We start from the raw sequence: 57,671 nt of genomic DNA on the forward strand, positions 1-57,671 counted from the left end.
GGCATTCTGGACCTTCCTAGTTAATTGTTGAGACCGTGAGGTTGTGTACTGTTGCCGAGCCTCCCGAGACCGAGAGCCAGTTCTCGCGGCTTTCAGGGCTTGGGAAGATCAGATCGGTCAGGACCGCCTTGCCGCCTTGGGCAAACACTTCCACCGAGCAGTGATCCACCACGATGAGCAGCTTCAGCACTCCATTTTCCAGCTCAACCGGTGCGGACTCTACCGAAGCGAATTTCCCGTGGAAGCGAGTGTTTCCTGATTCGCTGCGGTCCAGGATGAGTTGGGCGGTGGCTGTGCTGTAGCCAAGAACCGTACCCTCGGCCCCGTCACTGCTTCCGAAGAGCCGGAAATCAACACGTTCAGCGGTTCCGGGCAGGATCTCCGCCTCGATGATCTGAGCGGTACCAGGTACCCCGTCCGGCAACCGCAGAGACGAGTTTCGCAGCTCGAAGTTGCCTGCATTCATCTGGTCCGTGGCTGCAGGCAGGCCTTCTCCTGCGCCGGGATCTGCGAGGACCGGTTTCTGGATCAGACGGGCGGCGCCGTCGACTGCTGTGAGGCGCACTTCGCGGGCGAGGGTCATCGAGGACCGCCAGGGGTCGGTGGGCAGCTCGTTGGCGTAGTCCCAGTTGTTCATCCAGCCGATGATGATGCGCCGGCTATCCGGGGTGTTGCTGAAGGATACGGAGGCGTAGCAGTCGCGTCCCCAGTCCAGCCACAGGCATTGCTGCAGGGCTGCAGGGGCCGCCTCGGGGTCGAGGGAAGCCAGTCCTTCGGGCGCCGCGAGCGAGCCATCATCCGGGGTGAACCGGACGCCGTCGAAGTTCCCCACGAAGTATTGGCCGCCGGAGCCCCCTGCCACGGCGCCTGGATTGACGTTGACGATCAGTACCCATTTGATGTTGGCCGGGTCCCCGTCCACCGCCAGGGGAAAGAGATCGGGGCATTCCCATTCGCCGGCGTCGGCATTGGCCGGGCCGAAGTCGCTCAGAAAGTCCCAGGACTTGAGGTCGTCCGAACGGTAAATGACCACCTTTTGGTGTTGGGCTTCGACGGCGACCATGACCCAGCAGGAACCGTGGTCCCCTTGATAGCGGAAGACTTTGGGATCGCGGAAGTGCGCGGAGTTCCGGGTGAGGACAGGGTTTCCCTCGTATTTTCGCCACGTCATGCCTGCGTCTGTGCTGAAGGCCAGAGACTGGGCCTGGGTGCCGCTGTGTTCGGACGCGGCTTTGTAGGCACTGGTGTAGATGGCCACCAGGGCAGGCGCCCCCGCCGTGCCGAAACCGGACGTGTTGCCGTGGTCCACCACGACGCTCCCCGAGAAGATGTCCTCTGTCTCATCGCAGGCAATGGCAACAGGGTGTTCCGTCCAGTACAGCAAATCGGGGGAGGTGGCGTGGCCCCAGGACATGTTGCCCCAGACGTTGCCGTACGGGTTGTTCTGGAAAAAGAGGTGGTACAGACCGTCGTGGAAAACGAGGCCATTGGGATCGTTGAGCCAGGTATCCCTTGCCGTGAAATGGATGGCGGGCCGGAACCTGGAGGTCCCTGCCAGGGCTGTTTCCGGGCGTGCGGCATCAAGGCGACTGGACATGTCTGGCGTTCCTTTTGGGAAGTGGAAGGGGCTGGCTGCCTAGTGCCGGGGAGCCGTGACGGAGTCGCGGCGCACCAGGGGGCAGTTCAGAATGGTCGGGTGAATCGCCATGAGGGTAAGGTCGGTCTTCCCCTCAACGGCGTCAATCAGGTGCTCGGTGGCCCAGGCACCCATCTCGTAGTGCGGCAGGGCGACGGTGGTGAGGCCCGGGTGGAGGTTGGCGGCGATCAGTTCCTGGTCATCGAAGCCGACGACGGAAAGGTCGGCGGGGATGGCAAGTCCCAACTCCGCAGCGGCGCGGTAGGCTCCCATCGCCATGCGGTCGTTGTAGCAGAACAAACCGGTGGGCCGGTCCTCTCGTGCCAGGATCCGCCTCGCCGCTTCATAGCCGCCCTGCACCTCGGAGACGTCGGACTCGACAGGTGCCGCGTCGCCGTCGAGCCCTGCTTCAGTCAGCGTGTCCCGGAAGGCCTGGAGCCGCTGACGCGTTGCGGGAACATCATCGGTGTTGTTGATGAAGCCCACCCGGGTGTGGCCCGCTTCGAGGAGCGCGCCCACGGCGGCGCGCGCACCGCCTTCCTCGTCCGGGATCACGGCTGTGATGTTTCCGCCCGTGGCCACCGAGTCGACCAAAACGGAGGGCACGCTGCCGAGGTTGGCCGGCAGCTCCACGTTGCGGTGGTACATGGTGGCGTAGAGGATCCCGTCCACCCGGTGTTCCAGGAGGGCCTCCACGTCGGCTTGCCGCGATTCGAGGCTGGCCGAGCCCGGGGTGTTGATGATCATGAGGTTGTACCCTCGGGCTTTGGCGGCCTCGTCAGCGCCGAGGATGATCCGGCCGGCGTGGGGCGTGGTCGCGATGTCCTCGCTGATGAACCCGATCATGCCCGAACGTTGGGTGCGAAGGGCCTGCGCCAGCCGGTTCGGCCCGTAGCCGAGCCGCTGGGCCGCTTCCTGGACCCGTTCCCTCGTCTCTGCTCCGACCCGGGCGTAGACGACGTCATTGAGGACGTGGGAGACCGTCGTCACAGAGACGCCGGCCGCGGCGGCCACGTCCTTGATACCGATGTTCTTGTTGCTCATCTCTCCCACGTCCTTATGGTTGGTGATGCTCTTGAGGGTCCGCGTCTACTCGTAGGCTACCGAGGAATCGTCCACTCCCCTGTGCCACGCCGTGAGGCGGGCCGTTTGGCTGCCGGAATTCCATGTTCTACCCCTTGACGGCGCCGAGTGTCATGCCTGCGACGATCTTGCGCTGCAAGATCAGCGTGAGGAGGATGACCGGGATCGAGTACACGGCCGCGAGCGCCGTCATGGATCCCCAGTCCAGCCCGAACTGGGTCTGGAAGTTCGCAATCACCACGGGTGTGGTCTGCGAGCGGATGGCCGTCATGAGGAGGGCGAAAAGGAACTCGTTCCAGGAGGCCAGGAAGGCGAAGATCGCGGTGACTGCGATGCCGCCGGACACCACCGGGATCACCACCCGCCACAGGGCGCCGAGCCGGCTGCATCCGTCCACCGTGGCTGCCTCTTCCAGGTCGTTGGGAACGGCCTCGAAGAAGCTGGACATCAGCCAGATCGAGAGCGGCAACGAAATCGTGGTGTGGGCGATGGACAGGGCGATGGGCGTGTCAGCGAGTCCCGCCGTCGCCATCATGGAGGCGAGGGGGATGCCGATGGCGACCGGCGGCACCATCCGGGTCACAAGAGCCGCCATAATGAACACCCGGCCGCTTGGCGTTTTGTAACGGGTGATGCCGTAAGCGGCCGGCACGGCCAGTCCGAGAGACAGGATCGTGCTGATGACCGCCGTCTGGACGCTGTTGATGAAGGAGGCCAGAACTCCGTTGCGGCCCAGGGCGTTGGTGTAGTTCTCCAGCGTCCATTCCTTGGGAAGGATCGTGGGCGGCACGGCGATGGTGTCGATCGGCGTCTTGAAGGAGGTGAACAGCAGGTACAGGAACGGAAAACCGTAGAGGACCATGGCGGCTGCAAGAAGGATCCACAGCAACGCGCGGGTGCTGCGTTTGCCCGCTTCCAGGCCTTCGCGGTTCACACCCCGGCGCTTGCGGGCGCCGGCAGGCGTGGTGGTCGGCACAGAGCTAACGGCAGGCACTGCAGGTGCCTTCCCGCCGTCGGCCCTGGTTTGTTCGGCGACGCGCATCAGTTGTCCTTTCCTGGCCGCCAAATGGTGGCCACCGCGAAGAACGCGACAGCGAGCATCGCGACAAGGTAGATGGTGCCCATGGCGCTGGCCAGTCCAGGATCGCCGAAGCGGATCATGGTCCGGTAGATCAGCAGGCTCATGGTTTCGGAAGCCGACTGGGGGCCGCCGTTGGTCTGGATCAGGATGGTGTCGAAGGCGCGGGCTGCGTCGATGCCGCGCACCACCAATGCCACGGCGATAACGGGGCGCAGGAGCGGCAGGATGATGCTGAAGAGCAGCGTCGGGGCCTTGGCGCCGTCGAGCCGGGCCGCCTCGATGAGGTCACCGGGAATGTTCTGGAGTCCGGCAAACAGCACCAGGCACATGAAGGAAGTGGTGAGCCAGATGTCCGGGACGGCCACGGAGAAGAGGACGATGCCCGGGTCGGACAGCCAGCCGATCTGGTTGGGGTTTTGCAGGATGCCGGCCTGGTGCAGGAGGGTGCCGATGAGGCCGAAGTTGTCGATCATGAGGAACTTCCACAGCAGGCCCGCGACGATGGGCGCGATCATCAGCGGGTACAGGAACACTGTCCGCCAGATCTCGGACTTGCGCCCCAGGGTGGTGAATAGCAAGGCCATGCCCAGGCCCAGGGCAAACTCGAGCGTAACCACCACCAAGGTGTAGGCGAGAGTGCGCCAGCCCGCACCTATGAAAGCCTCCGAGGTGAAGGCCCGAACGTAATTATCCAGGCCCACGAAGGCGCGGGGACCGCCGGCGATCGGCGAGATCTTGAAGAAGCTGTCTGCCACGAGGCGGAACAGCGGGTAGGCCACGAATACTGCCAGGAACAAGGCCGCCGGGGCCATGAGGTACAGGGCGAAGCGGCGATCGGAGATACGCACGGTTTTCTCTTCCGCTGGTTGGGGCCGCGGCCGGCACCGCCGTTGCTGACGGTGCCGCGCTGGCAGGGTGCCGGCCGCGGAGTCTTTACTTGAGGAGGTCCTGGATCTGCTTCTTCGCGTCGGCCAGGAGAGCGGTGGAGTCGCCGCCCGCTACGGCCTTTTGCAGCAGGGGAACCAGGACGGTGTCCACGATCTGCTGCCATTTGGCAGTGGCAGGCCGCGTGGCGGTTGCCTGGCCCTTGAGGGTTTCGATGAGCGGCTTGAAGCTCTCGTAGCCCGGCTTGTCCTGGTACTTCTCGAAGGCCGAGATGCGGGCGGCCAGGCCTAGGCTGGATTCGATGCCGAGGTCATTGTGGTCATAGGCGCACTTGACGAACTTCTTGGCAGCATCGCTGTTCTTGGTTGCCTTGGGCACGGAGAGGTACCAGGGGCCGGGAACACCGGCCACCCCGGCAGTGCCGCCGATCATCGGAGCGGCGCCGACCTTGCCGGCAACCGGGGAATCTTTGGGGATCTGCCGGTAGGCGTGGGCCCAGAACCGGGTCATCGCAGTCTTGCCCTGGTTGAACAGGTTCTGCGCTGCTGCCCAGTCCACCTGAGCGGCGCCGGGAGGGGCCGACTTGGCCAGGCTGGTGTAGAAGTCGAGGGCTTCCTTGTGCGCGGCGTTGTCAATCACGACGTTGTTGTTCGCATCGAGGACCATCGGGGAACCGGCCTGGAGGACATGGGCCAGCCATTCGGTTTCGACGCCACCCTTCACGTCAGTGCCGTACATGCCGTCCTTCGTGAAGAACTCGGAGATGTCCTGGTATTGCTTCCAGGTGGTCGGCGCGGCGAGGTCGTAACCGTACTTGGTCTTGAAGTCGGCCTTGTTCTTGGCGTCCTCGAACAGGTCCTTGCGGTACAGGATGATTTCGGAGTTGGTCCAGGCCGGCATGCCGATGAAGTGCCCGTCCACGTTCGCTTCCTTCACGAGCGCGGGGAAGATGTCCTTCTTCGCGTCGTCGGTGAAGAGTTCGTCAATGGGCTGGACCGCGTCCTTGAAGCTGGGAAGCCAGACGGAGTCCAGCGCGGCGACGTCGAAGGAAACGTTGCCGGAGGAGAACTCGCTGGAGAGCCTGTTGAACATGCCGTCGTAGGGCAGTTCGACGAAGTTGACGTCAACGCCCGTGTCCTTCTTGCACTGTTCGGCAATGCCTGTCAGTTCGGCATGGCCACCCGCCTCGACGAGGACGTTGACGGTGCTCGCGGCGCTACCCGGCGTTGCAGCCGGGCCCCCCGCGCCGCAGGCGGTTGCTGCCAGAAGCACCGCGGTGGACAGCCCGCCGAGGGCGGCGATCCGGGAAATCGTGGTTCGAGAAGACATCGCTGTCGACTCCCTTTCTTTGGACGGAATCTACGGTTGGGTGGGGCTTGGGACACTTCAAGTCTGAGTGAAAAACCGTTTTGCCAAATCGACTTGGCATCACAGTAGAGCCGCCGTCGGACACGTGTCAAGCGTCACGTCGAACATTGCGCGAGCCCTGGACCGCACGATTGCGGCCGCCCTGGTCTGAACCGTTGTCTGGCGAAGAATCCTTTTGGCGTGTTACGGCAACGCACCGCACAGATCTCTCGCCCACCCCCTTGCCCTCCGACACTCTCCGATATATCGTTAACTATCGCCGAAGGATCGGTGGTACCAGCAGAACTTTATTCAACGGAAGGAAGATGCCGCTATGAAAGGCATTTACGACGACAAATTTTCCGGCGGCGGACCCGCCGACGGACGTTTCGGGCGTGGGCGGAGCCGGCGCGGACCCCACGGGCATGGCGGCTTCGGCCCGGGCCGCGGCTTCGGCCCAGGATTCGGGCCGGGCTTCGGCCCCGGATTCGGCCCCGGTGGTCCCCGCCGCGCCAGCAAGGGGGACGTCCGTGCGGCGATTCTCTCCCTCCTGGCCGAAGCACCCTCCAACGGCTACGGCCTGATCAAGACCATCGCGGAGAAGACCTCGGGCGCCTGGCGGCCCAGCCCGGGCTCCGTGTACCCGACGCTGCAGCAACTCGTCGACGAGGACCTGATCGCCCCCGAAGGCGACGGACGGCGCACCGAGTTCACGCTCACCGACGCCGGCCGGGAGTACGTCGCTGCCCACGCCGAGGAACTGGATAACGCCTGGAATACCGAGGGCCAAGGATCCGGTGCCGCGTTCCACCAGAGCGTGGCCAAGCTCATGGGCGTCATTCACCAGTTCCGCTTCTCCGCGACTGAGGATCAGCGCGCCGCCGCGATCGAAAAGATGGACGAGACCCGCCGCGCTCTCTACCTCATCCTCGCTGACTAGCAGCACGGTGCGGACCTGGGATACCTCACGTCACACAACGTGACGGCAGCCTGATCCGAGCAGGCCACGTCCTACCCTTGACAGGTGACTTTGACCAAAATCCGCACCGCCGCCGCGAGCTCCCTCGCCGCCGCAGGTCTCCTGTTTACCCTCGCCGCCTGTTCCACGCCGGCCGCCACCCAGCCCACCACCTCCGCACCGGCTTCCACGGCGGCAGCTTCAGCCAGCGCTGCCGCCGAGCCCTGCGCCGGCGTGAAGGTCATCACCGATTCGGCCTCCCTGAAGCAGGCCGCCGCTGATACGTCCGTATGCGTGCCCGTGGACGGGCCGACTCTCGCGTCCAAGGTCCTCGCGGACGCCAAGATCAAGACCGAGGGCACCGCCGCCTACCCCACGGAACTGGTGTGCCGCGTGAACGGCGTACCCGCCGCAGACCTTGACATCGCCCACAAGGGCGGCACGTACCGGGAAGACTGCAGCAAGATGCCCGCCGCGTTCGCCTACTGGTCCCTGTGGGTCAAGCCGGCCGCCGGCGCCTGGGCCTACGCGCAGGAAGGCCTCGGCACCCTGAAGGTCAGCCCGGGCGAGAGCCTGGAACTGCTCTTCACGGTCGACGACGCCCCGTCCGCACCCGCAGCATGACCTTTCGACCCGCGCCGTTACGTGCAGGGGCGGCTCTCGCCGCCGTCTTCATCGCGGCGCGGGTCGTCTACCGAATCCTCTTCAACGGGGCGGGCACCGGGGAACCGGTTCTGCTGAACCTGCCGCCGGTGCCGCTGCCTCCCCCGTTCGCCCATGTGGTCCTCCTCGGTCCGGTCACGGCGCCCGGCCTCTGGGCTGCCGTCCTGTCCGCCGTGCCGATCGCCGCGATGATCCTCGGCTTCGGCCTGCTCAACGCCTGCGTCGACGTGGCCCGCGGCTTCCGGCACCTGGCCCGCGGCGGCCCCCTGCAGGGCACCGCCCGGACGCTCGTGGTGGCGTGGGCGGCGCTTCCGGCGCTCTCCGACGCCGTCTCCTCCGTACGCCTGGCGTTCCGGCTGCGGGGCGAACGCTTCGGAGCCCGAGCGCTGGTCCCCGTGCTCGAGCGCACCCTCGAACATGCCGGCCGCGTGGCCGCGGCCCTGGAATTGCGCGGCTTCGGCAGCCGCGCAGCCCACCAGCCCGCGGCCGACGCCGATGCACCGGTTCTCGTCCGGGACGCCCAGTTCCGCATTGGTGACGCACGGGTGCGCGTCACCGGATTCACGCCCCCGGGCGGCTCAATCACGGTCATCACGGGGCCGACCGGCTCCGGCAAGTCCACGATCCTGCGCGGCATCGCGGGGCTGCTCTCCCATGTGGACGGCGGGGACATCTCCGGCACGGTGCGCGTCGCCGGGACGGACCGTGCCGCCACGCCGCCGCGCGATACCGCGCGCCGGATCGGCGTCGTCCTGCAGAACCCCCGCACCGCCTTCGCCGCCACCCGGGTCCGGGACGAAATCGCTCTCGCACTCGAGCTGCGCGGCGTGGCGGCCGGCCCCGCCAAGATCCGGGCGCTGGACGCCGCGGAAAGAATCGGCGTGACAGCCCTGCTGGACCGGAACCTCAGCACCCTCTCGGCCGGTGAGGCAACGCTCGTGGCCATCGCCGCCGCCGTCGTGGACCACCCGGCCCTGCTCCTGGTTGACGAACCCCTCGCCGACCTCGACACCGCGGCCCGCGGACGCGTCATCGCAGTGCTCCACGCCCTCGCCCGCGACGAGGGTGTCTGCGTCATCGTGGCGGAGCACCGGGCGGAAGCGCTCGTCCCCGTCGCCGACGCCTGGTGGACCCTCGACGGCGGCGCCCTGGTGCCGGGCATCGCGCCGACCCCACCGGCCGCTTCAGCCCCGGCTGCTGCCCACCCGATGCCCGTTCCGGACACGGAGCACGCGCCCGTGCTGACCGCGACAAGCCTCGCGGTACACCGTGCGGGCAAGCCGCTGGTGCGTGAGGCTTCGCTGACCCTGCACCGCGGTGAAGTGGTCGCCCTGGTGGGGCCGAACGGGGCCGGGAAGTCGTCCCTCCTGGTGGCGCTTGCCTTGGGACAGGGCACACCAGGTGACAGCGCGGCCGAGACAAAGACGCTCGACGGCGGCCGCGTCGCCCTCGTCCCGGATGCCTCCGACGACCTTTTCACGAGGGACACGGTCGCGGCAGAGCTTCGAGCGGCCGAACGACGCCGGGACCGCACATCCCATCGTTCAAGCTGGCGTCGTTCAAACCGGCACCGCCCGGGGACTGAGCATGTCCCGCCCATGTCCGCGGAAGCGCGCCTTGGACGCCTTCGGGGCGACGTCCGGATGCCGATCGGCCACGAGCACCCGCGGGACCTCTCCGCCGGGGAGCGCAGAATCCTGGCGATTGCGCTGCAGACCATGGACGATCCCCAGGTTCTCCTGATCGACGAGCCGACCCGCGGGCTCGATGCCGAGGCACGCACGGCGGTCGCGGCGGCGCTGCGGGCCGCGGCGGAAGACGGCGCGGCGGTCCTGATCGCCACCCACGACCTCGATTTTGCCCGCGGCCTCGGCGCCCGGATCCTCCCGATGTGCGACGGCGTCGCCCCCTCGTCTGTGGCCGAAACTGTCACAGCCGGGGCCAGCACAGCGCGAAGCACCACAACGCAACCTGTCGCCGCACGCAGCGTCACGACACTGCCCGTTGCGGGGCCGCGGCTCCCCGGCCGGCAGCCGGAGAATCCCGGCGCGGCAGTGAAAGCCCCCCGCATCCGGCTGCCCCGGGGCGTGGAGTTCGCAGTGCTCGCTGCCGCGAACCTGGTGGCCCTGGCCGCGTTCTGCTGGCCGCTGCTCGCAGCAGCCCTCCCGGGGGACGCCGCCGCGGCCCTCCCCTACGCGGCCATGGCCATCGCGCCGGTTGCCGCGGTCGCCGTCGTGGTTTCCCTGGACGGCTCGGTCCGCTCCGCGCACACGGTGGCGCTGCTCGGCGTGCTGGCCGCCATCGGCTCGGCCGTGCGGGTGGCCAGCACCGGCGTCGGCGGTGTGGAGGCGGTCTTTATCCTGCTGATCCTGGCCGGCCGCGCCTTCGGTGCCCGTTTCGGCCTGCTCCTCGGCGCGGCCACCATCGCCGTGTCGAGCGTCGTGTGGGGCGGCATTGGGCCCTGGACGCCGTTCCAGATCTTCGCCTGCGCGTGGGTGGGCGCCGGGGCGGGCCTGCTCCCCCGCCGGGTGCGCGGCAAAGCCGAGCTATGGATGCTGTGCGGCTACGGGGCGCTGGCGTCCTACGCGTTCGGCCTGCTGACCAACCTGTGGTTCTGGCCGTTCGCGGTCGGCGCCGGCACCGGCATCTCCTACGTGCCCGGCGCGCCCCTGTCCACCAACCTCAGCAGCTTCCTGCTCTACTCGCTCCTGACCTCGACCGCCGGATGGGACACGCTCCGTGCCATCACGACGATCGTCGGCATCACCCTGGTGGGGCGGGCCATTCTCGCCGCCCTCCGGCGGGTGAAGCCGGTCACCAGCCAGGGAGGGCAGGTCGCCCAGGCCCAACCCAGCCAGGACAGGGACCGGCTTCAACTCACACCTTGAAGTACTTCGCCTCCGGGTGGTGGAACACGAACGCGTCGGTGGACTGCTCGGGGTGCAGCATCAGCTCATCACTCAGGACCACGCCCATCCGCTCCGGACGCAGCAGTTCCGTCACCTTGCGGCGGTCCTCCATGTCCGGGCACGCCGGGTAGCCGAGCGAGAACCGTGCGCCGCGGTAGTCCAACTTGAACAAGCCGGCCTTGTCCTTCGGCTCCTCGGCCGCGAACCCCAGCTCGGAACGGATGCGTGCGTGCCAGAACTCCGCCAGCGCCTCGGTCAGCTGCATGACCAAGCCGTTGAGCTCGTAGTAGTCCCGGTAGTGGTTCCCCTTGAACAGCTCGGCCGTCACCTCATCGATCTTGTTGCCGGCGGTGACCAGCTGCACCGGCAGGACGTCGATCTGCCCCGATTCGCGCGAGCGCACAAAGTCCGCGAGGCACAGGTGCCGGTCCCGGCGCTGGCGCGGGAAGTCGAAACGCAGCCGCTCGGTGCCGATCGGACCGTCTGATCCGCCGTCGGGGGCGAGCAGGCCCGGGGTGCCGAGGACGCCGTCGCGGTCCTCGCCGTGGTGCAGCACCACCACCTGTTCCCCTTCGGAGACCACCGGGAAGTAGCCGTACGCGACCGACGCGTCGAGCATGCCCTCGCCGAGGATGCGGTCCAGCCAGTACCGCAGGCGCGGCCGGCCCTCGCGTTCCACGAGCTCCTCGTAAGAGGCGCCGTCCTCGCCGCGGCCGGGCTTGAGCCCCCACTGCCCCATGAAGGTGGCGCGTTCGTCGAGGAACGTAGCGTAGTCGTGGAGCGCGACGCCGCGCACAATGCGCGTGCCCCAGTACGGCGGCGACGGCACGCGGTTGTCGGTGGCGACGTCGGAACGGCCGGGCATCGCCTCCGGCTCGGTGACCGTGAACTTCGGCCCTCCCTTATGGATCCGCTTCTTCAGCGGCGGAAGGCCGACGGCGTCGGGATCGGCGCCGCGGGCCACCTGCACCAGGGGTTCCATGAGTGTCAGGCCCTCAAAGGCGTCCTTGGCGTACCTGACGGTGCCTTCAAACTGCTCCGCAAGGTCCTGCTCCACGTAGGCGCGGGTCAGGGCTGCGCCGCCGAGGATGATTGGCCACTTCTTCGCGAGCCCCCGGGACTGCAGTTCGGCGAGGTTCTCCTTCATCACCACCGTGGACTTCACGAGCAGGCCCGACATGCCGATCACGTCCGCGTCGTGCTCTTCGGCCGCGGCAATGATCTCGGCGATCCCCTGCTTGATGCCGATGTTGACCACTTTGTAGCCGTTGTTGGTGAGGATGATGTCCACCAGGTTCTTGCCGATATCGTGCACATCGCCGCGCACGGTGGCGATCACCATGGTGCCCTTGCCCGACGCATCCGACTTCTCCATGTGCGGCTCGAGCAAAGCCACCGCGTTCTTCATCACCTCGGCGGACTGCAGCACGAAGGGCAGCTGCATTTCGCCCGCGCCGAAGCGCTCACCCACAACTTTCATGCCTTCGAGCAGCTGGTCGTTGATGATGCCGAGCGGGGTCATGCCCTCGGCCCGCGCCAGGTCGAGGTCCTCTTCAAGGCCCTTGCCCTCGCCGTCGATGATGCGCCGCTGCAGGCGTTCGCCGGTGGGCAGCGCCGCGAGTTCCGCGGCGCGCTGGTCCTTCAGCGCTGCGGTGTCGACGCCGGCGAACAGGTCCAGCATGCTGGCCAGGGGATCGTACGTGACGTTGCCGTCGGCGTCGTATTCGCGGCGGTCCCAGACGAGGTCCAGGGCCACCTTGCGCTGCTCCTCCGGCAGTGAGGCGAGCGGCACGATCTTGGCGGCGTCGATGATGCCGCTGGTCAGGCCCGCCTGCACGGCCTCGTGCAGGAACACCGAGTTCAGGACCATGCGCGCCGCCGGGTTCAGGCCGAAGGACACGTTGGAGACGCCGAGGGTGGTCTGGATGCCGGGGTACTTCGTGGTGATCTGGCGGATGGCCTCGATCGTTTCGATGCCGTCCCGGCGGGTTTCTTCCTGGCCGGTGGCGATGGGGAACGTGAGGGCGTCAACGATGATGTCCTCGACGCACATCCCCCATTCGCCCACCAGGGCGTCGACGAGGCGCGAGGCGATGGCCACCTTACCGTCGGTGGTGCGGGCCTGGCCGTGCTCGTCGATGGTCAGGGCGATCACGGCCGTGCCGTGTTCCTTCACGAGCGGCATGATGCGCGCGAAGCGGCTGTCCGGGCCGTCGCCGTCCTCGTAGTTGACGGAGTTGACCACCGGGCGTCCGCCGATGAGTTCGAGCCCGGCCCGCAGGACGGGCGGTTCGGTGGAGTCGATGACGAGCGGGAGCGTGGAGGCCGACGCGAAACGTGAGACGACCTCCTTGATGTCGGCCGCGCCGTCGCGCCCCACGTAGTCGATGCAGACGTCGAGCAGGTGTGCGCCGACGCGGACCTGCTCACGGGCGATATCGACGCAGTCGTCCCAGCGCTCTTCCAGCATCGCCTGGCGGAACGCCTTCGAACCGTTCGCGTTGGTGCGCTCGCCAATGGCGAGGTACGCGGACTCCTGGTCGAAATTCACGTGGTGGTAGAGGGACGCGATGCCTGCTTCACGCTCGGTGGGGAGGCGTTCGCCGTCGGCGCCCCTCCCGCCGCTGGTGACGGCCACGCTGTCGCGCAAGGGCGCAAGACGTTCGACGACGGCGGCCATGTGCTCCGGCGTCGTACCGCAACACCCGCCGACGAGCCCCAGGCCGAATTCCCGCACGAACTGCTCGTGCGCGGCGGCGAGTTCGGTGGGTGATAGCGGATAGTGCGCGCCGTTGGCGCCAAGGATCGGCAGGCCGGCGTTGGGCATGCAGGCGATCGCGACGGAGGACTGCTTGGACAGGTGGCGCAGGTGCTCGCTCATCTCGTCCGGGCCGGTGGCGCAGTTCAGGCCGATGGCGTCGACGCCGAGCGGCTCCAGCGCCGTGAGCGCGGCGCCGATCTCGGAGCCCATCAGCATAGTGCCCGTGGTTTCCACGGTCACCTCGACGAAGATGGGGAGCCGGATGCCGCGGGCCACGATCGCCTGCTTGCAGCCGTTGACGGCGGCCTTGGTCTGCAGGAGGTCCTGGCTGGTCTCGATGAGGAAGGCATCCGCTCCCCCGTCGATGAGGCCCTCGGCCTGCAGGGCGAAGGTCTGCTTGAGGTAGTCGTAGCTGGTGTGCCCGAGGCTGGGGAGCTTGGTGCCCGGTCCCATCGAGCCCAGGACCCACCGCATCCGTCCGTCGGTTTTCTCCGCCGCCTCGGCGCGCTCCCTGGCGATCTCCGCGCCCTTGCGGGCGAGCTCCTCAATCCGGCTGTCGATGCCGTAGTCGGAGAGGTTGGACCAGTTCGCGCCGAAGGTGTTGGTTTCGACCGCGTCGATGCCCGTGGCGAAGTAGGCATCGTGGATGTCCCCGATGACGTCCGGGCGGGTGTCGTTGAGGATCTCGTTGCAGCCCTCCAGGTTCTGGAAGTCGGCCTCGAGCGAGAGTTCCCGGCCCTGCAGCATGGTGCCCATCGCCCCGTCGGCAATGACCACCCGGTGGTTCACCGCATCCAGGAGCGCCTGGGCGCGTGCAGGACGGGGGACGGATTCGATGTCGAGCGCATAACGAGGCATATCAACAGACTACGTGCGGGGCCCTGTGCGGGGCGCTGTGTTGCGTCTGTGCTACGGCCGGGGCGGGCTTCCTGGGACCCTCCGTGGGGCTCGGCCGCGGGGGTGCGCACCGCCCGACAATGCCTAAAGCTGATAGCGGAGACTATGACAAATTGAACTCTGCGCATCTCGTCAGATGAATCCACGGGCGTGTCATGTGTCCTGCGCTGCGCGGAAGAACTCTTCGCGGGGTAAGGTTCGATCCGAATCTAGGACGTTGACTCAGGTCAGCAGGTCAATGGGGGGAAATGAAAAGAGCAGCACGCAAACTTGTGGGAGTGGCTCTGGCTGTCCCGATTCTTCTCGGTGGATTCGCTATTCCGGCTGACGCCGCAGTCCTGCCAGCACCGCCGAGTTCTGCTAATGGCAAGACCCCCTCTCAGATCGACAAGACGTTTGCCTCTGTCCGGGCCAAGCACCCGTTCCTGGGCGCGGCGTCCGGCAGCGTTATTTGGTATTCGATGGGCGCCGTCAAGACTTACAAGGGCGGTGCCATCGTCTGGAGCATATGGTTTGGCACGAAAATCATCACATCTGCCGGTATGCGCGATGCCTATCTTCGGCTGGGAGGACCCGACGGGATTGGCCTGCCGACTTCCGCAGAGACCAAGCTCAAGGGAGGGACGATCCAATCCTTCACAATCGGCGATCTCTACTGGTCGCCGAAGGGCGGCGCTCACATGGTTGCCAGCGAGATTCCTTGGAAGGGCCTGGGCGGGGTGAAGGGGCGGCTGGGCTACCCAACGTCGGACAAAATCAACAACGGAGCCAACCGCTGGTTCCAAAAGTTCGAGGGCGGCATGATTTACACAGACTGGTTCGCCCGCTCCCCCTACAAGATTGTCTACAAGAAGTAGCTGCAACACGGCCGCCAGCAGACTCGTGTAGGTCTCCGAAGGGTGCAGCCTACGAGGTCATGATCAAGGACGCGTGGCCGGCATTGGTCCTGGACGGAACGGAGGCGGACGATCCGTTCTGGATCGCCCGCCTCCGTCCGCCCCACATGGACCGAGCGCTAGCTTAGGAACGAGTGTTTCCGGGTCCAGCGCAACGTCGGAAACGGTCTGAACGAACCGCTTAATGCGTGGGTCTGCGTTGGGGCCGAACACCGATCCAGGCAGCCCCTGCTGGCATACAGCACCGTCTTCCATGAACACGACCCCGTCTGCAACGTCGCGGCCCAGCTTCATTTCGTGGGTGAGGATCACCATGGTCGTCAGTCCCTGCTGGCTCGGGCCTCGGAGCACGACTCGCCGACGCTGCTGTTCCACCTGGTTGTGAGTACTGGATCTCGGCAGGGGTTCTCCGGCCCAGCCCGGTGGCCGCAGCCGAACCGCTCGAGCATCCTCGCGCCGAGGCGCGACCGGAGACGTTCAACCGGCTGGCGCGCGGCTTCCCGACGGCCGGTGCACTGCGCTTGAAGCGCACCGTGGAGCCACCGAAATGCGGACATGTCCGCGAGGGTCAAACACGGCCTCGTGCGTGTTCGTCCAGTTGGAGTACACCCCAACCTGACGTCAGACCCGTCTCCCGATGGCTGTCAGGATAGGGTGGAAATCGCTATTTTTGGGCACAGCCGTGAGAATGTCATAGATTTCAACCTGACAACCCTCCGATGCGATATCAGGCCAGCCGCGGCCCGATGCCACCCGCTCAGCGAAAGCTCGCAATCGGGATAAAAGTCGCGGTATGCAGGGTCGAGAAACTGAAACGGGGCCAGGTTCGGTCCGCCATCGCCGATGTGTTCGTTCGTGGCCAAGAGATCTTGGTACTGGTCGCGCTGAAAGCAACGCCGTCCGCAATCCGCGGCGCGGGCAAGGCAGATGAGCTGAGTCCGCTCTGTGGCTAAGGCGCAGGCTGCAGTTGGGTTTGGAGTTCTTCCAGCGTCGGAGGGTTTGCGCCCGGGCGCCGCACGGTGATGGCGGCGGCCATGGAGGCTGTGCGGCCCAGCTGTTCCAGGACGGCCGGCGCGAAGCCGTCGGTCCCGCGGGTCAGGAGGCCCAGGATCAGGGCTGCCATGTACGAGTCTCCGGCGCCTATCGTGTCAGCGACCCTGGATTTCACGGACGGAACGTTCAGCTGTGCCGCATGTGTGGCGAGCAGTGAACCCTGGGCGCCTTGGGTGATGACGGCCAGCCCGGCACCCAGCCCCAGCAGGTGCGCCGCGGTGTCCTCCAGATCCTTCCGGGGGTAGAGCCAGTGCGCGTCCTCGTCGCTGAGCTTGACGACGTCCGTCAGCTGAACGAGGTCTTCGAAGATGGCCGCTGCCTCGGCGTGGCTGCCGAGCAGGGCGGGCCTGATGTTGGGGTCATAGGTGATCGTGCATTCGTGGCGGCACTGCTGCAGGAATGATTTGACCGCGCCTGCCCCCGGTGCGAGAAAGGTGGCGATCGACCCGGTGTGCAGGACCTTCGGGCTGCAGGCGGGAGCGACCGGCTCCAGTGCCCAGGATATGTCGAAGTCGTAGGCGGCGGATCCGTCCGGGGCAAGCGTTGCTGTCGCCGACGCGGTTCTGCCCAGGGAATAGGAGCCGGGCAGGAGGGTGACGCCGGCACTGTGCAGGTGCTTTTCGATGGCGGCGCCGTGTGCGTCGTCGCCAATGGCGGTCAGCAGCCCGGTAGCGACGCCGAGCCGGCCAAGCCCGTAGGCGACGTTGGCGGGTGAGCCGCCAGGGTATTCGATCGTCCCCTCGGGCGAGGTGACGACGTCGATGAGCGCTTCTCCGACGACCACGACGTCCAGAAACGGCCGGGCTGGCCCGGGGGCCTCTAAATCGTGCATGTCATGTCTCTCTTCAGGTGGGGTTCCGGGCCCGGGGTCGTGAACGCGAGCCCACGCCGGCGGGTGTGCTCGCGCCGTGGGGTCGGCGGGACCCCGACCCCTGGACCGGCAATCCCTGGACTGTTATGCGTATTGAGTAACACTTAGGCTGTCGATGGTTGCCGTGCCCCCGGTGGCGTAGAGCGAGACCTCGGTGCTGGTGGCGGCCGGGAAGATCAATTCGGTCAGGGTCACCTGGCCTTCCTGGGCGAACACCTCCACGGAGCAGCGGTCCACATAGACGGTGATCTCGTAGGATCCGTCCGTCGTCCGGATCGGGGCGGTGTCGATCGACGCGAAGGATCCGTGGAAGTCGGTTTGCCCGGATTCCCTTCGGTCGACGACGATACGGCCTTCCGTGGGCCGGAGGCCGATGCGGGTTCCCTCCGCTTCCCCGCCGCGGACAATCAGGCCGCATTCCTCGGCTGTTCCCGGCGTGACGGTGAGCTCAATACGTTGGACACTGCCTGCTGCACCGTCCAGGACGTGCCGGCCGTCAGATAATTCGATCGCCGCGAGGCTGAATGACGGGGTCTGCACAGCGTGGGGGGCCCGCTCCCCTGCGGCCTGCTGCACCAGCCGCCAACTCCCATCCACGCTCTTCAGGGACACTTCACGGACCAGTGACATGGGACTGCGCCACGGCGAGGTGGGGATCTCGTTGGCGTATTCCCAGTTGTTCATCCACGCGATCATGAGGCGTCGGTCATCTGGAACGTCGCTGAACGAGACGGCCGCGTAGTAGTCCCGGCCCCAGTCGAGCCACTGGTACTCGCCCAGCCTGTCGGGGTCTTGCGGGCCGTCGGTGACCGTGGTGGCTGAGGTGAACGTGGTTCCGTCGAAGTCTCCGACGAAATACTGCCCGGCCGAACCGCCGTTGGGGCCGCCGGGGTTGAGGTTAACGGTCAGGACCCACTTAAGGTTTTCCGGGTCGCCGTCGACAGGCAGCGGGAAGAGGTCCGGGCATTCCCAGACGCCGCCGGTCGCATTCGCCGGACCGAAAGTGCTCAATAGCTCCCAGTCCTTGAGGTCGAGGGATTTGTAGAGGACGACTTCGAAGTCTTTGGCTTCGACGGCCACCATGACCCAGTAGCTGCCGGCGTCGCCGTCGTAGCGGAAGACCTTGGGGTCGCGGAACTCGGCGGATTCCCGGTTCAACACCGGGTTTCCGGTGTATTTGGTCCAGGTGTGGCCGCCGTCGAGGCTGAAGGCCAGGGACTGGGCCTGGATGCCGTGGTGTGCGGAGGCAGTCTTGTAGGCGCTGGTATAGACGGCCACCAGCGGCGCGGCTGCTCCGGTGCCGAATCCGCTGGTGTTCTCGCGGTCGTAGACGATGCTGCCGGAGAAGATGTCTTCAAATTCGTTACAGGCGATGGCGACGGGGTGCTCGGTCCAGGTCAGCAGGTCTGTGGAGGTGGCGTGGCCCCACGACATGTTTCCCCAGACGTTGTCCAGCGGGTTGTTCTGGTAGTAGAGGTGGTAGACGCCGTCGTGAAAAATCAGGCCGTTGGGGTCATTCAGCCAGGTGTTGCGGGCTGCGTAGTGCAGGGCCGGTCGGAAGGTCTCGGCTGTCGTGGCGGTCGCGGCAGTCATGAAGGTGACGTCTCATTTCGTGGCAGGTCGGGTCCATGCAGGTCCTTGTGAGGATGCCGCAGGGGGATGAATGGGGCGGGCAGGGCCGGCTCGGATGGCGCCGGCCCCCACCCGTTCCCGGTAGTTAGGAGTTCTTCTTGTAGCGGTCGTAGGCCTGCTGGTAGACCTCGATCATTTTCTCGACGCCGATGTTCTTGAGCTGGGTGACGTAGCCGTCCCATTCCTGCTCAATTCCTCCGGAGACGATCCACTTGGCGACGTTCTGCTTGACCAGCGAGGCGCTGTCGGTCTCGATACTGCTGATCTGCTGGAGTTCGTCGGCGGACAGTGCCACCGCGGGGTAGCCGTCGTTGCCCGCGAAGGGCTTGTAGTTCTCGTTGACGGTCTTCTGTCGCTCGGCCGCGCGCGGTTCGGGAGCGACGACGGTCTTGAAGTTCTCCGCGGTGTTGGCCTTCGGGCCGCCCGGGGCAACCTTCTGGCGGCGTTCGCCTTCGCTGGTTCCGGCGGGGGCCGGGATCTGGATCAGCAGCCCGTTGGCGTCCTTCTTCAAAGTCTCACCGATCGGTCCCCAGTTGGCCTGGGCGGACTGGATGGGATCGTAGAGATTGTCGGCCCAGCGCATGGTCGCGGCGGGGTATTTGTCGGCCCGGGTGATGGCGAAGGCGCCGCGGGCGATTTCCTGGTTGTTGGACTGGCTCGCGATACGCTTGCCGTCCACGCCCTGGAGCACGGGGACAAGGGCGTAGTCCTTGGCGCGCTCTGCACCGACCATCTCGGGGATTTCCCACCAGGCGAACGCGCCGAGATTTTCCGTGGCCGCTTTGCCCTTGGCGAGGTAGGCCTTGTCGTCCTGGGAGAAGGATTCCGGGTCGATCAGGCCTTCCTGGTACCACTGGTGCAGGGTCTGGATGGCTTTTTTGTAGCCGTCCTGGGTGGGGGTGAAGATGACTTTGTTGTCCTGGACGATGCGGTGGTCCATGTTGTCAGGTACCCCGCCGAGGGCCGCGATCAGGTCAACGATGTCTCCGCACCAGGAGCCGGGCATGAAGCTCAGCGGGATGGTTTTGCCTGTCCCGGACGCGTCCCGGGTCTTGAACACGAGCAGGGCGTCGTGGAATTCAGCGATGGTCTTGGGCATGGGGATGTTGAGCTTTTGCAGCCATGTGGTGTTGATGGCGATTTCGTTGGGGAACTGGACCAGGCCGAGTTCTTCCACGGACGGGAGGGAGTAGATGTGTCCGTCGGAGGAAGTGATCGCCGCCTTGATATCGGGCCGTGCCGCGAGCAGCTTGGAGAGGTTGGGCGCGTTCTTTTCAATGAGGTTCTCCAGCGGGATCAGCGTGCCGCTGGCGGAGTACGTTGCGATTTCGGCATCCGTCAGGCCGCTGTTGAAGAACGCGTCGGGAAGGTCCCCGCTGGCCAGGATGAGGTTCTTCTTTTCCTGGAAGACCGTCTCGGGCAGGTTCTGCCAGTCGATGTGGATGTTGGTGTCCTTTTCCCAGTTCTTCACCACGGTCATGGTGTTGTAGTCCGGTGCCAGGGCCGTTTTCGTCCCCGAGAACTTCAGGGTCAGCTGCTTGCTGACGATCGGGAAGCCGGTCGCCTGGTACCCGTAGTCAGCGGAGGCGTCTGCGGCCTCCGGGGAGCCGGAATTGCCGCCGGAGCAGGCGGTGAACGCCAGTGTTCCGGTCAGGAGGGCGCCAAGGACGGCGTATTTGCGGCTGATTGCCATGGTCATTCCTATTCTGAGCTGTGGTTTTCCGGCTCTGGCGGCTGCCGCCGGGGCCGGGTGATGCGAGGGGAGTTGTTGCTATTTCACGGCGCCGATCATGGCGCCCTTGGTGAAGTGCTTCTGCATGAATGGCAGGGCAATCATCAGCGGCAGGCTCGAGACGACGATCATGGCGTACTTGGTGAGCTCTGCGATCCTTTGCGCTGCGGCGTAGGACTGGATGTCTCCTCCGGTGGTTCCGGTGGATGAAACATCGGATTGGATGAGGATGTTGCGCAGCACGAGCTGCAGCGGGTACTTGGTGTCATCGTTCAGGAAGATCAGTGCGTCGAAGAACGAGTTCCACTGCGCCACGACGTGGATCATGATCATGAGCATGATCAGGGGTTTGGACAGCGGCAGGACCATCTTGAAGAAGAACTTGAAGTCGGTCGCCCCGTCCATCTGGGCAGCTTCACGCAGCTCATTCGGGATGGTGTGTTCGAAGAAGGAACGGGCGATGATCAGGTTCCAGACTCCGACGGCGCCGGGAAGCACGACGGCCCAGATGGTGTTGAGCATGCCCAGGTCGCGGACAACCAGGTACTTGGTGATGAGGCCGCCGTCGAAGAACATGGTGATCACAAACAGGAGCATCAGAAATTTCCGGCCCGGCATGTCCTTGCGGGACAGTGCGTAGGCACCGCAGAGGATCGTGCTGACACTGATGGCGGTCCCCAGGACGGTGTAGATCAGCGTGTTGCCCAGGCCGTTCCAGATCCGGCTGTCCGCGAAAATCCGCTGGTAACCCTCCAGGGTCACCCCGGAAGGGAACAGCCAGACCTTGCCCTCATAGATCGCGTTTGGATCGCTGACGGACGCGATCACGATGAAGTAGAGAGGGTAGACGACAGCGAGGATGGACAAAAGCAGGATGGCGGTGGCGGTGACGTTGAAGACCCGGTCGCCGTACCTGTCTCTCAGCGTTTGCCTGGGGCGGACCTGATTGAGGGTCTGCTTCGGAGCGTCGGTAGTGCGGTGGTTGGTAATCAAAGACATGTCGGCATCACCACAGGGTCGCTTGGTTGGCCCGGCGCGCCACTGTGTTGAAGAAGAGCAGCAGCGCCAGGTTGAGGACGGAGTTGAACAGGCCGATCGCGGCCGAGTAGCTGAACTGTGCCTGCTGCAGACCCGCGTGGTAGACGTAGGTCTGGATGATTTCGGAGTTCGAGAGATTCAGCGGCGTCTGCATCAGCAGCGCCTTCTCAAACCCGACGTTGAGCAGGTTGCCGATAGCCAGGATGAACAGGATCGTTACCACCGGCATGATGCCGGGAAGGTCGATATGCCGGACCCGCTGCAGCTTGGAGGCGCCGTCGACCTTGGCCGCGTCGTGAAGCGCCGGATCGATGGCCGCCAGGGCCGCCAGGTACACGATCATGGAGAACCCGGCGTTCTGCCAGACGTCGGAGATGACGTAGATGGGCCGGAACCACTCCGCCGATCCCATAAAGAAGACCGGTTCACCGCCGGCAAGCTGGATCGCGTTATTGACCAGTCCCGAGCGGGGAGACAGGACCACGAACATGATGCCCACGACCACGACAGTGGATATGAACGCCGGCGAGTAGAGCACCGTCTGGGTGAACTTCTTGAACCTCTCACTCTGGAGCTGGTTGACCAGAAGCGCCAGGATGATCGGAATCGGAAAGGCCACCAGCAGGCCCAGAACGGCAATCCACAACGTGTTTCCGAGGACCTGGCCGAACTGGTACGAGTTCACGAACCGGACGAAGTGCGTCAGGCCCACCCACGGGCTGTCCGTGAAGCCTTTCGCCGGGTTGTAGTTCTTGAAGGCGATCTGCACGCCATACATCGGCCAGTATTTGAAGACCAGGATGTAGACAAGGGCGGGCGCAAGTAATACGTATAACTGCCAGGCCCGAAAAATTCTTTTCAGGCGCAGCGAAAAAGAAATCCTTCGCTGTGGCAACGGCGCCGCGGCAGGACGCCGGCGTAGGGCCGGGATGGTGCGGCTCATGGCATCTCCTTAGGATGTGTCACTGAATTTCGTTCGATCAAAGGGCACTCCATGAGCTCGACCCGGCCACCGGGTTCCGCGCCCTGGAGGACAAGGTCGACGGCCCGACGTCCCATTGCCTCGAACGGCAGTTCAAGGGTGGTCAGCGCGGGCCTGAGGTGGGGGGCCAGGGTTTCCTGGTTGTCGAAACCGACGATTGAGAGATCGGCCGGGATGGAGAATCCCAGGGTGGCGGCCGCCTGGTATGCACCCCACGCCATCCGGTCCGTCCCGCAGAAAATAGCGGTGGGCCGGTAGGCGGCGGTGAGCAGGCTCGTGGCGTGCTCGAATCCGTCGGGTTCGGCGCCGTGTCCGAAGCGGACGAAGTCCGGAGCCACTTCCAGCCCGTGCTCGAGCATGGCTTTGGAGTAGCCTGCGAAACGGCCAACCGCGGCCGGCAGCCCGCTCTCAAGACTGTCGTTGTTGATCAAGGCAATCCGGGTGTGGCCGGCGTCGATAAGGCGCCGGGTGGCCGTGTAGCCGCCCTTTTCCTCGTCGGGCGCGACACTGCTGAACCGCCCGCCGCGGTCCTCGGAGTTCAGGACCACCGACGGAACATCGCCGAGGACTTCAGGGACATCCAGTATCTGGTGGTACATGGACGCATAGACCACGCCCGCCACCTTGTAGGACAACATCGTTTCCAGCGAGGCCGCTTCGAGCGCCCTGTCGCCTCCCGTATTGACGGTCAGCAGCAGGAGTCCGGACTCCCACGCCCGGTCCTGGGCGGCCTCAATGATGCGTCCGGCGAACGGTGACGACGCCACGAAGTCGCCGACAAAGCCGATCATCCCGGCAACGCCCTCGCGCAGCACCTTCGCGTGGGCGTTAGTGCGGTACCCGAGCCGATCCACGGCATCACGCACCCGCCGACGGGTGTCCTCCGAAAAACGCGATCCGGAGGCGGAGTTTAAGACCAAGGACACAGTGGCCTGCGATACACCGGCAGCAGCGGCGACATCATTCATCGTCGGCCCCGACTTGGGCCTCAACCCGGCCATGGGCACCTCCTTGGGCCACTAGTCTGTAAAAGTTATTCGTATAACTCCCGATGAACTGTAGCGTGTGTCACAGCGCTGGTCAAGATGACGGACGGAATCCCCGCGCGGCGAGCGACGGCAGCCGCCAGCACCCTCGTCACTGGAAGCCGACGACAAAGAGCGCCACCCTCCGATGCCATAATCGAGACCCCACCCCCAGCGTTAATCCATTCGGTGTATTATTCTGGACCAACAATCCACTCTTCGTGCGCGTCCCTCCCTGAGCGCAAGACCAAGGAGCCGCCGTGAGCCTTCCGGATCAAGCCATGGAGCAGAAGGCCCCCGGCAGACGGCCAAGCCGGCCTCCGGTCCGCGATGCCGGGTGGGGGTGTCTGACCGGGATCCTGGCCGGGGTGCTCGGCCTGGGACCTTGGCTGGTAACCGGTGCCCACCTCCCGCTGCAGAACATGTGGGGCGCGGAGGCCGGTCCGGACCAGATGCCTGTGGCGTTGCTGCCGCTGAGCCAGTACCAGCTCACCACGATCGTGGCCCTCCTTACCGTGGGAGGCGCGGCCGCCGGACTCGCGGTGCGCATCTGGTCCCCCGCCCGACGGCGGCTGGTCGTGTGGTGCGCGGCCGCCGGCGTTCTCGTGGTCCAGGTCGCGGCGGCCGTCCAGTCATTCACCGTGCTCGACGCCGGCCTGAAGGACGGAACGATGGCGAGCCTCTACGTCGCCGGGCTGCTCGCGGGGGTGACCGCGTCCATCGCGGCGGCCCTCGTAGCGCTCCTGCTGCTCTCGTCGAGGTCCCGAAGCCTAACGGCCTTGGGCGCCGGCCTCATGGCAGTGCCGTTCGCATCGTGGGCCTTGCTGTGGGTTGTCGCCTTCGTGGGGCGCACCAATATCCCCCTCGCAGTGCCGACAATCGGCCAGTGGATTCCCGCGGTCATCGTCGGCTGCGTCCTGGCATGGTGCGGCCTTCGACCCGCGCGGCGGGCCGCGGTGTGGGCCGTCGACCTTGCACTGTTGTGGGTGGTTCCCGCCGTGTTCACCTCCGTCAACTACGTCCTCGGGACGCGCATGCTGGCCGGCGACCTGCAGGAGATGCTGTTGATGAGCCAGCAAATCCTGGCGGCAACACTCGGACCTGCGGGGGGCGCAGCTCCCAAAGTACTGCTGGCCTTGGTCATCGCGTTGGCGGGACTGGGCGCCAAATCACTTGTGGCCCGCCGAAAGCGGGCTGCGCCCACCGCGAGCTGATGACGGGTTCAGGGGCCGGCATCAGGAACCTGATGGCACTCCCGAGCACGATGCCTTTAGCGGGAAAACAAGGAGCCCCTCCGACGTTGGATATCCTCGGCGCGGCATCAGAAAATCCCAACGACGCAAGCGCACAGTAAGAGTATGAAATCACTACTAAGCGACGAAGTGGTCGCCGTACGTGGCGTCCTTACCGATACACACCCAGTCGACTTCCATGCCCTTGGCGTAACCGGCGCCATTGACCGCCTGGCGTTTCCCTTGCGCGAGAGCGGAACCGTGGTGCACCTGGAGACTCCGCACCACATGATGGAAGTAGACCGGCAATCCGCCACGCTCCTGTACCGGGCAGCGCAGGAGCTCCTCAGCAATGTCTACAAATTCGCTCAGGCGTCAGAGGTGACCGTCCGGCTGGGCTGCGTCACGCGGGGCATGAGCCACGGCGTTCAGCTCAAAGTAACCGACGACGGCCGTGGATTCGACGTGCCGGCAAGCATGATCGGTCGGCACACCGGCATGGGCCTGCGCCTCATGCGCCTGACCGTAGGCCTTGCCGGCGGAGATGTGACCGTCGATTCGTCCACCGACGCCGGAACCTGCGTGACGATAACCCTGCCCCTGGACTAACATCCACTGCGCGGTCATTCTGCCCGTGACCAGCAGGCCATCCAGCGGCACTCCGGCGACTCGTCACCGGAGTGCCAACCCGGGCTATGCCTGGTGCGGAACCACCACCGCGCGGGCGCTCAGCTGGCCGGCGGCCAGCTTGCGATAGGCAGTGAGTCCGTCCTCGAGGGAAAAGGTCTCGATCTCAGGGACAATCTGCCCCGCCCTGTACATGTCCACCACTTCGTGGAGTTCCTCGATGGTGCCCCAGTATGTGTTGGTGATGGTGGACTCGTAGGGGGTGTTGAAGAAGGTCCATTCGTGTACGCCGCCGGCAATCCCGACGACGGTCAGCCGACCACCCTGTGCCATTGAGCCGGTGGCAGTGGCGATCGTGGGAGTGAGGCCGACAAAGTCGAAGGCCGCGTCCACACCGCGACCGCCCGTGATTTCCCGGATCCGCGCAATTTGGTCGGGACCGCCAGGCACCGTGACGGCACCTGCCGCTTCGGCCTTGGCCATCGCCTCGGGCTTCATATCGGTGGCAATGATGGTGGCGCCGGTCAGTGCCTTGAGGATCTGGACGGCGATCTGGCCCAGGCCGCCCAACCCGACCACCAGCGCGAACCTGCCGCCGCCGTTCAGGTGCGGCAGGGCCGTCTTGATGGCGTGGTACGGGGTCAGGGCGGCGTCTGCCAGTGGTGCCGCGGCGATGGGGTCCGCATCGCCGAGCGGGATCAGGTTGCGGACGGGGACGGTGACGTATTCGGCCATTCCGCCGTCGCGTCCCAGTCCAATGCCCAGGTAGGGGTTCGTTGAGGCGTTCTCGCAGTACGTGTCCTGGCCGCGGGAACAGGCTTTACAGTGGCCGCAACCGATGGGTCCGTACACCAGGTAGGCGCCGCCCACCTCGATGCCATCAACGCCGGGGCCCAGCTCCTCAACCCATCCCGAGTTCTCGTGGCCCAGCACGAAGCCCTTGGTCATGTTCCCGGGAACCTCTGCGGTGAAGTCCTCGAAGATGCTGACGTCCGAATGGCAGGCACCCGCTCCGGCCACCTTCAGCAACGCCTCGCCCGGTCCGGGCACGGGCCGGGGCACGTCCTCGAGTTCGGGGAACTGCTTCCACTCCTTGAATACGATCGCTCGCATGTAATGCCCTTCTTCTCTCTGTTGCATTGTCTTTGGTGACTAGATCAGCGGGCGGTGTATCCGCCGTCGACCACCAGTTCGGAACCCGTCATGAAAGCCGCATCGTCGCTTGCTGCGAAAAGGATGACGGCGGCGACGTCTTCCGGACGGCCCAGCCGGGCCATGGGAGTGGTGTCGGTCAGGAGCTTGCGGTCGGTGTCGCCGAGGATCGGGGTGTCGATGAAGCCAGGGTGCACGGAGTTGACCCGGACGCCTTCCGTGGCCCACCCGAGCGCGGTGTTCTTAGTCAACGTGCGGACGGCGCCCTTGGCCGCGGCGTACGCCGGCGAGGTGCCGAACCCTCCCACGATGCCAAACATGGAGGACACATTGACCACAGCGCCGTTGCCGGAGGCCTTCAGGGCAGCCGCCGCGGCTTTCTCACCGAGGAATACGCTGGTCTGCGTCACGGCCACCACCCTGTTATAGGTCTCGGCGCTGGTTTCCTCGATGGACTGGTTGTCGCCAATGCCGGCGTTGTTGACCAGCACATCGAGCCGGCCGAATTCCTCGAGGGCAAAGGCCACGACGCCGGCCCAGCCGGACTCGATGGTCACGTCCAGGTGGAAGGCCCGGGCATGGCCGCCCGCGGCGTCAATCTCCGAAACGACCTGCGCGGCCAGTCCGTCCTGGATGTCCGCGACGACGACGGACCCGCCTTCCGCGGCAAAGCGGACAGCGGTGGCCCGGCCGATGCCGCTGGCACCTCCGGTAACGATGCCGACTCGTCCGTCAAAACGGGACATGGTGCTTCCTTTCCGCAGTGGGCCGGATCTCGCGAGGGCCCAAATCGACTATCCGACATATGTTGGATAGTTAGAACGGTACGCTCGAAGTGGCGGTTTATCCACCGCCAGGGGCGAACATCACCCGGGAGTGTGACCTGCATGACATTGCAACCGAGACGGGGTAGCGAGGCGCCAGTGCTTCGTGACCCGAGGGCTCTGCGCAGCCGGGAAAGGCTGGCTGCTGCAATCTTGGACCTGGCAGCCGAGCACGACGCCGGAACGCTGACCGCCGGGCAAGTCGCCGCGGCCGCCGGGGTCAACAGGTCAACGTTCTACCAGCACGCCGCCTCCCCCGCCGCGCTGCTCCGGCAGGTCCTCTCCGAAGAGCTGGACGCCCTCCGCACAGAGCACCTTAGTGCCGGCGGTGACATCAGCCCGGCCATCGCCGCGGTCACGGCCGATGTCGTCCGGCACGTGGACCGGCACCGTTCCATCTACCGCCGGGGACTTGTTACCGAGGCCGGCGCTGGCGGGCTGCACGCCATGCTCGGATCCCACTTTGAGGCCTCTGTCCACCTCCTGCTTGAACAGCGAGCCATTGCGGTCCCGACACCCGGCGGCCGCGAAGTCCCGCCGCCCATGGTGGCCCGGTTCATCGCCTACGGCGTCGTCGGCGCGCTGGAGTCACGCCTGTTGGAGGCGTCGCCCCGCCCCGTCGAGGAATTCCTCGCGGACCTACGCGAACTGCTTCCGGATTGGTGGCCGATCGGCTGAGGGGACACTTCCTGACGGGACGGCACCACCCGGCCGGCGCCCTATAAAGCCGTTACGGCGCCGGTGGCGGAGGTTTGAGGAGTTAGGGCCGAACCGTCCCGGGAGAAGGTGAGCGGGACGCCATAGAAGTCCATCACAACGATGCCGGTCGCGAGGATGGCCGTAACGTTCGTGACGAACAGCAATAGCGCCCCCAGCGACTGAGTGCATGCCTCCGATTCAAGCGTCAGGCCCACAACAACCAGAGGCGGGACCAGCGATATCGCGATCGCAACGCCTGGAAGAGTGTCAGCGATGTCCCTGCAGACCAGGGCGATCGATCCGACAACTCCCGTCCCGAGCGCGGCAAGCAGGTCAACCAGGCCGGGGCTGACCCGGCCGGAAACCTAAGAGTTTGTGGCCGCAACGACGTCGTTGACGGCGAGCATTCCTACCGCGAAGCCGATAGCAATCGAGACCGCTGCTCCGGGCCACGGTCCTCCCCCTGAAGGTTTTACATTCCGGAAACGCAAAGGTATGCCTGCAAGCGCATTTGCAGAGTATGTTAGATGCAATTCCACTTGCAAAGTGATCCGCGTTACAGAATGGACCCCCGTGCACAACACCCCCACCCCCGGCGACGCCCGCCCGGAAAACGACACCGAGCGCCCGGCCGGATCCTACGCCTGGGTGGGCGACGCTCTGCCGGATCTGCCGCTGACCAAGGCCCAGAGCCGGGTTGTGGAGGTCATTGTTCGGAATCCTCAACTCTCCTCCTATGCGGACATCGCGGAGATCGCCCAGCGGGCGGACGTGAACAGCTCTTCCGTAGTCCGCACCGCGCAGCACCTCGGGTACCGGGGCTGGCCCGACCTGCAGCGCGAACTCCGTTCCCGCTACCTGGTCATGATCTCCACCGAGGACACCCTCACTGTGCACGGCGAAACCCGCAGCCCGCTCCACGAGGCCATCACCCATGACATCGAGAACCTTCGCCTGACCCTGGATTCCAACACCCCCGAGGAAGCCCAAGCCGCAATCGCCGCACTGGCAGAGGCCAAATCCATCACCGTCGTCGGCATCGGCTCCTTCGCCGGGCCTGCCGGCGTCATGGCCCATCTCGGCTCCACCATGGGCTATCCCATCACCCTGGAAAACCGTGCCGGACCACATCTGGCGTCGAGCACCAACAGCCTCGGCCCGGGCGACGTCCTGGTGGTGATCAACATGTGGCGTTCGGTGAAGCAGATCATCGTCGCCGCCGAGGCCGCCAAGCAGGCCGGCGCCACTGTCATCGCCATCAGCGACCAGCGCCGCGGCCGGCTGGCCACCGCGGCAGATCACCTGTTGGTGGTGGCGTCCGAGGGCATCTCCTTCTTTCAGTCCGTCACCGCCGCAAACTCCCTCATCTATGGGCTGCTCGCCGGCATGGAAGCGGCCCACCCGGAGCGCAGCCGGGCCACCATCCGCCGCACCCAGCAACTCTGGAAAGACCTGGACATCTACCTCGACTAGGCGCCCAGCACTCACGGAAACACCCAGCACGACTCATCACCAACGCCTCAGGAGTACCACTATGAACGAGCCACAAACCCGCCGCGTCGCCGTGATCGGGCTCGGCGCCATGGGTGGCGCGATGGCCGCCACCCTGCACAAGGCCGGGTGGCAGGTCACCGGCTTCGACCCGTCGGATAGCGCCCGGCAGGCAGCCCAAGCAATTGGCATCGGCACCACCGACACTCTGGCGGCCGTCGCCGGCACGCCCTACGTGGTTCTGTCCCTGCCCGCCGCCAGCATGGTTGAAAGCACGGTGCCGCAGCTCCTGGCAGAGCCCGGAACTGTGGCCGTCATCGACACCACCACCTCCGAACCTGCCACCAGCCGGCAGATGGCAGAGCTCACGGAGAAGAACGGCGCCGCGTTTATCGACGCCCCTGTCTCCGGAGGACGCGACGGCGCCGCCACCGGCACGCTCAGTGCCTTCGTCGGTGCCACGGACGCCGCCCTGCACGCGGCCGAACCCGTGCTAATGGCTCTCACCGGCGGCAACTTCAGCCACATCGGCGGCCCGGGCAGCGGCAATGTGGTCAAGCTCCTCAACAACGTCCTGGCCGCCGCCAACCTCGCCTCCGTTGGCGAGGCCTTGGGCGTCGCCAAGGCTTACGGCATCGATCCGGTCACCGCAGCCGCGAGCATCAGCGGCGCCTCCGGCGGCAGCAAAGTCTCGGCAACCATGTACCCCAACTGGGTACTCAGCGGCAGCCACGATTCCGGTTTCTCCATGGGCCTCATGGCGAGGGACGCCGCCCTCGCCATGGACGTGGCCGGACAGATCGGCCAGAAGCCGGAGCTCTTGGCCGCCGTCGCCCGTCAATGGCAGGACGCTTTGTCCGCGCTCGGACCAAAGGCGGACTTCACCGAGATCGCCCGGACCGTCGCCCCGGCCATCACCCCCGCCGGCGCACCTGCCTCCCAGTCCGCCGTATGACCCCCATCCCACGCCTCCTTGAAGGAATCAGCATCGTGAACACCACTACAGCCCCCACATCTTCCTCCGCGGCCACCGCCCGGGCAGTCCTTGACGCCGCCTTCCCGGCGGGATTCGGCGCCTTCGTGGACGGCCGCGTCAGCACCGGCAACGGGGAGACCATCACCCTCACCGCTGCCGCCACCGGCGAACCTTTCGCCAGCTACGCCGACCCGGGTGCCGAGGGTGCCGATGCCATCCTGCAAAGCGCGACGGCGGGTGCCGCCGCCTGGGGCCGGCTCAACGGATTTGAGCGCGCCGAGATCCTCCGCCAGGTCAGCCGCGCCGTCGAACAGCATGCCGAGGAACTGGCCATCCTTGAATCCGCCACCACCGGCAAACCCATCCGCGATGCCCGGGCAGAGGCGGCCAAGGTGGCGGAAATGTTCGGCTACTACTCCGGCTGGGCGGACAAGCTCACCGGCCAGACCATCCCCGTCCCCGGCAACTGGCACACCTACACCGAGCGCGTGCCGTGGGGCGTCGTCGTCGCCATCACCCCGTGGAACGCACCCCTCTTCACCGCCGGCTGGAACTCCGCCGCGCCGCTCGCCGCCGGCAACGCCGTCATCATCAAACCCAGCGAATTCACCCCGGCCTCGTCGGTCCGGCTCGCCCAGATCGCCCACGAAGCCGGCCTGCCCGCAGGCGTGTTCAATGTGGCCGCAGGCCTGGGCCAGACGGTCGGTGCGGCGCTGACCACGGACCCCCGCGTCGGGAAGGTCAGCTTCATCGGCTCCGTCCCCACCGGCCGCCGCGTCGCGGTCGCCGCGGCGCAGGCCGGCATCCCGGCCCTGCTGGAACTCGGCGGCAAGAGCGCCAACATCGTGTTCGCTGACGCGGACCTGGAGCGTGCCGCAGACGGCGCCATCTCCGCCATTTTCTCCGGGGCAGGACAGTCCTGCGTCGCCGGTTCCAGGCTCCTGGTGGAGCGCAGCGTGCACGCGGAATTCGTGCAGATGGTGGCCGCCAAGGCTGCCCGGCTCCGTGTGGGCGATCCCCTGGACGCAGACACCGAGGTAGGCCCCATCATCACGCCGCAGCAGTTCGCCACCGTCAGCAGCCTGATCGAAGCAGGCATGGCCGACGGCGGCCGCCGCCTCACGGAAGCCGCGTTGCCGGAAACACTGAGCGGCTCAGCGTTGAAAGGCGGCCACTGGGTGATGCCCACCCTCCTGGACGGCGTCACCCCCGATAACCGCCTGGAATCCACAGAGGTTTTCGGCCCGGTGGTGGGTGCGGACGCGTTCGATACCGAAGCGGAGGCGATCGCCCGCGCCAACAACACCAGCTTCGGCCTGGCCGGGGCAGTGTGGACCTCGGATGTCTCCCGCGCCCATCACGTGGCCCGCGAGGTCAAGGCCGGCACGTTCTGGATCAATGCGTACAAGACCATCCACGTGGCGGTCCCGTTCGGCGGCTTCGGGGATTCCGGCCACGGCCGCTCCTCCGGCCCCGGGGTCCTGGAGGAATACACGCAGACCAAGGCCGTCTGGGTACCCACCCGAGCCGCCGGCTCCCCCTTCCCCTCCCTGTCCTACTAGGAGACCCATGGATACGACAGACACAATCACGGCGGACGAGAAGCTCCGTACGGCCCTGGCAGACGGCGTCGACCGCTGGAAGCCCCGGGTTGAGGCACTGGCCAGGGACATCCACAGGTTCAAGGAGCTCTCCTTCGAGGAGGTCCGGTCCGCGGAGGCGATCACCGCCCTGCTGGCGGAGGCCGGCTTCGAGGTGGAGCGCGGCAGCGGCGGCCTGCCCACCGCCTTCACCGCCTCAGCAGGAAGCGGCGAGCTGACGGTCGCACTGTGCGTGGAGTACGACGCGCTGCCGGGGATCGGCCACGCCTGCGGGCACAACCTGATCGCCGGTGCGTCCGTCGCCGCTGCCCTGGCCCTGCAGCCGTACGTGGACCAGTTGGGCATCACCCTCAAGGCCATCGGCACCCCCGCGGAGGAGCACGGCGGCGGCAAGGCCCTGATGCTGGAGCGGGGGGCGTTCGACGGCGTGGGCCTGGCTTTGATGGTCCACCCGGTGCAAGACGGGGTCACCTACAACCCGGCCGGCACCAGCGCCCAGGCCGTGGGCCGTTACAAGGCCATCTTCACCGGGAAGGCAGCCCACGCCGCGGCGGCGCCGCACCTCGGTGTGAACGCTGCCGACGCCGCCGTGCTCAGCCAGGTGGCGATCGGCCTGCTGCGCCAGCAGATCCCGTCCGACCACCGGGTCGCCTGCTACGTGGCCGAGGCCGGGCACGTCACCAACATCATCCCGGAGAAGGCCGTGGTGGAGTTCGAATGCCGGGCCTTCACAATGCCCGAGTTCGAGGCACTGCTGGAGCGGGTGCGGCGCTGCTTCGAAGGTGCCGCGACCGCCACCGGAACCACGCTGGTGTTCGAGGACACCGAGCCGCTCTACGAGCCACTGATCCAGGACAACGAGCTGGCCGCCCACTGGACCGCGGCCATGGACGCGTTTGGCAAGGACACGTCCCCGGCGGCCGGCCTCAGCGGCGGTTCCACGGACATGGGCAATATTTCCCAGGTCATCCCGTCGCTGCATCCGTGGCTGAGCATCCCCGGCGCGGACGTGCCCATCCATTCGCACGCGTTCGCCGCCCTGGCGGACACTCCCCCGGCGTACGGGGTGATGTTCGAGGCAGGCACCGCGCTGGCCTGGACCGTCGCCGCGGCCGCCACAACCCCCACCCAACGTCAACGCTTCACCCACGCGGCGTACCGCCGTCGTACTCTCACCCAGGAAGGCGCATCATGAGCACTGTCACCACAGCCCGGACCGACACGGCCGGTACCAGGCTGACCATCCCCATTGCCGCTTTGGCGTTCGTGATCGCCCTCGCCGTGCAGTTCATCGGCCAGGCCAAAATAGACTTGGGCATCGGCGCCATCATCATTTTCCCCATGGTGTGGGGCCTGATCCTGGGCCTGCTGGTGTCAGTCCAGAAATTCAAGCCGCTGGGCATCGACCTGCAGCGTGTCGCCGCCGCCCTGGTGGGCGTGGCCGTGCTGCTGCTGGTGGCGCGGCTGGCCTTCAACATCGGCCCCAGCCTGCCCACCCTGCTGAAGGCCGGACCGGCCCTGCTGCTGCAGGAGGTAGGCCACCTGCTGGGCACCATCGTGCTGGCGCTGCCGCTGGCCGTGCTGCTGCGGATGGGCAAGGCCACCGTGGGTGCCACCTTCTCTCTGGACCGCGAACCGTCCTTCGCCATGGTGTCCGAGAAGTACGGGCCGGACTCGGACCAGTACCGCGGCGTGCTGGCCATGTACGTATTCGGCACGCTGTTCGGCGCCGTGTTCATCACGCTGCTGACTTCCCTGGTGGCCAACTGGAAGATCTTCGACCCGCTGGCGCTGGCCATGGGCGCTGGCGTGGGGTCAGGGTCCATGATGGCCGCGTCCGCCGCGAGCATCATCGCCGCCTACCCTGAGGACCAGGAAGCGATCCTGGGCATGGCCGCCGTATCCAACCTGATCACCACCGTCCTGGGCGTCTACGTGGGCATTTACCTGGCGCTGCCGCTGGCAGACAAGTTCTACAAATTCCTGACCCGCAAGCAGGTGAGCCGCGAGCTGGTTGCAGCCGGGGCCGCCGGGTCAACCCGCAGTGCGGCCGACGTGGAGCGCGAGGCGGCGCAGGAGGAAGAAAACCGGCGGTTCCGTGAGAGGGTGGCCGAGTCCTCCGCCGAGATCAAGCTGCCGCTGTGGCTCTCCTTGTCCGTCCTGACCGTTCTGGGCATCGGAACCGCCGCGGTGGCGGCGAAGGGGCTGAGCCTGTCCATCGTGGTGGGGTACGTCATCCTGCTGGCACTGGTCCTGGTCAGCATCGGCCTGGCCAAGGTCACCCGGAAGATCTCCGCCATCGTGTTCATCACCACCATTGGCGCGTACATCTCCAGCCCGTGGTTCTTCGGCGCGGGTGCTCTGACCGCCGCGGTCAAGACCGTGGACTTCCTCTCCATCGCCACGGTGATGCTGACCCTGGCCGGCCTGTCCCTGGGCAAGGACATCCCGCTGCTGAAAAACATCGGCTGGAAGATCATCCCGGTGGGACTGGTGGCGATCACGGCCTCATTCCTGCTCTCCACGGTAATCGCGGAGTTCGCACTGGGGTTCTGGAACTGAGGTAGGTGCCCGGCCGCCTTGCTGGCGGCCTAAGCCGAGCGGACGACGGCGGGAGGGTACCTGCCGTCGTCCGCTTTGCTTTGGGTCGGGTCGCCTGCCGGTGGACCGACAGGCGACCGTTTCCGTGGCCGCTGTTGAAGGGAAGCCTGCCGTTGCGTCGTTAATGGTCGGCAGATAGCGGACCTTCTGTCATGTGTCGTCTCACGGAGCTCATGGCGGCAACTAGCTGGCGAACTGATTTACAGGGATTTCCCCTATGTATCAGCTGGCATTCCTCACGCCATGCCGTCCCAGAATCGGCGCAATCCCCGGGGCACTTCACGGGTATCAGTGCATCTCATGTCTATCCATGTCCGTGGTGCGTGCTCACCTGGTGATCACAGTGGCGAAATAGCTAACTGACTCCAGCCCAGTTCTTCATCCAGGACTTACCCTCTGAACTCCAGATGATCTTGGTCATCATGGTCTGTTCAAACATGATTGTCATCCTGTGGTAAGCATCCAGGACAGCTTCCTGCAATGGCTGGGAGTCTTCCAGCTTCGCGACGCTGAGTCCTTGCTCTTCAGCCTCCTTGACCCCGATCCTGCGCCCATGGCTCTTGTGCCGCGAGGCATCGTTGAAATGCTGCGCAACCCGTTGCCCTCGGGCTTTAGCGTCCGTCTCATTAGCGAACATGTAGTCCGTCAACCAGTTCGCAACAATTTCCTCTGAGTAAGCAAGAGCGTTCGAAGCCTCTTGCAGCAACGCGGGGCCGAGTGAACTAGTCACCGGCGCCCACGCATGGGCGGCTATCGGATTCGCTGAGATCTCGGCTTTTGCTTTGTCGAATTGCTCCACAATGGCCCTTGCGGACTGGGTGGCACCGCCCGGAAGCGGCATTTGCGGGTCAATCGGCCCAAGCTGCCCATGCTTGGCCATGATGATATGACTGGAAGCGAGGCTGATCATAGTGCCAGCCGACATAGCAAAGGCCGGAACGATGACCTCCAGAGAGGTGAAGCACTGCCGAAGGTAAGAGACAATCGTTTCGGTCGCGTTCGTGACGCCGCCCGGTGTGTGCAGAATCAGCGTCAGCCCCTTGGCCCTATCCAGGCCGTTGACCGTAGCCATGAAGCCGTTGATGTCCTCATGAGTGATGCTGATTGCAGCACCCGGAACGTTCTGCTTCTGCAGAAATGCAGAACCATAAAGGATGACGTTCCGCCCGCCTACTTCCCGCCCAACTTGCTGGAGCGCCTGAGTGAAGCCTCCGACCAGCCAATTCGACTTCTGGTCTTCAGGAGTAGCATTGAACTGCTCAACAAGGTCGTTCCAAGTCGCCATACCTCTACCGTGCAAATGTCAGCGTCATGGGCGCTGGCCGTGGTGCAAAAAAGTCCGGGAAAACTGTCCGATTCAAACCCGACTGCGCCAAGTCAACGAGCTCTTTGTAGTTGAGAAGCAGAGATGACTCAATGGAAGCTTCGTGAGCAGTCTCGGTAGTCGCGTCGGTGCGATCACCCCAGGTTCCAATAGTCATTTTCGATTCCATTCGTGTGAGCGAGTTACGAGTAGTGTCATAGTAGCGTGGTATAGGCGGGGTACAAGTTCCTAGTGGACAGAGTTTGCCGCTCTCAGATTGGGAAAAGTTCGCGCAAGCGCTTGTTCCGCTGCCGCCGCTCCAGGCTCGTCAGGTGCTCGGTAGGCGACTTTGGCCTTCCCAACTCTTTTATGGCTTCGATGTCTTCACGCCCAAACCTCATCAGGTTACCGATCCTTACCGCCGGCCACTCCCCGTGCGGGCCCTGCGCCGCACAGTCTCCGAACAGACACCGAACAGCTCTGCCACCGGGGATAGTCAGATATTTCGTCCCGGTACCGCTGTCGAGAACCTCCCGAAGCTCCGATATCTCCCCTCGGAGCTGCCGCAGTTCGGCCAAGAGTGGCGTCAGGAGGGCGTGGAGGGCCGCGTCAGAGCTGATGCGATCAATGATCTGCTGGTAAGTCAGCGTCTGGTTGGTGTCCATCACTCCACGCTACGCAGGGTGCTCCAGGGGAGTCCGCGGCCTCACAGTGCGCTGAGAGCCCGCTCCCAGCGCTGGTCAGGACTTCAGTTGGACTAGCCTTCCGCTGGGCAGACTTGGTGGTTCCGGTCAAACCAGAGTATGGAGAAGACCGGACCCTCCAGCACGCCCCAGACACGGATGGTATTTCCATGTCGAAGGCGAAAGACTTCCTCTTGGTCGCCGCGGCCAATCTGATCGAGACGCTGACGAGCCTCGCTACAGATAGAATCAACGGGCTGCGAGTGGTGGAGGGCCCGGCTGCGCTTCTTGCTGTTGAACTTCAGCTCTTTGACCTCTCGCCATGAGAGTTTCGTGATTCCAGACAGCAAGTCGAGCAGGTCGGCTGTCTCCTTCGGAGTCAGATCCCAATCCCAGAGCCCGCTATGCTCGTGATCGACTTCCTGGGCAGTCCACTGGAAGGCAAGCTCATCGATCGCAATAGGTCGAGTGGCGCTGGGTGGAGCTTTTTTAGCCTTCGGCTGCCCGCGTTTGTCTACCCAAGCGATCTTCTCCCGGGGTTCAGAAGCGGGCGGCCGTACTACCTTTTTCGCGGCCACCGCTTACAGGCGGGTGGAATCTTCGGACTGCTGAGCATCCAGACCGCCGAAGTAATCCTGCATGACATCCTGAGAGATGCCCACGTTGCAGCGCGCTCCATTCGGCAGCGCTCCGCGGGCGGCAAGCCAGGGCCGCTCTGCGTGGGTCATGTCGCTGAGCTGCTGACCGGTGAGGTCACCGTAGCCGGCGAGAACGGCGTCAATGGTGTCCTTGTCCTCGCCAACGATGGCAGAGGCATCACCAGTGGGCCACTCGCCCACGGTGAAGCGGCCACGGTGCTGGCGATACAAATCGTAGATGACGGGTCCGTTGGCCCAAGCTTCAATGCGCGAGTCGAAGAGGGGGCGTTCATCCCACGCCAAAGCCCAGCCTTGGCTGTAGTAGCAAAGCTTTTGTAGCTTCATTGTGCTCATCGGGCCGCACTTTTGGAGAATGTATGCAGCTACGTCGTGAACTGTGATCATCGGATAACCCCCTCTACGTTCAGGTATTACGATACGGCATTAGGATGTGAGCTCCGTGAAGCAAGTCAGGTGAATCCAGCCACGCGCATCAGGGCCGGTTCACGCATGCGAGCTGACTTGAGGCCAGATGGTATTGCCGTGCGCCGACCCTGCAGTCCGGTGATCGGCGATGTGGAAGGTCCCACCTCAGTTTCTCAAGAGCGAGGGTTTCGGATCATCTCAGACCTCCGCCGCCGGAGCCGCGAACTGGGCCTCGTAAAGCCGTGCGTACGCCCCGCCCGCTGCCAGAAGCGAAGCATGCGTGCCCTGCTCCACGATCTGGCCGGCCTCCATCACCAGGATGAGGTCGGCGTCGCGGATGGTGGAGAGCCGGTGCGCGATCACAAAGGACGTCCGGTCCGACCGCAAAGCGCTCATCGCTTTCTGCACCAGGACCTCGGTCCGGGTATCCACCGACGACGTCGCCTCGTCCAGGATCAGCACCGACGGCCGGGCCAGAAAGGCCCGGGCAATGGTCAGCAACTGCTTCTCCCCCGCCGACACATTGGAACCCTCGTCGTCGAGCACGGTGTCGTAGCCGGCCGGCAGGGACCGGACGAACCGGTCCACGTACGTCGCCTTTGCCGCCTCCAGGATCTCGGCCTCCGAGGCACCCGGCCGGCCGTAGGCGATATTGTCCCGGATGGTCCCGCCGAACAGCCAGGTGTCCTGCAGCACCATGCCCATCCGCGAGCGCAGCTCGTGCCGCGACATCAAGGCGACGTCCACGCCGTCGAGGGTGATCTTTCCGGCGTCGAGCTCGTAGAAGCGCATCATCAGGTTCACCAGGGTGGTCTTGCCTGCCCCGGTGGGCCCCACGATCGCCACGGTCTGCCCCGGCTCCGCCACCAGGCTCAGGTCGGCAATGAGCGGCTTCTCCGGCGAGTACGCGAAGGACACGTTCTCGAACTCCAGCCGCCCCCGGGTCATCTCGGGCTGCAGCGGCACGTCGGGGTCGGCCAGCTGCTCCTCGGTGTCCAGCAGCTCGAACACCCGCTCGGCTGAGGCGACCCCGGACTGCAGCAGGTTCGCCATCGAGCCCAGCTGCGCCAGCGGCTGGGTGAACTGCCGCGAGTACTGGATGAACGCCTGCACATCGCCGAGCTGCATCGCCCCGGAGGCCACCTGCAGGCCGCCCACCACGGCGATCCCCACGTAGACCAGGTTCCCGATGAACGTCATGGCCGGCATGATCAGCCCGGAAATGAACTGCGCGCCGAAGCTCGCCTGGTACAGCTCCGCGTTCTTCTGCCGGAACCGTTGCTCCACCTCGCGCTGCCGGCCGAACACCTTCACCAGCGCGTGCCCGGTGTACGTCTCCTCGATCTGTCCGTTGAGTTCGCCGGTGGTCCTCCACTGCGCCACGAACAGCTTCTGCGAGCGCTTGGCGATCACCGCCGTCGTCACCAGGGTCAGCGGAATGGTCACCAGCGCGATGATCGCCAGCGTCGGCGAGAGGATCACCATCATCACCAGCACCCCGGCCACGGTCAGCACCGAGGTCACGGCCTGGCTGATGGACTGCTGCAGGCTTTGGGAGATGTTGTCGACGTCGTTCGTCACCCGGCTGAGCAGCTCGCCGCGCTGCACGGTGTCGAAGTAGCGCAGCGGGAGCCGGTTGATCTTCGCCTCGATCCGCTCGCGCAGCCGGAACACCGTCCGCTGCACCACGCCGTTGAGGATGTAGGCCTGCATCCAGCCGAACGCCGAGGCCAGCACGTACAGCACCAGCGCCCACAGCAGCACGGTGGCCAGCGCGGTGAAGTCGATTCCGGCTCCCGGGGTCAGGGTCATGGCACTGAGCATGTCCGCCTGCTCGGTCTGCCCGGCGGCGCGCAGCTGCGCGATCACCTGCGCCTGGGTCATCCCGGCGGGCAGCTGCTTGGACACGACGCCGGCGAAGATCAGGTTGGTGCCCTCGCCCAGCAGCCGGGGCCCGATCACCGAGAACGTCACGCTGACGACGGCGAGCAGCAGGACCAGCGTCAGCCACAGCCGTTCGGGGTGCAGTTCGCCCAGCAGCCGTTTCGCGGACGGCCAGAAGTTCATGGCTTTTTCGGCCGGGATGTTCATCCCGGCGAAGGGGCCGCCGCGGCCGGGTCCGCCCGCGGGGCGGGGAATCCGCAACGGGGCTTCCTTCGCGGTGCTCCCGGCGGCGGCCGTCTGGGGCAGGACCTTGCTCATGCCGCCTCCTCCGCTGCGAGTTGGGAGTTCACGATCTCCTGGTACGTCTCTGAGGCCGCCAGCAGGTCCTCGTGCGTGCCGTGCGCGACGATCCTGCCGCGCTCCAGCACCAGGATCTGGTCCGCGTCCACGATGCTGGAGACGCGCTGGGCGATGATCACCAGGGTGGCCCCGGCGGTGCTCTGCTTGAGCGCCTGCCGGAGCCGGGCGTCCGTGGCGGTGTCCAGCGAGGAGAACGAGTCGTCAAAGATGTAGAGCTCGGGCCGTTTCACCAGGGCCCGGGCGATCGCGAGGCGCTGCCGCTGGCCGCCGGAGACGTTGGTGCCGCCCTGCGAGATCGGCGCGTCCAGCCCGCCTTCCATCTCCTGCACGAAGTCCCGCGCCTGCGCAATGGCCAGCGCCTCCAAGAGCTCGTCCTCGGTGGCGTCCGGCTTGCCGTAGAGCAGGTTGCTGCGCACCGTGCCCGAGAACAGGTAGGGCTTTTGCGGGACCAGGCCAATGTGTCCCCAGAGCTGGTCCGGGTGGAGCTCGCGGACGTCGACCCCGTCGATCAGCACCGAACCGGAAGTCGCGTCGAAGAGCCGCGGCATCAGGTTCACCAGGGTGGTTTTGCCGGAGCCGGTGGCGCCGATGATCGCCGTCGTCTGCCCCGCCCGGGCGGTGAAGCTGACGTCCTGGAGCACCGGCTGCTCGGCACCCGGGTAGGCGAATCCGACGTCGCGCATCTCCAGTTCGCCGCGCGCGGCCCGGCCTGCCGCGCGCGAGACCGGGCGCTCCGGCGGCCGGACGCTGGATTCGGTCCCGAGGACCTCGCCGATCCGGTCCGCCGAGACGGACGCCCGCGGGATCATGATCGCCATAAACGTGGCCATCATGACGGACATCAGGATCTGCATGAGGTAGCTCAGGAACGCGATCATGGTGCCCACTTGCATGGACCCGTCCTCGATCCGGAACGCGCCGAACCAGATCACGGCCGTGCTGGAGACGTTGAGGACCAGCATCACAGTGGGGAACGCGAGCGCCATGAGCCGGCCGGCGCGCAGGGCCGTGTCCGTGACGTCCTCGTTCGCGCGGCCGAAGCGGGCCGTCTCCACGTCCTCCCGGACGAAGGCCCGCACCACGCGGATGCCGGTGAGCTGTTCGCGCAGCACCCGGTTGACGGTGTCGATCCGGGTCTGCATGACCCGGAACAGCGGCACCATCCGGGTGATGATCGACCCCACCGCAATCAGGAGCACCGGCACGCTGACGGCGATCAGCCAGGACAGCTGCAGGTCCTGCCGCATGGCCATGATCACCCCGCCGATACAGAGCATGGGCGCCGTGACCATGAGCGTGGCGGACATCAGGACCAGCTGCTGGACCTGCTGGACATCGTTGGTGGAGCGGGTGATGAGGCTGGGCGGGCCGAACCGGGTGACCTCCTGCTCGGAAAACGCGGCCACCCGGCCGAAGATGGCGCCGCGGACGTCCCGGCCCATCGCCATCGCGGCCTTCGCGCCGAAGTACACGGCGGCGACGGTGCACGCGATCTGCAGCAGGGTGACCATCAGCATGAGGCCGCCGATGCGCAGGATGTAGTCCGTGTCCCCCTTCGCCACGCCCTGGTCGATGATGTCCGCGTTCAGCGTCGGCAGGTACAGCGAGGCGATGGACGCCGCCAGCTGGAAAACGACGACGGCGAGCAACAGCCGCCGCTGCGGCCGCAGGTATTCGACGAGCAGGTTCCAGAGCACCCGGCCTCCCCTTCACGCGTCACGGACGGTTTCACACAGCACGATGTGAGGGTCAGTTTACGTCCGGATGCTTTGAGTGAACCGGGTTCCTCTCAGGGCGAAGCGGGGGCACCGGTGGTGGTGCCCCCGCTTGCCGGCCGGCCCGGCAGGGGTGTCTGTGCGGCTGCGGTACAGCGTGGTGTTCCGTTAGTCCTTGCCGAGGCCTTGGGCGGAGACTTTCTGGCCGGTAACGGTGTTGAGGGCAGTGAGGTCGAAAATGCCGCTGATGTCGGCCTGCTTGGTGGTGCCGGCGTCGACCCCGTCCTGGAGCAGCTTCTTGTACGTCCCGGCGAGCGGGTCGACCGTGAAGACGATGTTCTTCAGCGACCGGTCAATCACATCCGCGGCCAGCGCCGACCCGGCGGCGGCCTTCAGCGCGGCGTTGAGGACCGTGGCCTTCTCCGCCGGTGCCGCCTTGTTCAGCCAGTCCACGGATTCCACGTGCCCCTTCAGCAGCGCCTGCACGGTGGCGGGGTGCTCGGCCGCGAACTTCCTGTTCACAATCAGCACCGTGGTGGGGAACTCGCCGGGCTTACCGGACAAGGAACCGTCCCACAGGTCCTTCTCATCGACCAGGACCTTCGCCCCGGCCTGCAGCACCAGCCGGGACGCCCACGGCTCCGGCAGCCACGCCCCGTCCAGCTTGCCGTCCTGGAACAGCTTCAGCGTCTGGGCGTTCTCGGTCGGGTTGATCGCCACATCCCCGCCCCCGTCCGTGGACGTCTTGAACCCCTGATGGCCCAGCCAGGCCCGCAGCGCCACATCCTGCGTGCCGCCCAGCTGCGGCGACGCCAGCGTCTTGCCCTTCAAATCCGCCGCCGAATTGATCCCGGGCTTCACCACCAGCTGCGCCCCGCCGGACGCGGCCCCGGCGATGATGCTGATGGACTCGCCCTTGCTCTTCACGAACGAGTTGATCGCCGGGTTCGGGCCGATATACGTCGCGTCGATCGCGCCGGCGTTCAGCGCCTCGATCGCGGCCGGGCCGGCGTTGAAGACCTGCGTGGTCAGCTTCGTCTGACCCAGTTCCTTGGCAATGAACCCCTGGTTCACGCCGACCAGGGCCGGGCCGTGGGTGATGTTCCCGAAGTAGCCGAGCTTCAGCTCCGCCGCCGGACTGCCATCCGCCGCCGCCACCGGCGCGGCCTCCGGGCCGCGGGACAGGGTCGACGCCACCGCCGCGCCGCCGCCGATGAGGAGCACCAGGGCGGTGGCCAGGGCGATCTTGCGGCCGCGGTGACGTTTAGGGTTTTGGGGATCCCCCGCGACGATGCGGGTGGACGCTGGCTGGTCGGACGCCGACCGGTCGTTGGATGTCATGGAAAGTTCCTTCAGTGAATGGGGGAGGTGCCCCGCCGGGGCCATGGCCGGTGGCCGCCGATGAACGGGGGGCGGTGATCTGGTGATCGGTTGCCATGACATTACGGACGCCCCCGGACCCCGATCAACGGCCGGCGACACGGAAGGTCAACCGCGGAAACGCGACGTCACCCACGGACATATGACGTCAGGCCGCGTCGCAAACCGTCATGGGTCCTCCGCTGAGGGGCTCCGGTTACAGGAACCGAAACCCCTCAACGGCACGGACGCCCCGGGTCACCGCCCCGCGACCAGAAGCCCTCCTCCCGCCGGGCGGGAGGAGCCGGCTTGGCTGGGCTCCGCGGCCCGAGCGAAGGAGTTGGCCGGCCGGGCCAGCCCGTAGTGTTCCCGCAGGGTCCGTCCGGTGTATTCGCGCCGGAAGAGTCCGCGGTCCCGCAGGATGGGGATGACGTGGTCCACGAAGGCCTCAAGGCCGGAGGGGAGCACCGGGGGCATGATGTTGAAGCCGTCCGCTGCCCCGGCGTCGAACCATTCCTGGATCGCGTCGGCCACCTGCTCCGGCGTGCCGGAGAACGTGCGGTGTCCGCGGCCGCCACCGAGCCTGCCGATGAGCTGCCGCACGGTCAGGCGTTCCCGGCGGGCGAGGTCCACGATCAACGTGTACCTGCTCTTGGCGCCTTCGATCTCGTCCTCGGAGGGCAGGTCCTCCGGCAGTTCGGCGTCCAGGTCGAGGGCTTGCGGGGAGATGCGGAGCACGCCGGCGAGCTGCCGTTTGGCGTGTTCCGGGTGGATGAGCGCGTCGAGTTCCTCCTCCAGCCGTCGGGCTTCGGCTTCGGTGGAACCGATAACCGGGACGATTCCCGGGAGCACCTTGATGGTTTCCGGGTCCCTGCCGGCGGCAGCGGTTCTGCGCTTCAGGTCGGCGTAGAAGCGCTGGGCGTCGGGCAGGGTCTGCTGGGCGGTGAAGACCGCTTCGGCGTAGCGGGCGGCGAAGTCCTTGCCGTCCTCCGAAGATCCCGCCTGGACAATCAGCGGGTGGCCCTGGGCGGAGCGCGGCACGTCCAGGGGACCCTGGACGCTGAAATGCGTGCCGGTGTGGTTGACCGGGTGGACGCGGGTGTTGTCTCCCCAGATCCCGGCCGCCTTGTCCCCGACCAGGGCGTCGTCTTCCCAGCTGTCCCAGAGCTTGCGGGCAACGTCGAGGAATTCCGCGGCGCGCTCGTACCGCCGGGCGTGGGCCGGCTGGTCCTGCAGGGAGAAGTTCCTGGCGGCTGCTTCCCCTGCGGTGGTGACGACGTTCCACCCGGTCCGTCCGCCGCTGATGTGATCAACGGAGGCGAACCGCCGGGCCAGGTTATAGGGGTCGTTGTAGGTGGTGGAGGCGGTTGCGATCAGCCCGATGCGGTCGGTGACGGCGGCGATGGCGGCGAGCAGGACGGTCGGTTCCAGGGTGCCGTAGGGGCGCTGTCCAACGTCGCCGTGCAGCACCGGGGAGTCCGCGAAGAAAATGGAGTCGAACGTTCCGCGTTCCGCTGTCCGGGCCAGGCGCTGGAAGTGGGCGATGTCCGTGCCAGCGAAGCTGTCGCTTTCCGGCAGCCGCCACGACGCTTCGTGGTGCCCGGTGCTCATCAGGAACGCGTTCAGGTGCAGCTCCCGGGCGCCGCTCACAGCCGGCCTCCGTCCACGTTTGCCGGCAGCACAACCGTCTCGGAATAGGCAGCGGAATCGCCCTGGATGGCCGTGCTGCGGCGCCCGTCGATACCCACGGGGACGTCGCCGGCGACCGTGACCCGGTTCAGCTGGCGGGGCTGGCCGTCATAGTTGTCCGGGGCGTAGTGCTGGGTGATGCGGTTGTCGAACAGCACCAGCTGGTCCGGTTCCCAGTTCACCCTGATCACGTTCTCCGGCCGGGTGACGTAGGCCTGCAGCAGCCGCAGGATGTCCTTGGATTCGGTGTTGGACAGTCCGACGATCCGCAGCCTCTGGGCAAACCCGCCGATGAACAGGCCGCGTTCCCCGGTCAGCGGGTGGACGCGGACCACGGGGTGGGCGGTTTCGAACTTGAGCCGCGTGAACTCCTTGCGGCGTTCCTCAGCGTTCTCATGTTCGAGGTTCTTGGGCACCGAGTAGTCGTAGTCGTTGGTGTGGATGGCCCACAGGGTGTCGGCGAAGTTCCGCAGTTCCTCCGGCAGGTCGGCGTAGGCCCCGGCAGCGGAGGCGATCAGGGTTTCGCCGCCGTAGGCCGGCAGGGTGATGCTGCGCAGGGTGGAGGCCTGCGGCGGGTTCACCACGAACGTGACGTCGGTGTGCCAAGTGTTGGCGGAGCCGTTTTCGCTGTCCACCGGCAGGACCGACGGTTTGCCGTCGACGGATGCCACCGTCGGGTGCGCCTGGGTGAGAGGGCCGAAGCGGCTGGCGAAGCGGACCTGGGCGTCGTCGTCGCGGATGTTGGCGTCCCGGAAGACGAGGGCCTTGTGGGTGTTCAGGGCCTCCCGGATCTGGGCGATCGTGGCGTCGCTGAGGTCGGCGCTGAGGTCCAGTCCCCGGATTTCGGCGCCGATGCGGGCACTGAGCTTGCGGAATTCGAGTCGGGTTTCGGTGGTTGTTGTCATGGTGTTGGTGTCCTTGGTCTGTCGGGGGAAGTTAGCTTGAGTGGCTTAGTTTGATTGGGATCCGACGGCGGTCCGCCACCGGGAGAAGTGCCGTTCGACGGCGACCAGAAGGTAGTTGACCAGCAGGCCGAGCAGCGCGACGGTGAGGATCCCGGCGTACATGTCCGGAATCAGGAAGCTGGACTGTGCGTTGACAATCAGGTACCCGAGGCCTGCTTTGGCGCCGACCATTTCCGCGGCGATCAGCACCAGGATCGATGACGTTCCGGCCATCCGGATGCCTGTGAAGATGGTCGGCACCGCCGAGGGCAGGATCACCTTCTGGAACAGCCGGAAGTTGGAGAGCCCCAGCGAGCGGGCTGCGCGGATGAGCAGCGGGTCCACGGTCCTGACGCCGGCGATGGTGTTCAGCAGCACGGGGAAGAAAGCGGCGTAGGCCACGATGCTGATCTTGGACGTCTCCCCGATGCCCAGCAGGAGGGTGAACACCGGGAGCAGGGCCAGCGCGGCCGTGTTCCGGAAGACCTCGAGCAGCGGGTTCAGGAACCGGTCCAGTGAGCGGTACCAGGCGACCAGCAGGCCCAGGACGACGGCGGCCACGACCGCGATGCCGAAGCCGGCGACGGATCGGGTGAGACTTGCCGCCAGATGGTCCTGCAGTTGGCCCTTGGCAACGAGGGAGCCCAAGGCCCGCAGGACCTCGTGGAGCGGCGGGAGGAACACCCTGGTTGCGGCCGGGGCGAGGTAGGCGGGCCCCAGTTCCCAGAGCAGCAGGAACAGCAGGATCGCACCCGAGGCCCAGATCCCGCGCCCGGCCGTACGGGCAGCGGCACGGGTCAGGCCGGCAAGGCGCCGTGCCGCCGTGGGCGGCGGAGCCTGCCCCGCGCCGGATACCGGGGCGGCAGCGGACGGGACGGCCGGGGAAACCACGGCAGTGTCGTTGGTCAGTGGTGGCGCGGTCATCAGGCTGCCCTTCCCTTGCTTAGTTCTTTTCGGGTGGGTTGTGGTGCCTCGTCCGGGGCCGACCCGTCCGGCAGGATTTTCGCGTGCCCGGCTTCCTGGGCCCTCCTGACTTCCTCATGCAGCAGCGACCAGACCTTGTGCCGGTGTTCGACGAAGGAAGCGTCGGAGCGCACGTCCCCGTCGCTGCTCCGCTCCCCCAGGTCAATGTCCACGATCTGTTTGAGCCGGCCGGGGCGGGAACTGAGCACGGCCACCCGCTGGCCCAGGTATACGGCCTCGTCGATGCCGTGCGTGATGAAGATGATGGTCTTGCCCGTGGACCGCCAGATGCGCAGAAGTTCCTCCTGGAGCTGCTCACGGGTCTGGGCGTCCAGCGCCGCGAACGGTTCGTCCATGAGCAGGATGTCCGGCTCGTAGGCGAGGCTCCGGGCGATGGCCACGCGCTGTTTCATCCCGCCGGAGAGCTCATGCGGGTACCGGTCCTCAAAACCGGACAGGCCCACCAGGTCCAGATACTCGCGGGCCCTGTCCGCGCGTTCCCTGCGGCCCAGCCGCCGCCCGTCGCTGCCGGGGCCTTCGAGGCCGAAGGCGACGTTGGCGGCCGCGGTGCGCCACGGGAAGAGTGCGTACTGCTGGAAGACGACGGCACGGTCCCGGCCGGGGCCGGTAATCTCCTGGCCGTCCACGAGCACCTGGCCTGTGTCGGGCCGGGTGAGTCCGGCCAGGAGGTCCAGGAGGGTGGTCTTGCCGGATCCGCTCGGACCGACGAGGGTGATGAACTCGCCCGCGGCGACGTCCAGGGTGATCCCCTCGAGCGCCGTCAGGGTGGAGCCCTCGGGCTGTTCCTTGCTGGGGCGGACCGTGAACTGCTTCCCGACGTTCCGCAGTCTGATCTTCGGTGCCGTTTCAGGAGCACGGGTCATGATGTCCCCTTGAGCAGGCCGTTGAAGTCGTTCGTGTAGTACTTCGACGGGGTGATATCACCACTGACGACGCCGGTGTCCTTGAGCCAGGCGTTCCAGCGGCTGAAGTCCTCATCGCTGATGGCACCCTTGGACGGGACACCGACGCTCTTCCAGTACTTCAGGGTCGCGGTACTTTCGGAACGGTGGCGTTTGTCGATGATGCTCGTGAACCGCGCGATCACCTCTTCACGGGGCGTGGTGCGTTCCCACTCGATGGCCTTGGCCACCCCGGTGGTGAAGATCTTCGTGGTTTCCGGGTTCTTTTCGATGAAGTCCTTGCGCAGGACAATCTGGCCGCCGGCAAAGGTTCCGAAGAGCTCGTAGTCGTTGAACAGGGACCGCAGGCCGCCCTTGGCGACTGCGTTATCCTGCAGCACCCCGCCGAGCGCCCCGACGTCCACCTGTCCGCGGCGGATGGCCTCCTCCGTGTCGTTCGGCGGAACGACCACGAGTTGGACCTGTTTGATTTCCTCCTGCGTCAGTCCGTTCTTCTTCAGGTAGCTGTTGATCACGGCGTCCGAATGGGCGCCGAGGGTGTTGACGGCGATCTTCTTGCCGATCAGATCCCGCGGGGTCCGGATCGGGCTGTCCTGGGTGACGTAGAAGCCGTTGAACGTCTTACTGTCCTCGCCGTAGCAATTGATCACCGCGGTGACCGGGGCGCCGGCTTCGATGAGCTTCACTACGGCGCCGGAGAAGGCCCCGCCAAAGTCGGTGGCGCCCGTCGCGGCTGATTGGATGCTCGCCGGCCCGCTGATGGTGTTGCCCACCCAGTTCAGCTTGATGTCGCCGAGGTAGCCGAGGTCCTGGGCCAGTTCGGGCAGCGTGACGCTATTGGCCGAGCCCTCGTAGCGGAGTTCCGTCACTTCTGGGGTTCCGGGGGTGCTCCCGGCTGGGGTCTGGGCCGTCGCAGGGCCGCCGCAACCGGACACCACCAGCGAGACCGCCACGGCCGCAGCCATGCCCAAAACGGTGAAATATCTTGCGGGTAAGAGTCGGTTTTTCATGGCGGATTCTTTCTCGATTCGTTGGTGCGAACCGGACCAGCCGGTTCGTGTCCACCATCAGAACAGAGAAGATTTCCCGCCGACAGAGCCCCGGACATCCAAAGAAACCGTGCGTAACCGGCCGACGAAAACGGCCACGAACGCAAAGAAAGACCCTGGAAGACGCATCAGGGAAGCAGTGCGTAACCCGGCGGACTTACAGGTTCATCCGCGGCCGTCCCGGGACACACCCTGGCCCCCTTCGACCGGCAGCGTGAAGCCAGCGTTACGTCCGGCGGCCGGGCATGACAGGCCTGCCGTCACACCGGCCGGGCCGGGCGCACGAAAATTTCCCGCGAGGCTGCCGGATTGTTACACCGCCCGCCGCCGCGTCAGACACCTGTCAGCCGCCCAGCACCACGTTCACCGGCGGCTCGCCCGCCAGCATGAGGTCGATCTGCCGCTGGAGCAGGCGGCCCATCCGCGGGCGCATCGCCGAACTCGCCCCGCCCACGTGCGGGCTGATGATGACGCCGGGGGTGCGCCACAGCGGGTGGTCCTGCGGCAGGGGCTCGGGGTCGGTGACGTCCAGGGCGGCGCGGATCCGCCCGGATCCGGTGTGCTTGACCAGGGCGTCAGTGTCCGCCACCGGCCCGCGGGCCACGTTGACCACCAGGGCACCGTCGGGCATGGCCGCGAGGAAGGCGTCGTCGATGAGGTGCCGGGTGGAGTCGCTGAGCGGGACGCCCACCACCACGATGTCGTGCTCCGGCAGCAGCGCAGGGAGTTCGGCGATGCCGTGGACGTGGCCGCGCGGGTCCGTCCGTTCCCGGCTGGCCACCCGGGTCACGCTGGTTTCGAAGGGCAGGAGCCGGTCCTCGATCGCCTTGCCCACCCCGCCGTAGCCGACAATCAGGACCCTGCGGTCGGCCAGGCTGGCGGTGGGACGGGTCTCCCACCGGCCGTCCTGCTGGTTCTTCAGGATGCGCGGGAGTTCACGCTGGCTGGCGAGGATCAGGGCCAGGGTGAGTTCCGCCGTCGACGTTTCATGCACGCCGGCCGCGTTGGCGAAAACCCGGCCGGCCGGCAGGAAGTCCGTCACGCCGTCGTACCCGATCGACTGGCTCTGCACCAGCCCGGTGTCCACCGCATCCAGGGCGCCCAGGACCTGCGGGCCGCGCATGTAGGGCGGCACCACGATGTCGAGCCGCGGCTGCGGCGACGCCCCGGTGAAGTCCCACTCCAGGACGGTGACGTCCGGGTGCGGCTGAAGGTAGTCACGCAACGTGGGGTCGGGCAGGCTGACGGTGATCTTCCGGGTCATGGTTGCCAGCCTAATCGAGCGGCCGACGCCGGGACTCACCGACCGCCCGCCCCCCCTGACACGCGGGCGCTGTTCGGGATAGGGTCCAGAGCAGCAGGCATTGGGAGGGAAGGCGGCGCGCGTGGCGGCTCGGATCGGGATCATTGGCGGCGGGATCGTGGGCGTGGCGATTGCCCGCGCCCTGGCGGCGACCGGGGACTTCGATGTCACGGTCCTGGAGAAAGAGCACCGCGTGGCCGCGCACCAGACCGGCCACAACTCCGGCGTGGTGCACGCGGGCCTCTACTACCAGCCGGGCTCGCTCAAAGCCGTCCTCTGCGCCCGCGGCCGCGACCTCACCCGCGACTTCTGCCAGGCCAAGGGCCTGCCCTACCGCGAACTCGGCAAGCTGGTGGTCGCCGTGACGGAGGAGGAGCTCCCCCGGCTCGACGAGATCGAGCGCCGGGCCCGGGAGAACCGCGTCCCCGGCATGAAACGCCTCACCGCGGAAGAACTGCGAGGGATCGAGCCGCACGCCGCGGGCGTCGCGGCCGTCCATTCACCGCACACCGCCGTCGTGGACTACGCCGCCATCACCGAAGCCATGGCCCAGGACGTGCGGCAGGCCGGCGGGGCCGTGCTGCTGGGCCAGGAGGTGGTGGCCGTGAGCAATTCCGGTGGCGCCGTGCACGTCTCCACGCCCGGCGCCACCCACAGTTATGACCGGCTGGTGGTGTGCGCGGGCCTGCAGTCGGATGTGGTGGCGCGGATGGTCGGGGCCAGCCCGTCGCCGGCGATCCTGCCGTTCCGCGGTGAATACTGGGTCATGGCCGCCGCCCGGAACCACCTGGTCCGCGGCATGATCTACCCCGTCCCGGATCCGCGGTTCCCGTTCCTGGGCGTGCACTTCACCCGCGGCGTGTACGACGACGTCCATGTGGGCCCCAACGCCGTTCCGGCCCTGGCACGCGAGGGCTACTCCTGGGCCCGGATTTCGCTGCCGGACACCCTGGCCTCGCTGCGCTGGCCCGGGGCCCGCGCCCTGGCCCGGCAGCACTGGCGGATGGGCGCCCGGGAGATCTCGGCGTCGCTGCTCAAGCCGCTCTACTTCCGGCAGGCCCGGCAGTTCGTGCCCGAGCTCCGGCCCGCCGATCTCGCTCTAAAGGCCGGCGCCGGGGTCCGCGCCCAGGCGTGGGCGGCGGACGGGTCGCTGCTGGACGACTTCGCCGTGGACCAGCTAGGTGCCGTGACGCTGCTGCGCAACGCGCCCTCCCCGGCCGCGACGTCCGCCCTGGCGATCGCCGACCACGTCGTGGAGCACTTCCTGAAGATCGACCCGCACCGGCGCGGTTCGTGGACTTCGCCCGAGGCCGCGCCTAACGTCAGTCGTTAAGCACCCCTGTTGGCGCCGCGCGGTGAGCATCCCGTCCCGGGCATCACCGCCGAGGACGGAAGGCCCCCGCGCATGACGACTCCGGGCACCCCGCCGGCCGCTCCCGAGCGCCGCAGGCACGTGATCCTCGCCCTGGCGGCCGCCGCGCTGGTGCTGGCCGCCGCCGTCGTCCTCGGGGTGATCCGCACGGGCCCGACGCCGGAGGGTGACTTCTTCGCTGTCGGCCGCCGGCAGGTGCAGCACCAGGCCGCCGCTGCTCCGGCACCGGCGCCGCGCGCCGCCGTCGACCTCCCGGCCGAGATCCGGCGGATCGCGAGTGACCATCCCGACCACAGGATCGGCGTCGCCGTCCTGGACACCCGCGACGGGCAGCTGCAGAGTTACGGCGACGTGGCGCCGTACACGGCGGCGAGCACGGCGAAGGTCCTGACCGCCGCCGCGTACTACCACCTGGTGGAAACCGGGGAAAAGTCACTCGACGCTCCGCTGGGCGCGTTCACCGCCGCGTTCCAGCTCAAGGCCATGATCAACACCAGCAGCGACGACTCGTGGCTGCTGCTGATGCGGGACATCGGCTACCCCCGCCTGACGGCCTACGCCGCCAGCCTGGGCATCCCCTACGATCCCGAGAAGAACCAGCTGGCCCCGGCCGATCTCGCCCGGCTCCTCGAACAGCTCGCCGCGGGCAAGCTGCTCAATGCCGGGCACACCGCGGAGCTGCTGGGCTACATGCAGCAGACCAACGACGAAGACCTGATCCCGGCGGCGCTCCCGGCGGGCATCACGGTCCATCACAAGTACGGCGTAGTGGAAGGGTATGTCCACGACGCCGCGCTGCTCAGCTCCGGCGACCGCTCCTACGCGGTGGTCATTTATACGTGGGGGCCGGACGACGCCGACAGCGCGGCCCGCCTGGACCTCATCCACGACCTGACGCACCAGGTCACGGGCGCCCTGTTCGGGCAGTGACAGTGGGCGGCGCCGCTTGGCGGGACGGGTTCCCGCCCGTGCAAGTCCCGCGAGATCGCCGGAAGGTTCCGGCGAACCGGGGGTTTCCGGCGATCTCGGCGGCCTGCAGCGTCCCGCAGCGGCGTCACCTCCGCCGGATCCTCTAGCGGCCGAAGAGCTTGGCGAAGAAGCCGGTCTTGGTCGTGGTGTCGCTCTCGTGGCCGCGGCAGCGGTCGGCGGTGGGGACGCCCCGCATGACCTGATCAACGTGCTGGCCGCAGCCGGCCCACGTGGTCTTTCCGCACTTCTTGCAGGCAACTGCACGGCACATCCGGGAACTCCTTCGGTTGGGTGAGACTGGAGTCTCCAGCATACCCCCAGGGGTATTATTTGGGGAAATCAGCCGCAGGGGCGGGAATTCGCTCCTTGGGACTGGCTTGGACGGCACCGCGGGCGGACGATAGAAGGACCGGACCCGCATGCACTTGCACCGGGCGGAATCCGGAAGCGAACCGCCCGTTCCGCACGGGCGAGTTAAAACCGGGAGGGCCGGCAGGCCTCCTGCACATCACGATGATCCACCTCCTCACGCAGGAGCACTAACAACCATGTCCATCACACCAACCATCAACAAACAGCGCCCCCTTTGGGCCAGGGCCGCCCTGATCCCGGCCCTCGGACTGGGCCTGCTCGGGGCGCCCGTTGCCCTCGCGGCACCCGCCAACGCCTCGACGTCGGAGCACGGCTGCACAGTCGATCCCCTGAAGCCCACCACCCACGACGGTTCCACGTGGGATCCCTGGCGGGACTCCACCCACGCGGACTTCCGGATCCAGGTCGACTGCAGCGGCGACAAGACCGTGGAAATCCGCCAGCTTCGCGTCGCCGGCGGGGATGGGAGCAGGCATCACGCCATCCTGGGCTTCTCCACCTTCTGGGAGTCGTTCGATCACGGCAGCGACTCGGTGACACTGCACAGCCCCGACCGCGTCCCGAACCTTGACCGCCATCACAGCGAGGAAGTGTTCCAGTTTGTCTCCTTCCGCGTCCGGAGCGGCCACGGCGATCACTGGTCAGACTGGACCGACTGGGAAAAGAGCGACGTCGCAACCATTCACGGCTGAGCTTTTTCACTGCCGCGGCGCAAATACGCTGGCGCGACGCAAATTCGGGGTGCGCCAGCCTATTTGCGCAGCGCCATTCCCTTCGCGCAGCGCCGGCCAGGGTGCGCGTCGAAATCCGTCCGGCCGGTTGACACCCGCCAACCGGTACGGTTCAATTTTTTGCATATGCTGAAATAACAGTTCCACGATACGAATAATGTGTTCGTATAGCCCTACACCGTGGATGCCAGCATTGACGCAAAGGATCTGGCACATGCTGTTGGAAGACTTTAACGCGGCCGGACGCGCGGAGGCCGCCGACACCCTGCGCCCCTGCCTGGACATTGACCGGTGGATTGAGGAAATCGTCGACTCCCGGCCCTTCGGCAGCAGCGCGAGCCTGCTCGACACCGCCGCCCGCGCGGCGGAACCCTTCACCGGCCAGGAAGTGGAAGCCGCACTGGCCCACCATCCCCGCATCGGCGAACGGGCCGCAGGCAACAGCACGGAGGCCCGGCTGTCCCAGCGGGAGCAGGCAGGCCTCGGTGCGGCCGACCCCGCCGTCGCCGCAGCCATCGCCGAAGGCAACCGGAACTACGAGGAAAAGTTCGGCCAGGTCTTCCTGATCCGCGCCGCCGGCCGCAGCCGCGAGGAGATCCTGGCGGCCCTCACCACCCGGCTTTCCCACACCCCCGAACAAGAGCAGGCCATCATCGGCCAGCAGCTGCGCGAAATCGCGGTACTCCGGCTCGAAGGACTGATCAGCGCATGAGCACCTCCCACGTCACCACCCACGTCCTGGACACCGGCTCCGGCCGGCCCGCCGCGCACGTCGCCGTCGCGCTGGACATGCTCGACGGCGAGCGCTGGGTCACGCTCGCCACCGGCACCACCGACGACGACGGGCGCGTCAAGACACTCGGGCCGGAGAAACTGGCCACCGGGACCTACCGCCTGACCTTCGGGACCGGGGCCTACTACGCCGCCACCGGGACCGAGACCTTCTTCCCCGAGGTCGCACTGACCTTCGCCGTGTCCGAGACCCAGCCGCACTACCATGTGCCGCTCCTGCTGAGCCCCTTCGCGTACTCCACGTACCGGGGCAGCTGAGGCGCCCCCGCCTCCATGCACCTCTAATCGACCACCATCCGACAGACCCCCGAAAAGCAACGCGGGGTCAGATACGGCCCATCCTGAGCACCTCCATCGGCCGTATCTGACCCTGCGTTGCTTTGTGCTGCCGCGCCCGAAGCGCCGCGCAGCATCAGGTCCGCACAGTCACAAACCGTATTTTTCGCGGCGCCAGGCCCGGCCGGCCCGAACCCCTTGACAGTGGCCCGCGTCACTTCTATTCTCAATTTTGGGATCCCAAATTGGGATCCCAAAAGAACAAGCTTTATCGGGCCCCGGCTTCCCGGATTTGAGGGCGGATCCCAGGACGGATCTCAGCCGCCACCATGAGCACCCGGAGGCCCCGCATTGGATGCCTCCACCCGGCCTCCCGGCCCGCAGACAACCCAAAACTCCCACCCACCGGCATTTTTCCTCTCTTTGAAGGAGAAGTTGTGTCTCTTCGAAATACCGAACCCCCTGTCCAGGAAGACGCCGTCCAGGACAACGCCGTCCAGGACTCCACCGCAGCGGCCGCCGACGCCGCACACCCCAAGGACCGCGTGCAACGCCGCACCAACGTCCGCTGGAAGCTCTTCCTCCTCCTACTGGTCCTCGTCTCCGTAAACTACATCGACCGCGGCTCCATCTCGGTCGCGCTGCCCATCATCCAGAAGGAATTCAACATGGCCCCGGAGCTCGTGGGCCTCCTGCTCTCGGCCTTCTTCTGGACCTACGCGCTCATGCAGATCCCCGTGGGCTGGCTGATCGACAAGTTCGGCCCCCGCAAGGTCATGACCGCGTCCTGCGTCGGCTGGGGCGCCGCCACGGCAGCATCGGGCATGGCCGGCGGCTTCCTGAGCATGTTCATCGCTCGCCTGGGCATCGGCGTGACCGAGGCCGGCGTCATGCCGGCTGGCGGAAAACTGAACGCCATCTGGATGCACAAGTCCGAACGCGGCCGCGGCGCCACCATCCTGGACGCCGGTGCCCCCTTGGGCGCCGGGCTGGGCGGCATCCTCATCGCCGGCCTGATCGCCTCCACCGGCAGCTGGCGGACCTCCTTCGTCATCGCCGGTGTGGCCACGGTCCTCATGGGCCTTGCGGTCTGGTGGTACGTCCGGGACAACCCGCGCCAGCACCGCGGAGTCAACGACGCCGAGGCCGCGTACATCGAGGCCTCCCACGCGGCCGAGGACGCCGAAGCCGAGCTCGACGGCAGCAAGGGCAAGCGCGCCCTGCTCCCCTACCTGAAGTTCCGTTCCTTCTGGGCCATGTGCTTCGGCTGGCTGGGCTTCAACGGCGTGTTCTACGGCCTGCTGACCTGGGGCCCGCTCTACCTCGCCCAGGCCAAGGGCTTTGACCTGAAGACCATCGGCTGGTCCACGTTCGTGATCTTCGGCGCCGGGTTCGTCGGCGAAATCCTCGGCGGCACCATCGCGGACAAGTGGCGCGCCGCCGGAGCCTCCGCCAACCGGGTCATGCGGACCCTGCTGGGCATCTCCAGCGTCGTCGTGGTCGGCGGCCTGGTCGGCGTCACCATCGTGGCGGACCCGACGACGGCGGTCATCCTGCTCTCCGTCGTCATGTTCTTCCTGCGCTGGGTGGGCCTGTTCTGGAGCATCCCCTCGATCCTGGGCGGCCGCACCAACGCCGGAGTCCTGGGCGGTGCCATGAACTTCAGCGGCAACATCTCCGGCTTCGTCACCCCGATCGCCGTCGGCCTGATTGTCGGCGCCACGGGCTCCTACACCTGGGCGCTGCTGTACTTCGTGGGCTCGGCCGTCATCATGGGCGCCTCCGTGCTGACGCTGGACTACAACAAGCGGCTCCCTGTCTAAGCTAGGCCACGCAACACCAGTTCCCTGAGCCGGGAACGCAGTGCCACAAGAACCCGAATGGAGCACCATGCTTACCGCAGACGAACCCCAGGACAAAGAACGCCCCCTCCGCGAGGCGGTCCGGGATACCCTCCGCACCAGGATCTTCGAAGGGCACTACGTTCCCGGCACCAGGCTGGTGGAACGCGACCTCGCCGCAGAATTCAACGTCTCGCGCCTCCCGGTCCGCGAGGCCCTGCGCATGCTGCGGCAGGAGGGCCTGATCAGCGACCGCGGCGCCCGCGGCGCCGAGGTGTCCACACTCAGCGCCAAGGACGTCGAGGACCTCTTCGACGTCCGCCAGTCGCTCGAGGTGCTGGCCTGCAGGCTGGCCGCCACCCGGGCCACGCCGGAGGACCTCAGCGCGCTGGCGGCTCTGCTGGACCAGGCGGACATATCCCTGGCCAAGGGTGCCGTCATGGATGCCCACCGGGCCAACAGCGAATTCCATGACGCCATCACCCGGATCGCGGACAACGGCTTCCTCAGGTCCGCACTCGAACCGCTCCAGGGCCGGATGCACTGGCTGTTCCGGCACGTGAGCGACCTCCCCGAACTCATCGAGGAACACCGTGCCCTCTACGCCGCGATCGCCAGCGGCGACCCGGACCGGGCCGCCGCCCAGTCGGCGTCGCACATCGACAAATACCGGGAGCAGTTTCCGGAGGATTTCCGCCGGACCGAACCCGCCTTGCATCGGAAGAACACATGAAACTCCTCGTCATCAACCCCAACATCAGCGCCGACGTCACGGCCCTGATCGACGCCGAATCCCGGCGTTCGGCCTCGCCCGGCACGGAGCTCGTGGTCCGCACGGCCGGGCACGGCGTCGAATACATTGAGACCCGCTTCGAATCCCTGATCGCCGCCGGCGCCGTCGCCGAAATCATCGCCGAATACACCCGGGACGGATCCGGCGCCGGGATCGACGGCGTCGTGGTCGCGGCGTTCGGTGACCCCGGCATGCCGGCGCTGAAGGAACTGACCGACATCCCGGTCATCGGGATCACCGAGGCGGCCCTGTGCGCGGCCGCCCTGCAGGGCCACCGGTTCTCCATCATCGCCATTTCCGACCGGATCCGGCCCTGGTACCTGGACTGCGTGGAACGGTTCGGCCTCGGCGGCCGGCTCGCCTCGATCCGGTCCATCAACGAATCCCTCAACGGCATCGGCTCCGTCCAGCAGGACTTCAAGCAGACACTGCTGGAGCTCAGCCGCGAGGCCGTCACCCGGGACGGCGCCGACGTCGTCATCCTCGCCGGCGCGCCGCTCGCCGGCCTGGCCCGTGACCTCGCCGGCCAGATCCCCGTCCCGGTGGTGGACGGCATTTCCGCCGGCATCCAGATGGCCCAGTCGCTGGTCAACCTGCAGTCCGGACCGCACCGGGCCGGCGCCTTCGCGCCGCC

At 66.4% G+C, this 57,671-nt stretch carries 50 protein-coding genes and 1 pseudogene (2 of these 51 cut by a window edge); 20 read left to right on the plus strand and 31 right to left on the minus strand.

Annotation, left to right across the window (positions count from 1 at the left end):
* From CFN17_RS02710 to CFN17_RS02735, 6 genes are all read right to left on the minus strand, one after another.
* Positions 1-5 carry the start of a carbohydrate kinase gene (locus CFN17_RS02710; RefSeq protein ID WP_208749852.1) on the minus strand. It extends 955 nt beyond the left edge of the window, so 5 of the gene's 960 nt are visible here — the first part of the coding sequence; its start codon is at positions 3-5; the stop codon falls past the left edge of the window.
* Between the two features lie 11 nt (positions 6-16).
* On the minus strand, positions 17-1,597 hold the full coding sequence (locus tag CFN17_RS02715; RefSeq protein WP_208749853.1) for a glycoside hydrolase family 32 protein: 1,581 nt from the start codon (positions 1,595-1,597) through the stop codon (positions 17-19).
* A 39-nt stretch (positions 1,598-1,636) separates the two neighbouring features.
* Entirely contained in the window at positions 1,637-2,680 is a 1,044-nt protein-coding gene (locus CFN17_RS02720) for a LacI family DNA-binding transcriptional regulator (RefSeq protein ID WP_208749854.1), read from the minus strand.
* A gap of 127 nt (positions 2,681-2,807) precedes the next feature.
* Positions 2,808-3,761 (minus strand): carbohydrate ABC transporter permease, encoded by a 954-nt coding sequence (locus CFN17_RS02725; protein ID WP_208749855.1) that lies wholly within the window; start codon positions 3,759-3,761, stop codon positions 2,808-2,810.
* Positions 3,761-4,648 carry a carbohydrate ABC transporter permease gene (locus CFN17_RS02730; RefSeq protein WP_208749856.1) on the minus strand — a complete coding sequence of 296 codons (888 nt, stop codon included), beginning with the start codon at positions 4,646-4,648 and terminating at the stop codon, positions 3,761-3,763. The genes CFN17_RS02725 and CFN17_RS02730 overlap by 1 nt, the downstream gene beginning before the upstream one ends.
* Positions 4,649-4,733: 85 nt before the next feature.
* Positions 4,734-6,014: an ABC transporter substrate-binding protein gene (locus tag CFN17_RS02735; protein ID WP_208749857.1), complete on the minus strand. Its 1,281-nt coding sequence runs from the start codon at positions 6,012-6,014 to the stop codon at positions 4,734-4,736.
* 352 nt (positions 6,015-6,366) lie between these two features.
* Between CFN17_RS02735 and CFN17_RS02740 the strand changes: the two genes are divergently transcribed.
* The 3 genes from CFN17_RS02740 (at position 6,367) to CFN17_RS02750 (ending at position 10,541) form a co-directional block, all read left to right on the plus strand.
* Positions 6,367-6,972 carry a PadR family transcriptional regulator gene (locus CFN17_RS02740; protein ID WP_208749858.1) on the plus strand — a complete coding sequence of 202 codons (606 nt, stop codon included), beginning with the start codon at positions 6,367-6,369 and terminating at the stop codon, positions 6,970-6,972.
* Positions 6,973-7,056: 84 nt separating this feature from the next.
* Positions 7,057-7,614, plus strand: a complete 558-nt coding sequence (locus CFN17_RS02745; RefSeq protein WP_208749859.1) for a hypothetical protein — start codon at positions 7,057-7,059, stop codon at positions 7,612-7,614.
* Positions 7,611-10,541 carry an ATP-binding cassette domain-containing protein gene (locus CFN17_RS02750; protein ID WP_208749860.1) on the plus strand — a complete coding sequence of 977 codons (2,931 nt, stop codon included), beginning with the start codon at positions 7,611-7,613 and terminating at the stop codon, positions 10,539-10,541. The genes CFN17_RS02745 and CFN17_RS02750 overlap by 4 nt, the downstream gene beginning before the upstream one ends.
* Here CFN17_RS02750 and metH read toward each other — a convergent pair.
* Positions 10,531-14,181, minus strand: coding sequence for a methionine synthase (metH, locus tag CFN17_RS02755; RefSeq protein ID WP_208749861.1), 3,651 nt, complete (start codon positions 14,179-14,181; stop codon positions 10,531-10,533). The two genes, CFN17_RS02750 and metH, sit on opposite strands and share 11 nt — an antisense overlap.
* Before the next feature lie 317 nt (positions 14,182-14,498).
* Between metH and CFN17_RS02760 the strand changes: the two genes are divergently transcribed.
* Complete coding sequence (locus tag CFN17_RS02760) at positions 14,499-15,077, plus strand: LGFP repeat-containing protein (RefSeq protein WP_208749862.1); 579 nt, start codon at positions 14,499-14,501, stop codon at positions 15,075-15,077.
* A gap of 988 nt (positions 15,078-16,065) precedes the next feature.
* On the opposite strand, the gene CFN17_RS02765 is transcribed toward CFN17_RS02760, so the two are convergent.
* The 6 genes from CFN17_RS02765 to CFN17_RS02790 form a co-directional block, all read right to left on the minus strand.
* Positions 16,066-17,001 (minus strand): carbohydrate kinase, encoded by a 936-nt coding sequence (locus CFN17_RS02765; protein ID WP_208749863.1) that lies wholly within the window; start codon positions 16,999-17,001, stop codon positions 16,066-16,068.
* Positions 17,002-17,124: 123 nt separating this feature from the next.
* Entirely contained in the window at positions 17,125-18,633 is a 1,509-nt protein-coding gene (locus CFN17_RS02770; protein WP_208749864.1) for a glycoside hydrolase family 32 protein, read from the minus strand.
* Positions 18,634-18,757: 124 nt separating this feature from the next.
* Complete coding sequence (locus CFN17_RS02775; RefSeq protein WP_208749865.1) at positions 18,758-20,365, minus strand: ABC transporter substrate-binding protein; 1,608 nt, start codon at positions 20,363-20,365, stop codon at positions 18,758-18,760.
* 78 nt (positions 20,366-20,443) lie between these two features.
* Positions 20,444-21,403: a carbohydrate ABC transporter permease gene (locus tag CFN17_RS02780; RefSeq protein ID WP_208749866.1), complete on the minus strand. Its 960-nt coding sequence runs from the start codon at positions 21,401-21,403 to the stop codon at positions 20,444-20,446.
* Positions 21,404-21,410: 7 nt separating this feature from the next.
* Positions 21,411-22,385, minus strand: a complete 975-nt coding sequence (locus CFN17_RS02785; protein ID WP_208749867.1) for a sugar ABC transporter permease — start codon at positions 22,383-22,385, stop codon at positions 21,411-21,413.
* A complete protein-coding gene (locus CFN17_RS02790; protein ID WP_261792326.1) occupies positions 22,382-23,425 on the minus strand; it encodes a LacI family DNA-binding transcriptional regulator in 1,044 nt (347 codons plus the stop codon). The genes CFN17_RS02785 and CFN17_RS02790 overlap by 4 nt, the downstream gene beginning before the upstream one ends.
* Positions 23,426-23,709: 284 nt before the next feature.
* On the opposite strand from CFN17_RS02790, the gene CFN17_RS02795 reads away from it, so the two are divergent.
* Positions 23,710-24,663 carry a hypothetical protein gene (locus CFN17_RS02795; RefSeq protein ID WP_261792327.1) on the plus strand — a complete coding sequence of 318 codons (954 nt, stop codon included), beginning with the start codon at positions 23,710-23,712 and terminating at the stop codon, positions 24,661-24,663.
* A gap of 144 nt (positions 24,664-24,807) precedes the next feature.
* The gene (locus CFN17_RS02800) at positions 24,808-25,290 is read left to right on the plus strand and encodes a sensor histidine kinase (RefSeq protein ID WP_208749868.1); all 483 of its coding nucleotides are present in this window, start codon (positions 24,808-24,810) and stop codon (positions 25,288-25,290) included.
* An 84-nt stretch (positions 25,291-25,374) separates the two neighbouring features.
* Here CFN17_RS02800 and CFN17_RS02805 read toward each other — a convergent pair whose 3' ends face one another.
* Both CFN17_RS02805 and CFN17_RS02810 read right to left on the minus strand, forming a co-directional pair.
* Positions 25,375-26,421: an NAD(P)-dependent alcohol dehydrogenase gene (locus tag CFN17_RS02805; RefSeq protein ID WP_208749869.1), complete on the minus strand. Its 1,047-nt coding sequence runs from the start codon at positions 26,419-26,421 to the stop codon at positions 25,375-25,377.
* 44 nt (positions 26,422-26,465) lie between these two features.
* Complete coding sequence (locus tag CFN17_RS02810) at positions 26,466-27,206, minus strand: SDR family NAD(P)-dependent oxidoreductase (protein ID WP_208749870.1); 741 nt, start codon at positions 27,204-27,206, stop codon at positions 26,466-26,468.
* A gap of 231 nt (positions 27,207-27,437) precedes the next feature.
* Here CFN17_RS02810 and CFN17_RS02815 point away from each other — a divergent pair, with 231 nt between their 5' ends.
* Complete coding sequence (locus CFN17_RS02815; protein WP_261792328.1) at positions 27,438-27,962, plus strand: TetR family transcriptional regulator; 525 nt, start codon at positions 27,438-27,440, stop codon at positions 27,960-27,962.
* A gap of 41 nt (positions 27,963-28,003) precedes the next feature.
* Here the strand turns inward: CFN17_RS02815 and CFN17_RS20065 are convergent.
* Positions 28,004-28,333: pseudogene (locus CFN17_RS20065) on the minus strand (DUF389 domain-containing protein); the annotation flags it as partial.
* A gap of 298 nt (positions 28,334-28,631) precedes the next feature.
* Between CFN17_RS20065 and CFN17_RS02825 the strand changes: the two are divergent.
* The 5 genes from CFN17_RS02825 to CFN17_RS02845 are packed head-to-tail and all read left to right on the plus strand — an operon-like array spanning position 28,632 to position 34,613.
* Positions 28,632-29,456: a MurR/RpiR family transcriptional regulator gene (locus CFN17_RS02825; RefSeq protein ID WP_208751306.1), complete on the plus strand. Its 825-nt coding sequence runs from the start codon at positions 28,632-28,634 to the stop codon at positions 29,454-29,456.
* Positions 29,353-30,429: an NAD(P)-dependent oxidoreductase gene (locus CFN17_RS02830; RefSeq protein ID WP_208749872.1), complete on the plus strand. Its 1,077-nt coding sequence runs from the start codon at positions 29,353-29,355 to the stop codon at positions 30,427-30,429. Before CFN17_RS02825 ends, CFN17_RS02830 begins: the two co-directional genes overlap by 104 nt.
* Before the next feature lie 35 nt (positions 30,430-30,464).
* Positions 30,465-32,012: an aldehyde dehydrogenase gene (locus CFN17_RS02835; protein ID WP_208749873.1), complete on the plus strand. Its 1,548-nt coding sequence runs from the start codon at positions 30,465-30,467 to the stop codon at positions 32,010-32,012.
* A gap of 7 nt (positions 32,013-32,019) precedes the next feature.
* Complete coding sequence (locus CFN17_RS02840; RefSeq protein ID WP_208749874.1) at positions 32,020-33,246, plus strand: amidohydrolase; 1,227 nt, start codon at positions 32,020-32,022, stop codon at positions 33,244-33,246.
* Positions 33,243-34,613 (plus strand): DUF3100 domain-containing protein, encoded by a 1,371-nt coding sequence (locus CFN17_RS02845; RefSeq protein ID WP_208749875.1) that lies wholly within the window; start codon positions 33,243-33,245, stop codon positions 34,611-34,613. Before CFN17_RS02840 ends, CFN17_RS02845 begins: the two co-directional genes overlap by 4 nt.
* 394 nt (positions 34,614-35,007) lie before the next feature.
* Here CFN17_RS02845 and CFN17_RS02850 read toward each other — a convergent pair whose 3' ends face one another.
* The 13 genes from CFN17_RS02850 to CFN17_RS02910 all read right to left on the minus strand — a co-directional run bounded on the left by CFN17_RS02850 (position 35,008) and on the right by CFN17_RS02910 (position 49,852).
* Entirely contained in the window at positions 35,008-35,937 is a 930-nt protein-coding gene (locus tag CFN17_RS02850; protein WP_208749876.1) for an SDH family Clp fold serine proteinase, read from the minus strand.
* A 290-nt stretch (positions 35,938-36,227) separates the two neighbouring features.
* The gene (locus CFN17_RS02855) at positions 36,228-36,620 is read right to left on the minus strand and encodes a hypothetical protein (RefSeq protein WP_208749877.1); all 393 of its coding nucleotides are present in this window, start codon (positions 36,618-36,620) and stop codon (positions 36,228-36,230) included.
* A gap of 92 nt (positions 36,621-36,712) precedes the next feature.
* A complete protein-coding gene (locus CFN17_RS19785) occupies positions 36,713-37,216 on the minus strand; it encodes a hypothetical protein (RefSeq protein WP_222612654.1) in 504 nt (167 codons plus the stop codon).
* 3 nt (positions 37,217-37,219) lie between these two features.
* Positions 37,220-37,630, minus strand: coding sequence for a Panacea domain-containing protein (locus CFN17_RS02865; protein ID WP_261792329.1), 411 nt, complete (start codon positions 37,628-37,630; stop codon positions 37,220-37,222).
* Between the two features lie 270 nt (positions 37,631-37,900).
* Positions 37,901-39,904: an ABC transporter ATP-binding protein gene (locus tag CFN17_RS02870; RefSeq protein WP_315968652.1), complete on the minus strand. Its 2,004-nt coding sequence runs from the start codon at positions 39,902-39,904 to the stop codon at positions 37,901-37,903.
* Positions 39,901-41,643, minus strand: a complete 1,743-nt coding sequence (locus CFN17_RS02875) for an ABC transporter ATP-binding protein (protein ID WP_208749880.1) — start codon at positions 41,641-41,643, stop codon at positions 39,901-39,903. The genes CFN17_RS02870 and CFN17_RS02875 overlap by 4 nt, the downstream gene beginning before the upstream one ends.
* A 186-nt stretch (positions 41,644-41,829) precedes the next feature.
* Entirely contained in the window at positions 41,830-43,002 is a 1,173-nt protein-coding gene (locus CFN17_RS02880) for an ABC transporter substrate-binding protein (protein WP_208749881.1), read from the minus strand.
* Positions 43,003-43,278: 276 nt separating this feature from the next.
* Entirely contained in the window at positions 43,279-44,631 is a 1,353-nt protein-coding gene (locus CFN17_RS02885; RefSeq protein WP_208751308.1) for an LLM class flavin-dependent oxidoreductase, read from the minus strand.
* A gap of 35 nt (positions 44,632-44,666) precedes the next feature.
* Positions 44,667-45,614 (minus strand): TauD/TfdA family dioxygenase, encoded by a 948-nt coding sequence (locus tag CFN17_RS02890; RefSeq protein WP_208749882.1) that lies wholly within the window; start codon positions 45,612-45,614, stop codon positions 44,667-44,669.
* 45 nt (positions 45,615-45,659) lie between these two features.
* Positions 45,660-46,577, minus strand: coding sequence for an ABC transporter permease (locus CFN17_RS02895; protein WP_261792331.1), 918 nt, complete (start codon positions 46,575-46,577; stop codon positions 45,660-45,662).
* Complete coding sequence (locus tag CFN17_RS02900) at positions 46,577-47,500, minus strand: ABC transporter ATP-binding protein (protein ID WP_208749883.1); 924 nt, start codon at positions 47,498-47,500, stop codon at positions 46,577-46,579. Before CFN17_RS02900 ends, CFN17_RS02895 begins: the two co-directional genes overlap by 1 nt.
* A complete protein-coding gene (locus tag CFN17_RS02905) occupies positions 47,497-48,504 on the minus strand; it encodes an ABC transporter substrate-binding protein (RefSeq protein ID WP_261792332.1) in 1,008 nt (335 codons plus the stop codon). The genes CFN17_RS02900 and CFN17_RS02905 overlap by 4 nt, the downstream gene beginning before the upstream one ends.
* A gap of 427 nt (positions 48,505-48,931) precedes the next feature.
* Entirely contained in the window at positions 48,932-49,852 is a 921-nt protein-coding gene (locus CFN17_RS02910) for a 2-hydroxyacid dehydrogenase (protein WP_208749885.1), read from the minus strand.
* 121 nt (positions 49,853-49,973) lie between these two features.
* On the opposite strand from CFN17_RS02910, the gene lhgO reads away from it, so the two are divergent.
* Positions 49,974-51,224, plus strand: a complete 1,251-nt coding sequence (lhgO, locus tag CFN17_RS02915; protein WP_208749886.1) for an L-2-hydroxyglutarate oxidase — start codon at positions 49,974-49,976, stop codon at positions 51,222-51,224.
* 72 nt (positions 51,225-51,296) lie between these two features.
* Positions 51,297-52,193: a serine hydrolase gene (locus tag CFN17_RS02920; protein ID WP_208749887.1), complete on the plus strand. Its 897-nt coding sequence runs from the start codon at positions 51,297-51,299 to the stop codon at positions 52,191-52,193.
* A gap of 142 nt (positions 52,194-52,335) precedes the next feature.
* On the opposite strand, the gene CFN17_RS02925 is transcribed toward CFN17_RS02920, so the two are convergent.
* Positions 52,336-52,503, minus strand: coding sequence for a hypothetical protein (locus CFN17_RS02925; protein WP_208749888.1), 168 nt, complete (start codon positions 52,501-52,503; stop codon positions 52,336-52,338).
* Between the two features lie 277 nt (positions 52,504-52,780).
* Here CFN17_RS02925 and CFN17_RS02930 point away from each other — a divergent pair, with 277 nt between their 5' ends.
* Positions 52,781-53,296: a hypothetical protein gene (locus CFN17_RS02930; protein ID WP_208749889.1), complete on the plus strand. Its 516-nt coding sequence runs from the start codon at positions 52,781-52,783 to the stop codon at positions 53,294-53,296.
* Positions 53,297-53,302: 6 nt separating this feature from the next.
* On the opposite strand, the gene CFN17_RS19790 is transcribed toward CFN17_RS02930, so the two are convergent.
* A complete protein-coding gene (locus CFN17_RS19790) occupies positions 53,303-53,551 on the minus strand; it encodes a hypothetical protein (protein WP_222612655.1) in 249 nt (82 codons plus the stop codon).
* Here CFN17_RS19790 and uraD point away from each other — a divergent pair.
* The 5 genes from uraD to CFN17_RS02955 form a co-directional block, all read left to right on the plus strand.
* Entirely contained in the window at positions 53,550-54,047 is a 498-nt protein-coding gene (gene uraD, locus CFN17_RS02935; RefSeq protein ID WP_208749890.1) for a 2-oxo-4-hydroxy-4-carboxy-5-ureidoimidazoline decarboxylase, read from the plus strand. The two genes, CFN17_RS19790 and uraD, sit on opposite strands and share 2 nt — an antisense overlap.
* A complete protein-coding gene (uraH, locus tag CFN17_RS02940) occupies positions 54,044-54,385 on the plus strand; it encodes a hydroxyisourate hydrolase (protein ID WP_208749891.1) in 342 nt (113 codons plus the stop codon). Before uraD ends, uraH begins: the two co-directional genes overlap by 4 nt.
* A gap of 455 nt (positions 54,386-54,840) precedes the next feature.
* Positions 54,841-56,226 carry an MFS transporter gene (locus CFN17_RS02945; RefSeq protein ID WP_261792333.1) on the plus strand — a complete coding sequence of 462 codons (1,386 nt, stop codon included), beginning with the start codon at positions 54,841-54,843 and terminating at the stop codon, positions 56,224-56,226.
* A 67-nt stretch (positions 56,227-56,293) separates the two neighbouring features.
* Positions 56,294-56,977 (plus strand): GntR family transcriptional regulator, encoded by a 684-nt coding sequence (locus CFN17_RS02950; protein ID WP_208749892.1) that lies wholly within the window; start codon positions 56,294-56,296, stop codon positions 56,975-56,977.
* Positions 56,974-57,671, plus strand: partial view of an aspartate/glutamate racemase family protein gene (locus CFN17_RS02955; protein ID WP_208749893.1) — the 5' portion only. It continues 118 nt past the right edge of the window; only the first 698 of its 816 coding nucleotides appear in the window; its start codon is at positions 56,974-56,976; its stop codon lies beyond the right edge, outside the window. Before CFN17_RS02950 ends, CFN17_RS02955 begins: the two co-directional genes overlap by 4 nt.

Origin of the sequence: Arthrobacter sp. PM3 (assembly GCF_003352915.1) — a bacterium.
GTDB lineage: Bacteria > Actinomycetota > Actinomycetes > Actinomycetales > Micrococcaceae > Arthrobacter.

Coding starts and splice junctions, on each gene's coding strand:
- CFN17_RS02715 (WP_208749853.1), bottom strand. CDS start 1,597: ATGTCCAGTCGCCTTGATGCCGCACGCCCGGAAACAGCCCTGGCAGGG.
- CFN17_RS02720 (WP_208749854.1), bottom strand. CDS start 2,680: ATGAGCAACAAGAACATCGGTATCAAGGACGTGGCCGCCGCGGCCGGC.
- CFN17_RS02725 (WP_208749855.1), bottom strand. CDS start 3,761: ATGCGCGTCGCCGAACAAACCAGGGCCGACGGCGGGAAGGCACCTGCA.
- CFN17_RS02735 (WP_208749857.1), bottom strand. CDS start 6,014: ATGTCTTCTCGAACCACGATTTCCCGGATCGCCGCCCTCGGCGGGCTG.
- CFN17_RS02740 (WP_208749858.1), top strand. CDS start 6,367: ATGAAAGGCATTTACGACGACAAATTTTCCGGCGGCGGACCCGCCGAC.
- CFN17_RS02750 (WP_208749860.1), top strand. CDS start 7,611: ATGACCTTTCGACCCGCGCCGTTACGTGCAGGGGCGGCTCTCGCCGCC.
- metH (WP_208749861.1), bottom strand. CDS start 14,181: ATGCCTCGTTATGCGCTCGACATCGAATCCGTCCCCCGTCCTGCACGC.
- CFN17_RS02765 (WP_208749863.1), bottom strand. CDS start 17,001: ATGCACGATTTAGAGGCCCCCGGGCCAGCCCGGCCGTTTCTGGACGTC.
- CFN17_RS02770 (WP_208749864.1), bottom strand. CDS start 18,633: ATGACTGCCGCGACCGCCACGACAGCCGAGACCTTCCGACCGGCCCTG.
- CFN17_RS02775 (WP_208749865.1), bottom strand. CDS start 20,365: ATGGCAATCAGCCGCAAATACGCCGTCCTTGGCGCCCTCCTGACCGGA.
- CFN17_RS02780 (WP_208749866.1), bottom strand. CDS start 21,403: ATGTCTTTGATTACCAACCACCGCACTACCGACGCTCCGAAGCAGACC.
- CFN17_RS02785 (WP_208749867.1), bottom strand. CDS start 22,385: ATGAGCCGCACCATCCCGGCCCTACGCCGGCGTCCTGCCGCGGCGCCG.
- CFN17_RS02790 (WP_261792326.1), bottom strand. CDS start 23,425: ATGGCCGGGTTGAGGCCCAAGTCGGGGCCGACGATGAATGATGTCGCC.
- CFN17_RS02800 (WP_208749868.1), top strand. CDS start 24,808: ATGAAATCACTACTAAGCGACGAAGTGGTCGCCGTACGTGGCGTCCTT.
- CFN17_RS02805 (WP_208749869.1), bottom strand. CDS start 26,421: ATGCGAGCGATCGTATTCAAGGAGTGGAAGCAGTTCCCCGAACTCGAG.
- CFN17_RS02810 (WP_208749870.1), bottom strand. CDS start 27,206: ATGTCCCGTTTTGACGGACGAGTCGGCATCGTTACCGGAGGTGCCAGC.
- CFN17_RS02830 (WP_208749872.1), top strand. CDS start 29,353: ATGGGCTGCTCGCCGGCATGGAAGCGGCCCACCCGGAGCGCAGCCGGG.
- CFN17_RS02840 (WP_208749874.1), top strand. CDS start 32,020: ATGGATACGACAGACACAATCACGGCGGACGAGAAGCTCCGTACGGCC.
- CFN17_RS02845 (WP_208749875.1), top strand. CDS start 33,243: ATGAGCACTGTCACCACAGCCCGGACCGACACGGCCGGTACCAGGCTG.
- CFN17_RS02850 (WP_208749876.1), bottom strand. CDS start 35,937: ATGGCGACTTGGAACGACCTTGTTGAGCAGTTCAATGCTACTCCTGAA.
- CFN17_RS02855 (WP_208749877.1), bottom strand. CDS start 36,620: ATGGACACCAACCAGACGCTGACTTACCAGCAGATCATTGATCGCATC.
- CFN17_RS02865 (WP_261792329.1), bottom strand. CDS start 37,630: ATGAGCACAATGAAGCTACAAAAGCTTTGCTACTACAGCCAAGGCTGG.
- CFN17_RS02870 (WP_315968652.1), bottom strand. CDS start 39,904: ATGAGCAAGGTCCTGCCCCAGACGGCCGCCGCCGGGAGCACCGCGAAG.
- CFN17_RS02880 (WP_208749881.1), bottom strand. CDS start 43,002: ATGACATCCAACGACCGGTCGGCGTCCGACCAGCCAGCGTCCACCCGC.
- CFN17_RS02885 (WP_208751308.1), bottom strand. CDS start 44,631: ATGAGCACCGGGCACCACGAAGCGTCGTGGCGGCTGCCGGAAAGCGAC.
- CFN17_RS02890 (WP_208749882.1), bottom strand. CDS start 45,614: ATGACAACAACCACCGAAACCCGACTCGAATTCCGCAAGCTCAGTGCC.
- CFN17_RS02895 (WP_261792331.1), bottom strand. CDS start 46,577: ATGACCGCGCCACCACTGACCAACGACACTGCCGTGGTTTCCCCGGCC.
- CFN17_RS02900 (WP_208749883.1), bottom strand. CDS start 47,500: ATGACCCGTGCTCCTGAAACGGCACCGAAGATCAGACTGCGGAACGTC.
- CFN17_RS02905 (WP_261792332.1), bottom strand. CDS start 48,504: ATGGCTGCGGCCGTGGCGGTCTCGCTGGTGGTGTCCGGTTGCGGCGGC.
- CFN17_RS02910 (WP_208749885.1), bottom strand. CDS start 49,852: ATGACCCGGAAGATCACCGTCAGCCTGCCCGACCCCACGTTGCGTGAC.
- CFN17_RS02920 (WP_208749887.1), top strand. CDS start 51,297: ATGACGACTCCGGGCACCCCGCCGGCCGCTCCCGAGCGCCGCAGGCAC.
- CFN17_RS02925 (WP_208749888.1), bottom strand. CDS start 52,503: ATGTGCCGTGCAGTTGCCTGCAAGAAGTGCGGAAAGACCACGTGGGCC.
- CFN17_RS02930 (WP_208749889.1), top strand. CDS start 52,781: ATGTCCATCACACCAACCATCAACAAACAGCGCCCCCTTTGGGCCAGG.
- uraD (WP_208749890.1), top strand. CDS start 53,550: ATGCTGTTGGAAGACTTTAACGCGGCCGGACGCGCGGAGGCCGCCGAC.
- CFN17_RS19790 (WP_222612655.1), bottom strand. CDS start 53,551: ATGTGCCAGATCCTTTGCGTCAATGCTGGCATCCACGGTGTAGGGCTA.
- uraH (WP_208749891.1), top strand. CDS start 54,044: ATGAGCACCTCCCACGTCACCACCCACGTCCTGGACACCGGCTCCGGC.
- CFN17_RS02950 (WP_208749892.1), top strand. CDS start 56,294: ATGCTTACCGCAGACGAACCCCAGGACAAAGAACGCCCCCTCCGCGAG.